Raw genomic sequence first — 57671 nt, forward strand, 5'->3', positions numbered from 1 at the left:
CGCTTGCATGGCATGCAAGAGGTCAGCGGTTCGATCCCGCTTAGCTCCACCAAATCCTGCACCCAGCAGATTTGGTTCGTAAAGAGGTCCTGTGGGGCTATAGCTCAGCTGGGAGAGCGCTTGCATGGCATGCAAGAGGTCAGCGGTTCGATCCCGCTTAGCTCCACCAAATTCCGAACCCTCGCTGCGGCGGGGGTTTTTGTTTTTATCAGGGAAATGTAAAGTACTTTCTGAATAAGTCAGTAAATCTCCGCGTTAAGTAATTTCAGATTTTTTCACTATTTAAAATCTTGCCTGCCTTTATTAAGCAACATAATATTTGCTGCCTAAATATATTTGTTGCCGCAGGAGTTTTAATTAACAATAATGATTGATCATTTTAACATTAAGATCAAAAAAACTCTGCTGGCCCTTCTGGTCTGCTTTATAGCCATTCCGCTGTCCAGATTTATTTCTCCTCAAACTATTATTGACGGAAATCAAATTTATCTGGCATGGCTGCCGTTGAGCTTAATGTATGCTGTGCTTTTTATTTTTGGCCGCTATGCCGTTGCTCCATTGGTAATCGCGTTTGCGATTACCAATGCCTGGATAATCGATCTGACCTTCACTCAGGCGGTCATCCTGCTTTTTTGCCAGCTCTTCTCGGTATTCCTCTCCTGCGCTATTGTCCGTTATCAGCTTGGAAGGCGCTGGCGCGCCGGGCTGACGGCGAAACATATGGGCGTGAGGGTTTTCTGGGGCGGTTTCTTCGCGCCAATTCTGCTCAAGATCACAATGTATCTGGCGGGGCGCTTCTTTTCGTTTCCGCTGGCGATTTCCAGCTATTTCGGCAATATGTCGGTTATCTACACCGTTATCGATATACAGAGCCTGATTAGCGCTGCGTTAATTTTTACGACCTTCTTTTATTATCCGTTGCGGATGATTATCAGTCCGCGATATGCGCGAGTATTCTGGCGCAATCTTTGTCATTCATGGCAAGTGCGCGAGCAGCGAGTATTTACGCTGTACTGGTTTGTAGCGCTGGCGGCAATATTACTGGTGCTATGTACGCCTTATGATTCTGTTTTTATTGCTGGTTATTTAGTTCCTCTTATTTTCATTTTATACTTTATTGGTATTAGTCGTCTGGCGCATACGCTGATTCGCATTTCGTGGTCCGTTTCAGCATTTTTACTCGTGGCCTATAACCAGAATTTTTTGCATGGGGTACAAACTGAATATTCCCTGTCATTTGTGCTTTCGGTGCTAATTTGTTTCACTATCTGTCTGTTTTATATGGCGGATATCTACGCGCGCAGTGAAAGAATGAAGTTCAGATGGCGAGACCAGGCGGAAGAAGATCCGCTAACCGGTTTGCCCAATTTGCGTGCGCTGGAGAGTCATCTGCAGCGTAACCCCGCGGTTGCTATAAGCAGCCTGCGAATACAGAATCTGGATTTCCTTAGCCGCCATTACGGCATGATGATGAGGGTTGAGAGCAAACGGCAAATCGCCTGTAAGCTACAGCCGCTATTGTCTCAGGGAGAGCGGATTTTTCAGCTTCCCGGTAGTGAGCTATTGCTGGTGCTAAACGGCCCTGAACCTGAGGCGCGTTTAAATCATATCGTTTCCACGCTTAACCATAAGAAGTTCAGCTGGAACAACCAGACGTTGGATCTCGAGTTTGGCGCATCGTGGGGAGGCTATAGCGGTACCGAATCGGATATTCACCCGATGCTTGGTCAGCTTAGCTGGCTATCGGAGCAGGCCGGCGCGGCTCGTCGCGTGTTAGCGCTTGACGCCGCTCAGGAACAGATTTCCGATCAAACAAGCGAACAGGTCCGGCTGCTGGCGCAGATTAAGCAGGCGCTTAATGAGCGCGGTCTGGTACTGTATGCCCAGCCCATCCGCGATGCCGCAGGAAAGGGATACTATGAAGTTCTTTGCCGTATGCGCTGCGGTAATAACATCATTACGCCCGATAAGTTTATTCCGCCGATCGCGCAGTTTAATCTGAGCCAGCGCTTTGATATGCAGGTACTGGAAACGCTGTTCAGCTCGCTCAGGCACCATCAAGGGCAGCACTTCTCCGTGAATCTGCTGCCCTATACGCTGATGCAAAAGGATAGCGCGACGCAAATTATCTCGCTTTTTAAACGCTATAACCTGTCGGCGGAGGCGATAACGATTGAAGTCACCGAAGAGCAGGCGTTTTCCGATGTGGAAACCAGTATGTATAACATACAGCAGCTGCGAGAATTCGGCTGCGCTATCGCTATCGATGATTTTGGCACCGGCTACGCTAACTATGAGCGGCTGAAAAGCCTGCAGGCCGATATTTTAAAAATTGACGGTTGCTTCGTGCGGGATATCGAAACCGATCCGCTGGACGCCATTATGGTCAAATCGATTATCGAAATGGCTAAGGTTAAAAAGATGAAGGTGGTGGCGGAATACGTTGAAACGCCGGAGCAGCGGGAAAAACTTCTTCAGCTAGGGGTCGATTACCTCCAGGGGTATCTGGTAGGTAAACCGCAGCCGCTGAGCGAGCTGCGGACGTAAAAAAGCCGGGACTTGCCCGGCTTTCTCTCTAGCGAAGAGGGATTACAGTACCAGCGCGGCGATAGACGCAGAAAGCACGCTCACCAGAGTGGAACCGTAAACCAGCTTCAGGCCGAAGCGAGAAACCACGTTACCTTGCTCTTCGTTCAGGCCTTTAATTGCGCCAGCGATAATGCCGATAGATGAGAAGTTAGCGAAGGAGACCAGGAAGATAGAGATGATACCTTCCGCACGCGGTGAGAGCGTGGCGGCCACTTTCTGCAGATCCATCATGGCGACGAATTCGTTAGAAACCAGCTTGGTTGCCATAATACTACCTACCTGCAGCGCTTCGCCTGCCGGTACGCCCATGATCCACGCCACCGGATAGAAGATATAGCCGAGGATCCCCTGGAAGGAGATGCTATAGCCAAACCAACCGGTAACGGTGGCGAACAGGGCGTTCAGCGCAGAGATCAGGGCAATAAAGCCAATCAGCATGGCGGCCACGATAATCGCCACCTTAAAGCCCGCCAGGATATATTCACCCAGCATTTCGAAGAAGCTTTGGCCTTCATGCAGATTAGACATCTGCAGATTTTCTTCGCTTTCGTCAACGCGATACGGGTTAATCAGCGACAGAACGATAAAGGTACTGAACATGTTGAGTACCAGCGCCGCAACAACGTATTTCGGCTGCAGCATGGTCATGTACGCACCTACGATAGACATGGATACCGTAGACATCGCGGTCGCAGCCATGGTGTACATGCGGTTGCGGGACATTTTGCCAAGAATATCTTTATACGCGATGAAGTTTTCAGACTGACCCAGAATCAGCGAGCTGACTGCGTTAAAGGATTCCAGCTTGCCCATACCGTTGATTTTGGACAGTACGGTTCCGATCGCGCGAATGACGATAGGCAGAATACGAATATGCTGCAAAATACCAATCAGCGCGGAAATGAAGACGATAGGGCACAGAACTTTCAGGAAGAAGAAAGCCAGGCCTTTGTCGTTCATGTTGCCGAAGACAAAGTTTGTCCCTTCATTGGCAAAGCCGAGGAGTTTTTCGAACATCTCGGAGAAGCCCTTCACAAAACCCAGACCAATGTCAGAGTTCAGGAAGAACCAGGCCAGCAGCACTTCAATGACAAGCAGCTGAATGACATAACGAATACGAATCTGCTTACGGTTGTGGCTGACCAACAGGGCCAGAATAGCCACCACTACGATCGCGAGAATAAAGTGCAAGACGCGGTCCATATTTGCTCCAAATATGAGGCAGGTTAAATTTCTGTGCACATTCTATGTAACAAGCGCAAAGAAAACGAGAGCCAGCACACACTATTGCAAGGATATGTGACTAATGGCAAAAATAGTGATCAACCATGCATTTTTGTTATGTTACGTAAAAGTTTTAAAAGTTGCGCTGTTGTACTATTCTGATGACTGATTAAGAGAATTTATCAGTTCCCCGGTTTTAAGTTACTGACCTGCTATCGTTCCCCCCTATCACAGCAATCATTATCATCGCTCTAAATGAACTTGATAATCATTCGCATTTTGATAGCATAAAACATAGCAAAGGCTATATTTCCAGAGGCAGAAAATGACAAACAGTCGCGTTGAGAATAGCAGCGGTCGCGCAGCGCGCAAGATTAAGCTCGCCCTGATGGGGCCTGCGTTCATTGCTGCCATTGGCTATATCGATCCGGGTAATTTCGCGACTAACATCCAGGCCGGCGCCAGCTTTGGCTACCAACTGCTATGGGTGGTCGTGTGGGCAAATCTGATGGCGATGCTGATTCAGGTGATGTCGGCGAAGCTGGGTATCGCTACCGGTAAAAATCTGGCAGAGCAAATTCGCGACCACTACCCGCGTCCGGTGGTGTGGTTTTACTGGGTGCAGGCGGAAATTATCGCTATGGCGACCGACCTTGCAGAGTTTATTGGCGCAGCCATTGGATTTAAGCTGGTGCTCGGCGTGTCATTGCTGCAGGGCGCGGTATTGACGGGGATCGCGACGTTCCTGATCCTGATGCTACAGCGCCGCGGACAAAAACCGCTGGAAAAAGTCATCGGCGGACTGCTGCTGTTTGTTGCGGCGGCTTATGTCGTTGAACTTATCTTCTCCCAGCCGGCGCTGGCGCCGCTGGCGAAAGGCATGCTCGTACCGTCTCTGCCAACCAGCGAAGCGGTATTCCTTGCCGCCGGGGTATTGGGGGCGACCATCATGCCGCATGTTATCTATTTACACTCGTCGCTCACTCAGCACCTGCACGGGGGGACGCGCAAAGAGCGCTATAACGCCACGCGCTGGGATGTTGCCATCGCTATGACAATCGCAGGTTTTGTTAACCTGGCCATGATGGCGACCGCCGCCGCGGCCTTCCATTTCAATGGTCACACCGGCGTTGCCGATCTCGATCAGGCCTATCTGACGCTGGAGCCGTTGTTGAGCCACGCGGCAGCCACCATCTTTGGGCTGAGCCTGGTCGCCGCCGGTTTATCCTCCACGGTTGTAGGCACCCTGGCGGGGCAGGTCGTAATGCAGGGTTTTATTCGCTTTCATATCCCGCTGTGGTTTCGTCGGGCCATTACCATGCTGCCTTCATTCATTGTGATTTTGATGGGGCTTGATCCGACGCGTATTCTGGTGATGAGCCAGGTCTTGCTGAGCTTCGGTATCGCCCTGGCGCTGGTGCCGCTGCTCATCTTTACCAGCAATGCGCGGCTGATGGGGGATCTGGTTAATTCCCGGTGGGTGAAAGTGCTGGGGTGGGCGATTGTCGCGGTGGTTGTGGTGCTCAACGGCTGGCTGATTGTTGGAACGCTGGTCGGTTAAGCAGGTAATTAAAAAGGGAGCCGGATGGCTCCCTTTTGCGATTAATGATGCCCGTGACCATGGCCGCGGCCGCCATGGCCTCGTCCCCAGCCGCCGCGTCGGTCGTCGCGATCTTTCCAGCCTTCGCGATAGCCGCGTTCGTAGGCTTTACCTTTATCCCAGCCGCGATGCCAGCCGTTATCGTGACGACGCCAGCGGTTATCGCGCCATTCATAGTGTTTACGCCAGTAATCACGGTCGCGCCAGCCGCCACCGTCCCAGTAGTTACCATAATTGTCGCGATCGCCAATTTGTAATTTTATTGATGGCAACAGGGTGATTTCACCAGCGTTAGCGACCAATGGCGCTGAAGCCAGAAGCACTGCAGCCAAAATCAGTGACCTGAACATACTCTTCTCCTTCACGATCGGGGCCGTTGTCGGCCTGTTAACCCGATATTACGGGGCAGTAAAGCCCCGTCGCATCGGAGGAACTCCTAAATCGCCAGTGAGAGCACTTTTTGCTAAAGTAAAAATGAATTTACACCGCAAGGATTGCGTCAATCGTTGCCTGTTCTTCGGCGGTGAAACGGCGGTTTTCCAGCATGCCAATCGCATCGTCGAGCTGCGTGGTTTTGCTGGCGCCAATCAATACCGAAGTCACTTTCTCGTCGCGCAGCACCCAGGCCAGGGCCATCTGCGAGAGCTTCTGCCCGCGGGCTTCGGCCAGTGCGTCAAGTTGACGAATCTTTTCCAGTTTGCTTTCGGTAAGCTGATCCGGTTGCAGGAATTGACTGCCGCTGGCGGCGCGGGAATCCGCCGGAATGCCGTGCAGATAACGGTTAGTTAACTGGCCGCCGGCAAGCGGTGAAAACGCTATACTTCCCACCCCTGCGCTCTGCAGGAAATCGAGTAAACCCCCCTCGACCCAGCGTTCGAACATGGAATATTTAGGCTGATGAATCAGACACGGTGTGCCCAGCTCGTTAAGAATATTGACGGCTTCCCGGGCCTGTTCGAGAGGATAATTCGATAATCCAACGTACAGGGCCTTCCCCTGGCGGACGAGATGGTCCAGCGCGCGCATGGTTTCCTGCAGCGGCGTTTCAGGATCGGGACGGTGGTGGTAGAAAATATCGACATAGTCGAGGCCCATTCGTTTAAGGCTTTGGTCGAGGCTGGCAATCAGATATTTGCGTGAGCCCCAGTCGCCATAGGGGCCGTCCCACATGGTGTAACCGGCTTTACTGGAGATAATCAGTTCATCGCGATAGGGCAAAAAGTCCTCTTTCAGGATGCGACCAAAATTGCTCTCCGCGGAACCCGGCGGTGGCCCGTAGTTGTTGGCCAGGTCGAAATGGGTGATGCCGAGATCGAATGCGTGACGCAGAAGCTGACGGCTGGTTTCCACCCGCGTTTCGTCGCCGAAATTATGCCAAAGCCCAAGAGAAATTGCCGGTAGCTTTAGCCCGCTATGACCGCAACGGCGGTATTCCATCGTTTGATATCGCGTGGTGTTTGCCTGGTAAACCATACTTCCTCCGCACTTAAAACAGGGTTGTGTATACGTTTACACTAAAGAATGTTTGCCGGCGAGTATACTCCCGGAACGCGTAAATTTTGCTTTCCACCGTCTTTGTTGAGTGCAATCTGGACAGCGCAACTGCTTATTCAATACTCAACTTACCTGCACGAGAGGAGAGTAAGGATATGCAACCGACTTATACCATTGGCGATTATCTGCTGGATCGTCTCGTAGATTGCGGCATAGACCGCTTGTTTGGCGTACCTGGTGATTACAATTTACAGTTTCTCGATAGCGTTATTGCGCAGCAGAATTTAGGGTGGGTAGGTTGCGCTAACGAGCTCAACGCGGCCTACGCCGCTGATGGCTATGCGCGTATCAAAGGCGCAGGCGCGCTGTTGACCACCTACGGCGTCGGCGAACTGAGCGCGCTTAACGGTATTGCCGGCAGCTACGCCGAACATGTTCCGGTTCTGCATATTGTCGGCGCCCCCTCAACCGGCGCGCAGCAGCGCGGCGAGCTGCTGCACCATACGCTGGGCGACGGTGATTTCAGCCACTTCTCGCGCATGAGCGAGCAGATTACCTGTTCTCAGGCGGTACTGGCGGCGGGAAATGCCTGCCATGAAATTGACCGCGTACTCAGCGAGATGCTCACCCATCATCGCCCCGGTTATTTGATGCTGCCTGCCGATGTGGCGAAGGCAAAAGCGACACCCCCTGCACATCCTTTGCTTATTCCGAGTCTGCCTGCCGATGAGAACCAGCTGGCGGGATTCCGCGAGCACGCGGAGCGGATGCTCAGAAGTCGTCGTCGCGTATCGCTGCTGGCTGATTTTCTTGCTCAGCGCTATGGGCTACAAAATGTTCTCCGAAAATGGGTCGCCAGCGTGCCCGTCTCCTGCGCCACGATGCTAATGGGCAAAGGGCTTTTTGATGAGCAACAAAGCGGTTTTGTTGGCACTTACAGCGGGATTGCGAGCGCAGAGGAAACCCGCGAGGCCATTGAAAACGCTGACACCATTATTTGTATCGGCACCCGTTTTACCGACACCATTACCGCGGGCTTTACCCAGCATCTGCCGCAGGAAAAAACGATTGAAATCCAGCCGTTTGCCGTTCGGGTAGGCGACCATTGGTTCAGCCGGGTTCCGATGGATAAGGCGCTCGAAATAGTCATCGAGCTCTCCGCAAGTCTGGCGGGGGAATGGGTGCCGCCGAATATTCAGGCGCCCGGGGTGAGCGGCGCGCCTGAAGGAAGCCTGACGCAGAAAAACTTCTGGAGTACGGTGCAGGAACAGCTCCGCCCGGGAGACATTATTCTTGCCGATCAGGGAACCGCGGCTTTTGGCGCCGCCGCGCTTAAGCTGCCCACTGACGCAACGCTGATTGTCCAGCCGCTATGGGGATCGATAGGTTTCACCCTTCCGGCAGCCTACGGGGCGCAAATAGCAGCGGCGGACAGAAGGGTCGTGCTGATTGTCGGCGATGGCGCAGCGCAGTTAACTATTCAGGAACTGGGATCGATGCTCAGGGATAAGCAACGTCCGCTGATTCTGTTGCTCAATAACGAAGGCTATACGGTGGAGCGCGCGATTCACGGCCCCGAGCAGCGGTATAACGATATTGCGCTCTGGGACTGGAATCGTCTGCCTGATGCTTTTGCTCCCGATGTCCCGTCCCGATGCTGGCGCGTGACTCGCACGCATGAGCTGAGAGAAGCGATGAACAGCAGCGTCGCCTCAGACAGACTGACGCTGGTAGAGGTGATGCTGCCCAAAATGGATATCCCCGACTTTCTGCGCACGGTCACTCAGGCGCTGGAAGAGAGGAACAGTCGCGTTTAATCGCTATGCTTTCTGGCAATCATCAACGGCTTTCCGGCCAGCAGCAGCCAGGCCGGAAGCATAACAATGCACAGTAGCGGCAGTAGCGTGGTATCCGACACGACCACTGCCGCCATAAACAGGCTCAGCCAGCCATCACGCGTCACTACCAGCGTCAGGCCGAGGATAGCGCAGGAAACCGTGATGGCTGCCGGCACGGCGGGAACGTGTGCATGCAGCATCAGACCGAGCGCGACGCCGACGAACACGGCAGAAAAATACGCCCGCCGCGAAAACCGCAGGCGGCGGCAAGTATCAGCGCCGCAAGCTTGATCACGGCAATAAGCAGGTAATCATTGGCGCCAAGCGTCAGGCTTACCGGCAACTGCTGCATCTCATCAAGGCCTTTAAATAGCGTGATATGCCCGCCGATGACGCCCAGAATCCCTAATAAAAACCCGCCGACGCCCAGCGTAAGCACAGGATTTTTCAGACGATGCATCAGCGTGTGTAGACGCGGCAGGCACCAGACGGCGACCATGCCAACGGCAATCGCGATAAGCGTCACGATGGCGCCGCTAATAATGTCGACGAAGCGCAGCTCCGAAAGATAAGGCAGCGGTAGCGAAAAATGGGGGTGAAAAAACAGGCTGGTGGTCAGGGAACCCGCTGCCGCCGCAAGCAGCGGAGCAAATAGCTTGTCCCACAGGGGAACATCGTTGCTGCCGTTCAGCGTTTGCGAAAATATCAACGCCGCCGCGACCGGAGTGCCGAATAGCGCGCCGATGGTGCCGGAGGCGGCGAGAATCGTCCAGTCCAGAGGGGTAATGCGTGGAAACAGGCGACTGCCCACCGCAGCCGCCAGGGCGATATTCACGACCATAATAGGATGTTCCGGCCCCAGGCTAACGCCGCCCGCCAGACCCACTATCAGCGCCGCAAGCAGACCCGGCAGCGCGCTGGTGCTGACCGGTGCGCCTATCAGCGACTCTGTTGCCGGGTCCGGTCCCGCGTGCCCGGGACTAAAGCGCACGATCAGCCCAACGGCGATGCCGGTTCCGGTGAGAATAGCCATCGTCCACAAAGGGCCATCGGCATTGATGCCTACGCTCGCAGGCAGGCTGGTCCACAGGATATTTTGCAAAACGGCGGCTATTTTCATCGCCACGATTAAAACCAGACTGCAAGCAATACCAATGACGATTGCGGGTATCGATAATAGGAGCATGGTTCTGGCGCGTGGGTGCAGCATGAAAATATCCTTCTGAGTATCCTGGGCACTAATTTGCATGGACTCGTAAAGAGCGTCGACGCAAATGGTGCTGAAACGATAAAGTAATGATGCAACCTGAAAATTGTAAGCGCCAGGATGCTCAATTTTTCATGAATTTCAGTTCAATTGTGACGCAGATCGCTAAACCAGGGGCGCTTATGCGTTGGTCGTTGTTGTTAGCGCTTCATGAATTTAGAGTGTGCCAAAAGAATTATTTTGACTTTAGCGGAGCCGTAACGGAATGACAAAATTTGCTTTAGTAGGGGACGTAGGCGGAACGAATGCTCGTCTGGCGTTGTGCGATCTGGCAAGCGGGGAGATCTCCCGTGCAAAGACCTATTCCGGGCTCGATTATCCCAGTCTTGAAGCTGTTGTTCAGGTCTATCTGGAAGAGCATAACGTCAAGGTTGAGGACGGCTGTATAGCCATCGCCTGTCCCATTACCGGCGATTGGGTGGCGATGACCAACCACACCTGGGCATTTTCTATCGCCGAGATGAAAAAAAATCTGGGGTTCTCGCATCTGGAAATCATTAATGATTTCACGGCGGTGTCGATGGCGATCCCGATGTTGAAAGCCGAACATCTGATTCAGTTTGGCGGCGCGAAGCCGATTGAAGGCAAGCCGATAGCCGTCTATGGCGCAGGTACCGGGTTGGGCGTTGCTCATCTGGTTCATGTCGATAAGCGCTGGGTGAGCCTGCCGGGAGAGGGCGGGCACGTGGATTTTGCGCCTAACAGCGAAGAGGAAGGCATTATTCTGGAAGAGCTGCGTACCGAGCTGGGTCACGTCTCCGCCGAGCGCGTACTTTCAGGGCCCGGATTGGTGAACCTTTATCATGCGATCGTTAAATCTGACGGGCGTCTGCCGGAAAATCTGCAGCCTAAGGATGTGACTGAACGTGCGCTGGCCGATACCTGCATCGATTGCCGTCGCGCGCTATCGCTATTTTGCGTCATTATGGGCCGCTTTGGCGGTAACCTGGCGCTGACGCTCGGTACTTTTGGCGGCGTGTATATCGCTGGCGGCATTGTGCCGCGCTTCCTCGATTTCTTTAAAGCTTCAGGTTTTCGCGGCGGTTTTGAAGATAAAGGTCGGTTTAAAGCCTTCGTGCAGGATATCCCGGTCTATCTGATCGTCCACGACAATCCGGGGCTACTGGGATCCGGAGCCCACCTGCGTCAGACTCTGGGACAGGTTCTTTAATCCTGACGTTAACCCGGATAAATCGCTTATCCGGGTAACTTTCCTACAGATGCATGAGCTGGCGAAACTCTTTGACCTTGCTGCGGCTGACCGGAACCTGGAACTCCAGATCGCGAAGCCGCAGAATATAGGTGTTGTTAAACCAGGGTTCGATTTCGCGAATTTTGTTCAGGTTGACGCAGTACGAGCGGTGACAGCGGAAAAAGTGCGCCGTCGGTAGCTTGTTGCAGAACTCCGTAATATTCATCGGCATCACAAATGACTCTCTTCGGGTATAAACAAAAGTCATCTTTTCATGCGCTTCCGCATAGTAAATATCGTGGATGCTGGTGACGATAATCCGCTCATCTTTAATCAGGTTAATGGTGTCATTTTCCCTGGCCGGATTAGGCATCGCACCGGCGCTCGGCTGCTGCTGCTGCTGCTGCCAGGCGCTGGTCAGCTTTTGCAGCATATTAATGATGCGCGACTCCTGATAGGGCTTCAGGATGTAATCAAAGGCTTCCAGCTCAAAGGCTTCCACCGCATGTTCTTTCCACGCGGTAATAAATACGATAAAGGGCTTATGCGCGAACTGGCTGATATTTTGCGCCAGTAGTACGCCATCCAGCGAAGGAATATTGATGTCGAGAAAAATGGCGTCGACTTTGTTGTGTTGTAAAAACTTCAGTACGTCCAGCCCGTCGTCAAAGGTGCCGGCAATCTCCATCTCGCTATGGGTGTTAATCAACCAGGTGAGCTCTTGCTGCGCGAGGAACTCATCTTCAACAATGATGACTTTCATTTTATCTCCGCTCATGACAGCAGCGACTCCCTGGCCGCCTGGGGCGCGTGCTGGTGAGGCACATAGAAGGCGATTTCGGTCCCTGGCGTCAGGCGTCGGATATGCAGGCCTTCGCCGTACAGCAGCTTGACCCGATGATGAACATTGAGCAGGCCAATTTTATTTCCCGGCATTTCGTTAGCCTCGACTCTCGCCACTACCGCAGGGTCAATACCGTTCCCCGTATCGCGAACGCTAATTCGTACCCGATTTCCGCACTCATTAATGCCGATGGTCACCACCCCTTTACCTTTACAAGGCTGAATCCCGTGGACAATCGCATTCTCCACCAGCGGCTGAATAAGCAGGCTGGGGATCATAAAGCTGACTTCATCATCAATATCATAAATCACCGTCAGCTTGTCGCCGAAGCGAGCCTGTTCAATGGCGATGTAATCCTTGATTTGATACAGCTCCCTTTTGATGTCTATTTGTTCATCATCTTTTAATTCAATGTTGTAGCGGAGATAGCGCGACAGATTAAAAATTAACTGGCGCGCGGTGTCCGGATTCATGCGAATCGACGACGAAATCGCGTTCAGGGCATTGAATAAAAAGTGGGGGTTAATTTTGCTTTGCAGTGCGCGCAGTTCGGCTTTATTAGCCATTTCACGAAGCTGCTCTGCGCGGGAGACCTCCAGCTGAGTCGAGATGATTTGCGACAGGCCAATCGCCATTTCCTGTAGCGATGAGGTTATGCGGTGAGCGTGGCAATAATAGATTTTTAACGTACCGGTGACGATACCTTTTTCCCATAGAGGAATGACCAGCATAGAGTGTATTTCCGGCGTCCGATGAGCTTCGTCATTGTTTTTAATAATGATTTTTCCATAGCGAATCGCCTGTTGCGTTGTCGGGCTGATAAAGTCGTCGTTATCCCGGTAGTTGATTTCCCCGACGCCGACGTAGGCCATCACATGTTGAGTATTGGTAATGGCGACGGCATCGGCATTAATATCGCGGCGGATAATATCGCATACCTGACGCAGGGACTCGCTATTGACGTGGCGAAACAAGGGGAGCGTTTTGTTAGCGATGTCGAGCGCCAGTTTCGCCTGACGCGCGGCGCTGGCCTCCTTTTCCCCTTCAACGCTCTGCACCAGCAAAACGATAAAACCGATGCATACGCTGCCAAGGATCATCGGAATACCGATTTTTGAAACGATATCTATCCCCAGCGAGAACGATGGAGCCCACGCCACCACGAGTATCATGGTTAAGGTTTCGCACAGCATCCCGGCGAGGATCCCCGCTTTCCAGCGCTGCGCTTTAGGGACTTTACGACTGATTAACCCGGAGAGTAGACCGGCGACAATGCTGGTGATAAAGCAGGGGATGGCGGTGACGCCATCAATATCGATTAGATAGCGATGTACGCCGGCAATGACGCCCACTATCGCGCCTACCCAGGGGCCGAAGAGGATCCCGCCGGACATGACTGCGATAATACGCACGTTGACCAGTGAACCTTCGACCGGTACGCCGGACCAGGTACTGAAAAGGGCAAAGAGGGAGAAAATGGCGGTAACGGCCAGCAGCTCTTTTGGCGTGTGCGCGGATTTATGCAGAAGTTCACGAAACAGGCGCAGGCGAATGAGAAAAAAGAGACAAATCAGCATTAATGCCGCGCGGTCAAAAACCGCCAGCAGCATAGTAAATATTTCGTGCATGTGTGCGCCGTGTTAATCGCGAGAAAGCAATATGATAGAAAACCTCGTCGCAGAAGACCAGCCGAAGAGAGGAATGAGGAAAAGTCACACAAATAAAAGGGGATTAATGACGATGCGCTGAGTTTCAATAGCGTCTGCGCAGGCGGTGCTTTTTGCGTAAAGTTAAAGATATCAAAATGTTAAATTTAATGAAGAGTATGATATCCAGGATGCTTCTTTCTGCCGTATTTAGCTGAAATGATGCCCGTTTTCAGCGTGAAAAATTTTTTTTAATCCACCTCTCGACAAGAAGAAAATATTCGGGTTATTTTCTAAACGTGCTGCGGTTGCAGCCGCGTCGCTCGGACGGTCCGGGCGCTAACGTTAATCCGAGGAATCTATGGCTGAATTCAGTCCTGAACGCCGTTTTACGCGTATCGATCGTCTCCCCCCGTACGTTTTTAATATTACTGCCGAACTCAAAATGGCTGCGCGACGCCGCGGCGAAGATATTATTGACTTCAGCATGGGTAACCCCGATGGCGCGACGCCGCCGCATATCGTTGAAAAGCTATGTACCGTTGCCCAGCGCCCCGATACGCACGGTTATTCCACCTCTCGCGGCATCCCGCGACTGCGCCGGGCTATTTCTCGCTGGTATCAGGATCGCTATGACGTAGAGATCGATCCGGAATCAGAAGCGATTGTGACCATCGGTTCAAAGGAGGGGCTGGCGCATCTGATGCTGGCGACGCTTGACCATGGCGACACCGTGCTGGTGCCGAATCCCAGCTATCCAATTCATATTTACGGTGCGGTGATTGCCGGAGCTCAGGTTCGTTCAGTTCCCCTCGTTGAAGGCGTGGATTTTTTTAACGAGCTTGAGCGCGCTATTCGTGAGAGCTATCCGAAGCCGAAAATGATGATCCTCGGTTTTCCATCCAATCCGACAGCGCAGTGCGTTGAACTGGAGTTCTTCGAGAAAGTCGTCGCGCTGGCGAAGCGTTATGACGTACTGGTCGTGCACGATTTGGCCTACGCCGATATTGTGTATGACGGTTGGAAAGCGCCTTCTATTATGCAGGTTCCCGGCGCGCGCGATGTGGCCGTCGAATTCTTTACGCTCTCAAAAAGCTACAATATGGCAGGCTGGCGTATTGGCTTTATGGTGGGTAACAAAACGTTGGTTAATGCGCTGGCGCGCATTAAAAGCTACCACGATTACGGCACTTTCACTCCTCTGCAGGTTGCGGCTATTGCTGCGCTTGAAGGCGATCAGCAGTGCGTTCGCGACATCGCCGAACAGTACAAACGCCGCCGGGACGTGCTGGTGAAAGGGTTACATGAGGCGGGCTGGATGGTGGAGTGCCCGAAGGCCTCGATGTACGTATGGGCTAAGATCCCTGAGCAGTACGCGGCCATGGGGTCCCTGGAGTTTGCTAAAAAGCTGCTGCAGGATGCTAAAGTCTGCGTTTCACCCGGCATCGGTTTTGGTGATTACGGTGATACTCACGTACGCTTCGCTTTAATCGAAAACCGCGATCGTATCCGCCAGGCCGTACGCGGTATTAAATCAATGTTCCGCGCCGACGGGCTGCTTCCGGCAGCGGCTAAGTTAACCAGCGAAAGCAACGAATAAAAAAAGGAGCCGAGAGGCTCCTTTTTTTAACACCGTTAAAGCTAGATCATCAGGGCGAAAGTACCGGCCCAAACGATGACCATAAAAGAAATGCCCATTAAGAAATATTTCACGACTCATCACTCCGCGCTCTCGGCGAGACGCCTTACATGAATTTGCTCTTCATTGCCTGCTCAGCTATCGCTAACTAAAACGACACTTTTTTAGCCGGCGGTAGCTGTAAATTCTGAGCGTAAACGGCTCCAGATGGCGCTAATGTACGCCTAAAAAATGAGGGAAACAAGAGCCATTTTTTTATTAATTTTTAGTTACTTACGAGTGTCGTGATTCGGCGACACATTAATTTCATTCGGTATTAAATTTCATTCTGGCGACGGTCGTTAACAATGGTTTTTGTAGGGATATAGTTAATTGATTTTGGGCTTTTTTCTGCCTGAATACGGGATGGGGTAACCATCCCGTAAGAGGATTCGACGGGTTTAGCGAGTGGCAGAGTTCTGATGTTGCCACTCTTGCGGATAGCGTGCCGGGGCAAAACGCAATGTGAGGATCATTAACGCCAGGACGCAGGCGGCGTGAAACATCCAGCCCGGAAGGAAATTGCCGTTTAAGCTCCGCAGCAGCCCTGAAAGCCAGGGGGAAATGCCTGCAATAATAAAGCCCACTCCTTGCATAAAGGCCACCAGGCGACCCGCGATAGCGGGGTGCTTCGCGTGATCGAGCGCCAGTACCAGGCAGAGCGGAAACGCGCCGCCAAGTCCAATACCGCAGCAGATAGCCCAGGCAAGCGGTAGCTGCTGCGGTAGCCAGATAAAGCCGCAGAAGCCGATGAGCTGCAGCGCCAGCGCCAGCATCAGAAGCTTTCGCCGATCTTCATGCCTGGCCAGAACAGGCAGAAGTAGCGCTCCGCCAGTCTGGCCGACGGTCATTAACGCCAAAAGGGTACCGCTAAACTGCGCGCTATAGCCTGACTGCATATAGTAGGGTGGCAGCCAGGCGATCAAACTGGCGTAACCGCCGTTTATCAAACCAAAATAGAGGCTAAGTATCCACGCTCGACGATGGCGAAAAACAGAGAGCTGTATTGTCGATGGCGTCTGGACAGGTAACGTTCTGCTTAGCGGCCACCAGCAAAGGAGCGCTGTCGCTGCGGGTAGCGCCCACCACGCAAGCGCGTGATACCAGATAGCGCTGTGCTGCGCCAGCCACGGCGTAAATGCGGCTCCCAGACCGCCACCGCCCATCAGCGCCGCTGACCAGAGTCCCATCACCTGAGGCGTCCGACGATGAAACAGGCGTTTTATTACCGCAGGAATGAGCGCCTGGATAATACCAATGCCGATCCCGCCAAGAAGCGCGCTGCTGAGTAATAGCGCGCTCTGCGGCGCCAGTTCGCGAAGTAAAGCTCCGGCGGCGATGATTAACAGACTGAAGGCGATACTTTGACGTTCGCTGAATCGGCTGTTAATCCAGCCGCCGGCAAGCGCCAGCAGACCCATCGCGATCACCGGGAGCGCAGTGAGCAGGGAGGCAAGCGTGAAGCTCATACCACTTGCCTGCTGTATCTGGGGAAGGAGCGGGCCTGGCGATGTCAGCAGCGGACGCATATTCATTCCGATAAGCACCAACACCAGCAGCATGGCGCCGTTACGTTGCGTCTGATTCATTGCCGGGTGACCGTGGCGTGTTGAGCGCTGAAGTAAGGATGGGGGGAATTCATTGCGATCTCCTGGGGCTATCAGTCAAAAGGCGCAGGGAGAGTACGCCTGTTGTTTGATAAGTTAAAATACTTATTTATGATTGAGTTCATTTGAATTGCTTATGAGTGAATTCATGTTGCTGCGACATCTCAATTACTTCATTGCCGTTGCTGAACAAGGTAGTTTTACGCGGGCCGCAGCGATACTGCATATTTCGCAGCCGGCTTTATCGCAACAGATTCGCCAGCTGGAGGAGTCTCTGGGCGTACGGCTTTTTGATCGCAGCGGGCGTCATACTTGTCTGACGGATGCCGGGAAGGTGTGGTTGACGTACGCGCACAGGGCGCGGCAGGAGCTCGCTGAGGGGCAGCGTGCGCTTCATGATGTGGAGGACCTGCAGCGCGGTTCGCTACGTATTGCGATGATGCCTACCTTTACGACTTACTTTGTGGGGCCGCTGGTGGCTTCGTTCTATCAACGTTACCCAAATATTACGCTGGATTTGCAAGAGATGACCCAGGAGCGAATGGAGACCATGTTGCTCAATGATGAGCTCGATATCGGCATTGCTTTCGAAGGCAACGATGCGCGAGATATTGTTTATCAGCCGCTGCTTTCGGAAACCCTGGCGCTGGTGGTAGGCCGGCGTCACCCTCTGGCGACGGCCGAACGCGTCAAGCTGGCTGCGCTCAGTCAGGAATCTCTGATTCTGCTCAGTCGCGCTTTCGCGACTCGCCAGCAAATCGAACGTTACTGCCGGCAGCGTGATATTCAACCGAAAGTTCAGATGGAGGCTAACTCGATTAGCGCTCTCCTGGCCGTGGTAGAACGCACATCGCTGGCAACCCTGCTTCCGGCGTCCATTATTCTGGCGCGTGACGATCTCACTGCCATTGAACTCACCCCACCGTTACTCGCGAGAACCGCATGTCTGCTACAGCGAAAGGGCGCCTGGCAAAGCGCCGCGGCCCGCGAATTTATACTGATGGCGCATCGGGCTGCGATGAAGATCAGTGAAGGTCTTACAGATACTGAATAAGCGAGCTTTGTTGTTATGTTGATTTATGTTTATATGAAATGACTTATTAGCAGACTGGTAATTCATAAAGTATGGTCTTATTATGAAGTCAGGTTCATATCTGAAATTATATTGAAGGCCATTTGACGTTTAAAACTGAGGTATGCGCCACCGCTTCATGGCGCCAGAAAGGGTTTTTATTCTAATGTTTAAATTCACGGTTAGTCATTTGAGCGTGTATTCTGATGCCGGGAGATTAATACTGCCGTAGCTGGAGACCACGCCTTCTGCCCTTAGTCTATCCATTGCGATATTGAATATTTTATTTTTATTGTTTTCCGTTGCGTTTAGAATATTATCACCAAAGTGTGGGTTGGCTTGAATGATGTGATTGATGAATTCAATGAGCAGTTTATTTTGAAGAATAATTGAGGGATTATGCACCTCTTTATCCTCAATTATATTTAGCGGTTTTTCTGCAAATTCCAGAGGGCGGCTGCTGATGGTATGCTCATAAATTTTCTCAATCGCCTGATTAGTGATGTAAAGCTTATTCATCGTGATGGTTGGCTTCTCATCCTCATCGGGGGTGAAGTGACAGAAGAGGACGTTTCTTGCCGGTGAAATTATGCTGATCCGCTGTTCAGTAATGATGCTATCGGGGTTTTCTAGTACTTCCGTTAAATTCCTCGTGTGGCTGTACCACAGGCCAGATACGGAAACCCGGAGTTTTAACTGGGTAACAGGCGTTCCATATTGGGCATCCAGGTTCGGTTCACTTTCATTGAATCTAAAAATTTTGTTTATTTTGGAGTGAGGGGACCACGATCTTTCGCTTCTGCTCAATTCATCAATATTTGATGTGTTAAAAAAATAGGGTTTGTTGCCGCCCTGCTGATGGCGGATAGCACTCTTTAACGTTCCGTTGGTTCTGCCTAATTTGATGCAAAGGCTTATTGCACCAATATCATGCCAATGAAGCAGATCTTCTAATTCACAATTTAATAATTTTTGAGCGCGAGAGATTGAACAATATTCCAGTGGCGGAAGGTTGTTGAGTTTCCATATGTTCCGTTCTTTTCTTTCCATGGTCATTATTATCTTATGAAAAATAGGTTGGCTTTTGAGTTTCTTAAGCTGAATTTTGTCTACGTATTGATGATTGTATGATGTTTAATTCATGCTAAATAATTTATCAGAGATGATGTTGTATATCAATTGGTGAATCGGGTCAGACCGTTATCTGTCGTGCAGTCTATCACTTTTTCTGCAGTAATTAAATATATCGCTAATAGAAAATTATAATTGATAGCTATTATTACAGGGAATGATTTGCATTTAATTATTTATGTAGTGAATTGAATCCGGAGGTGTATACGACGTTAATGACAATACGGGATCGTGTGCTTTAGCTGGAGGTGGGAGTTCTCAGAACGTAAACTGTTCGATAAACGCCGGTTAACGAGCGTAGCTGGAAGGTTGAACAGCGGGCTGCCATCGCTTGCATCAGGCCTGCAACACGAAAATATCTCTAAAGGGGGCGGGGTGTCAGGCAGGGATTTCCCGATGTAACAAGGCAGATTGTCCCCTGCAGGAATCGAACCTGCAACTAGCCCTTAGGAGGGGCTCGTTATATCCATTTAACTAAGGGGACATGGCGCCGGGATTATAGCGTTATTTTCGGCGCACGTTAAGCTTGCGCGGCCCAACTGCTTAATCTATAGCCATTTAGCGCTTTTTTCTCTCTTCAGCCGCACGGGCTTTCTTCTCGTGGCTCATATCATTACGGATCTGAGCATGGCTTAATAACGCGAAAATAAAGGTCCCACCGCAGATGTTTCCGGCAAGGGTCGGGAGCGCGAACGGCCAGATGAATTCCTGCCACGGCAGCGTGCCGTTGAACACCAGGTAGAAAATCTCGACGCTGCCCACCACAATATGCGTAGTGTCCGCCAGGGCGATAAGCCAGGTCATCAGGATGATGACGATAATTTTCGCGGAGCCTGCGGCGGGAAACATCCACACCATGGTTGCGACCAGCCAACCGGAGATAATCGCATTGGCAAACATCTCCAGCGGAGGATTTTGCATCACCTTCAGGCTGATTTTAAGAAAGGCTTCGCGAGTCGGTTCATCGAACACGGGCATGACATCGAACGCCCATGCTGCGATAGCGGTTCCAATTAAGTTACCCGCCAGTACAACACCCCATAAACGTAACAGCAGGCCGATATTGCTGAGCGTGGGTTTATGCATAATCGGCAGGACGGCGGTGACGGTATTCTCGGTGAACAGCTGTTGCCGAGCGAGAATGACGATAACAAAGCCAAAGGTGTAGCCGAGATTTTCCAGCAAAAAACCGCCGGGCAGCTCGCTGAGATGGACATGGAATATGCCTTTGGCAACCAGCGAAGCCCCCATTGAGAGTCCTGCTGCAATCGCTGACCAGAGGAGCGCCATGGCATCGCGCTCAAGCTCTTTCTCTCCTTCCTGGCGAATCACTTCATGCGTAGCCATCGCCTGTGAAGGCAGGCGTTCTTCATCCACCTCAATTTCTTCACCATTCTGTTTTTCTTCACTTTCAACCTCAACATCTTCACTATCATGGTGAGTTTGCGGCTTCATAACTTTTCCTCAACGGCTGGTCTTTATTATAATCGTAGAGCGGTTTCGGTTATTTGGAGTGGATAAGCTCCTAAATTCTTTGTAATGACAAGATTAGCAATACGGAAATTGCAAAATGTGTATAGAATCGGGGGCATCAACAACGATGCCAAAAAAGGCTATGCTGAAAGCAGGCACATGCTTACGGGCGATATCTTAATGGAGGCGGCTGTCCTCGGATAACCCCCAGCGATAGCTAAAATTAACAGGGAGATACCTATGAATTTTCGCCTGTCGGCGCTTGCGCTTGGCGCCACATTGCTGGTGGGGTGCGCCAGTTCTGGTTCTGGCGATCTACCGCAGGGGCGTTCAGATCCGCTTGAAGGTTTTAACCGAACCATGTTCAACTTCAACTACAATGTTGTCGATCCTTATGTTCTTCGGCCTGTTGCCGTAGCGTGGCGAGATTACGTTCCGCAGCCGGCGCGTAATGGTCTGAGCAATTTTACCAGCAACCTTGAAGAACCTGCGGTAATGGTGAACTCCTTCCTGAAGGGCGATCCCTATAAAGGTATGGTGCACTTTACGCGTTTCTTCCTGAACACACTCCTCGGGATGGGTGGGCTGGTTGATGTAGCGGGAATGGCGAATCCAAAACTGCAACGCGTTGAGCCTGCTCGCTTCGGTAGCACCCTGGGTCACTATGGTGTGGGATACGGCCCCTATGTGCAGTTGCCTTTCTACGGCAGCTTTACGCTGCGTGATGAAGGTGGTGATATGGCTGATGACTTGTATCCGGTTCTTTCCTGGCTGACATGGCCGATGTCTATTGGTAAATGGATGGTAGAGGGAGTCGAAACCCGCGCGCAGCTGCTGGATTCCGATGGCTTGCTCCGTCAGTCCTCCGATCCGTATATCCTGATGCGTGAAGCTTACTTCCAGCGTCATGATTTTATCGCCAACGGCGGTAAACTTTCTCCGAATGAGAACCCCAACGCTCAGGCGATTGAAGGCGATCTCAAAGATATCGATTCACAGTAACCGTCGGGTTGAAAGTAAAAAGGGTGAACATGATGTTCACCCTTTTTTGTTGCTGCTGTTGATTAGAAACGGTAGTTAAAGTTCGCGCCGTACAGCCAGGCTTTACCTTCTGATTTAAAGGTATACGGCCCTTCTGTAAATTCGACGTGCTGACCGTGCATATAGGACACACCGACGTCGACGGAAGCATCTTTATTAAAGGCGTAAGTCGTACCGGCGCTGAGCCACAGGCGATCCTGATCCGGGATAGAGATAGAACGATTGGAAGCCGGAACCGGGCTATCATCAAAGGCGATACCGGTACGGAAGGTCCAGTTATCGTCATGGTAATAGGTGGTACCCAGAGCGATACGATAGGAATCTTTAAAACCTTCATCTTTATAGAACAGCGTTTCGCCGCCGCTGGTTTTGGTGGCTTTCAGCTCCTGGAACTGGCTCCAGCTGGTATAAGCCAGGCTGTAGTGAACGGCCCATTTTGGCGCTACGCGGTTATAACCTGAGATTTCCCACATTTCGGGCAGATTCAACGTCAGAGAACCGCCGATTGTCGAACCACCTGTGCCGTAAGGCAGTCCCAGACCGAGGGCAGAGTTAATAGGGTTGAGGGATGACGGCAGACTGCTCTTATAATCTCCGTCAAAATCAACTTTGACCTCAGAGCGGTAGGTTAAGCCGTAGCGGTTGTTTTTATCGACTTCATATAAAATGCCCGCATTCCAGCCGAAGCCCCACTCATCACCCTTCAGACGAGCGATTTGCGTATCGCGGCTGATACCGCCAGCCTGTTGACCAATTGCCGCGGCCTGGGCCGGAGAGAGTTTGCCGGCTTTCACCATTCCCGGTAGCTGCGCGCCGATAATATCCGGTAAATCGCCCGCGTAGCGCTCTAGTTTAGCTCTGGCATAGACGGCGTCAAAGCCTAAACCAAAGCTCCAGTGATCGTTGAGACGATAGGCGCCGCTCAGATTGAGGTTGAGGGTTTCGAGGTCGGTTGTACCGCCCATTGAGCCCGCGGCAAAATCATTGTTGAACTCGGTGGCTAAACCATAGTTAGACGTCAGAGAAGCCCCCCAGCCAAACTGGTCGTTAATCGGCGCCACAAAGTGCAGATTGGGTACCCATGCGGTTGGCGCGATATTGTCCTGGCTGGCGTCATTACCGATAACTGAACTGCCGGTGACGTTGACATCAGGATCGACAAAAATAGCGCCGCCCGAGAAAGTCGGACGGTCGAACATCATAATCAATGCCGGGTTACGGCTGACGTTTCCAGCATCGTCAGCAATAGCTCCTTCACCTGAATAGGCGCGACCAAGGCCCGATGAAGAGAATTCGTTTAACTGAAAGCCTGCCGACCAGGCCTGGCTTGAAACAAGTGCTACAGCCACTGCAAGGGCAGATTGGGTAAGGCGGGTTTTCTGGCTCATGCCCATAACCTCATAGAGTTATTTTTATTTAAACAATGTTACATGCTGTAACAGGAGCGCGAAGTGTAGGGTCTGCTTTACGACAGAGAAATCAGACCAGTGCGCTGAGTATAGGTCTGACCAGATGATATGTTGCAAGTTTGTTTATAAGTTTTTTCAATTGTGATCTAAGAAACGCGATCCAGTTGGCAAATTTGCCGGGGTACCCGCAATCCAAAGTAGGCACTTTTTGTTTTGGATCATTTTTAAGTGTGATTTCGGTCACTTATCTCCTTTGTCGCCATTAACGACTGGAGGCAGGCATGCCCCGGGCGTAAAATAAGCACATTATTTGTCTGGCACCTTGAGTGCATATACAGAGGAAATCTACGATGAGTAAATGCAGTGCTGATGAAACCCCGGTTTGCTGCTGTATGGATGTTGGTACCATCATGGACAACACCGATTGCACCGCATCTTATAGCCGCGAGTTTGCGAACCGCGCCGAAGCGGAAGAAATGCTTGCCGCATTGAGTGAAAGAGCGCGTAATGTTGAATCGGAGCCGTGCAAAATCACCCCGACCTTTACTGATGTTGATGGCGGCGTGAAGTTGGATATCGATTTCGTGTTTAGCTGCGAAGCTGAAACCCTGATTTTCCAGCTCGGCCTGCGTTAATCCCTTCCCAAACGCTCCTCCTCGCAGGGGCGTTATCTTTTCTAATCAATGTGTTTTGGCTCGCACTTTTTCTGTTCCCCGATTGGCTTAATGTAAAATATTAGTTAAAACTGTTATCAGGTCAGACCACTTTGTTTTATCGGTTAACAGGGGAGCGTTATGAGTCAGGCATTACCGCTAGTCACCCGTCAGGGCGATCGTATCGCCATCGTCAGCGGTTTACGTACGCCGTTTGCCCGGCAGGCGACGGCTTTCCACGGCGTTCCAGCCGTTGATTTAGGTAAGCTGGTGGTCGGCGAAATGCTGGCTCGCAGCAATATCCCCGCGGATATAATAGACCTGCTGGTATTTGGTCAGGTGGTACAGATGCCGGAAGCACCGAACATCGCGCGGGAAATTGTGCTGGGTACCGGTATGAGCGTACATACTGATGCCTATAGCGTCAGTCGCGCCTGTGCGACCAGCTTTCAGGCGGTGGCCAACGTCGCGGAGAGCCTGATGGCGGGAACCATTCATGCAGGCATCGCCGGCGGGGCCGACTCCTCTTCCGTATTGCCCATTGGCGTGAGCAAAAAACTTGCCAGAACGCTTGTTGATGCCAACAAAGCCCGCACTTTGGGACAGCGCCTGAAGCTCTTTTCCCGGCTGCGTTTCCGCGATCTTCTCCCTGTGCCACCAGCTGTTGCCGAATATTCCACCGGTCTGCGGATGGGCGATACCGCTGAGCAGATGGCGAAAACGTGGGGTATCACGCGTGAGCGGCAGGATGCGCTGGCGCTTCGTTCGCACCAGCTTGCGGCGAGGGCCTGGGAGGAAGGGAAATTAACGGCAGAAGTCATGACTGCCTACACGCCGCCGTTCCGTGAACCTCTGGAACAGGATAACAACATCCGTAAGAATTCAACGCTGGCAGATTACCAAAAGTTACGTCCGGCCTTCGATCGCAAACACGGTAGCGTGACCGCCGCTAACAGTACGCCGTTAACCGATGGGGCGGCGGCGGTGATCCTGATGACCGAATCCCGGGCTAAAGCGCTTGGGTTAATACCGCTGGGCTACCTGCGCAGCTACGCTTTTACCGCGATTGATGTTCGTCAGGATATGCTGCTGGGTCCGGCGTGGTCGACACCGCTGGCGCTGGAAAGAGCCGGGCTGACGCTGGCCGATTTAACCCTGATTGATATGCATGAAGCCTTTGCTGCGCAAACGCTGGCGAATTTGCAATGCATGGCCAGCGATCGATTTGCCCGTGAGGTGCTTGGCCGCTCTCAGGCTATCGGCGAAGTCGATGAGAGCAAATTCAACGTGCTTGGCGGTTCGATTGCCTACGGTCATCCCTTTGCCGCCACCGGCGCGCGAATGATTACCCAAACGCTGCATGAACTGCAGCGTCGCGGCGGAGGATTTGGGCTGGTTACCGCCTGCGCGGCGGGTGGGTTGGGTTCAGCTATGGTTCTGGAGGCCGAATGATGGAAACCGTGTCGGCATTTACGCTTGAGGTTCGCCCGGACAATATCGCTGTCATCACCATTGACGCGCCAGGTGAAAAAATGAACACCCTGAAAGCTGAGTTCGCCAGCGAGGTGCGGGGAATTATCCGTCAGCTCCGCGACAATAAAGAACTGCGCGGCGCGGTATTTATTTCCGCAAAAGCGGATAACTTTATCGCCGGGGCCGATATCAACATGATTGCCCGCTGTCATTCCGCTCAGGAAGCGGAGGCGCTGGCCCGTCAGGGGCAGCAAATCATGGCCGAGATCCACGGGCTCCCCATTCCAGTGATCGCCGCAATTCACGGCGCATGCCTGGGCGGAGGCCTGGAACTGGCGCTGGCCTGCCACGGGCGGGTATGCAGCGATGATAATAAAACCCGGCTTGGCCTGCCGGAAGTTCAGTTGGGCCTGCTGCCAGGTTCTGGCGGCACCCAGCGTTTACCGCGATTAATTGGCGTCAGCAGCGCGCTGGAGATGATCCTGACCGGCAAACAGCTTCGCCCGCGCCAGGCTCTGAAGGCGGGACTGGTCGATGAAGTGGTGCCACAGACCATCCTGCTACAAACCGCAGTTGAACGGGCTCTTAAAGGTCGTCCGGCAAGCCGTACCGTCCCGGCGCGCGAACGTATTCTCGCAGGACCTCTCGCCCGCAGCCTGCTGTTTCGTCTGGTAGCGAAAAAGACGCATCACAAAACCCAGGGCAACTACCCGGCAACTGAGCGCATTCTGCAGGTGATTGAGACCGGACTGGCGCAGGGCTGCAGCAGCGGATACGCAGAAGAAGCCCGCGCTTTTGGCGAGCTGGCGATGACGCCGCAATCGCAGGCGCTACGATCGATTTTTTTCGCCAGCACCGATCTAAAAAAAGATCGCGGTGCGGATGCGCAGCCCGTCGCGCTGCGTAGCGTGGGCATTCTTGGCGGAGGACTGATGGGGGGCGGCATCGCCTACGTCACCGCATGCAAAGGAGAATTGCCGGTCCGCATTAAGGACATTCAGCCGCGCGGGATAAATCATGCATTGAAATACAGTTGGGATCTGCTCGATAAACAGGTGCGCCGCCGCTATCTGCGCGCCAGCGAGCGCGATCGCCAGATGGGGTTGATTACCGGTTCGCTGGATTACCAGGGCTTTGCCCATCGCGATGTGGTGATCGAAGCGGTATTTGAAGATCTGGCGCTCAAGCAGAAAATGGTCAGCGAAGTGGAACAACACTGCCACCCGGAGACGATCTTTGCCTCTAATACGTCGTCTTTACCGATCGCAGAGATCGCGGCGCAAGCGAGCAGACCGCAGCGGGTTATCGGCCTGCACTTTTTCAGCCCGGTAGAAAAAATGCCGCTGGTCGAAGTGATTCCACATCGTGGTACCGATCGGCAGACTATTGCCACGGTGGTAAAGCTGGCGAAGCTGCAGGGGAAAACGCCGATTGTCGTCGCGGATAAAGCCGGATTTTATGTTAACCGAATTCTCGCGCCCTATATTAATGAAGCCATGCGCCTGTTAATAGAAGGGGAGTCGATCGATCACATTGATAAGTCGTTGGTTCAATTTGGCTTTCCGGTAGGGCCAATTCAGCTTCTTGATGAAGTGGGGATCGATACCGGCACTAAAATTATTCCCGTTCTGGAGGCGGCATGGGGAGAGCGTTTTAGCCCGCCTGCAAACATCATTAGCGCAATTCTGAATGACGATCGCAAAGGGAGAAAAAATAACCGGGGTTTCTATCTTTATGCGGTAAAAGGGCGTAAAAGCAAAAAACGGCCCGACCCGGCGATTTACAACCTGCTGGGTATCGCTTCTCCACAGGCGCGCTTGTCCGCGCAGCAGGTGGCGGAACGCTGCGTCATGATGATGCTCAATGAAGCGGCGCGCTGCTTCGATGAGCAGGTTATTCGCAACGCTCGCGATGGCGATATCGGCGCCGTGTTTGGCATTGGCTTTCCGCCGTTCCTTGGCGGCCCGTTCCGCTATATGGATAGATTGGGGGCGGGGGAAGTCGCAGCGATTTTGCAGCGTCTGGCTGCTCAATACGGCCCGCGTTTTACACCATGTGACACTTTGTTACACATGGCCGAGCAGGGGGCGACCTTTTGGCCCGCTGATGAACGTACGACCTAAGTTGTGGTCAAAGAAGGTAAATCCGTTTGTGAATGGCGCAGTGCTTTGGCGATTTTGTAAGCGATAGTTGACTATACTTACGCCATTGAGGTAAAAAACAGCGTTTCATTCGTTGAATGGATCAGGCACAATGCCCGGCCACCGGGTCACCTGCGTATCGTCTACGTGGGTAAGACCGCGGTGCTTCTGGTTAACAAAAGCGGTGCAATATGCAAGTTTTTATCATGCGTCACGGCGACGCTGCCCTCGATGCAGCCAGTGACTCGGTTCGTCCATTAACCGTCTGCGGTTGCGATGAGTCTCGTCAGATGGCAACCTGGCTGAAAGGTCAAAAAGTGGATATTGAGCGAGTTCTTGTCAGTCCCTACCTGCGTGCAGAACAGACGCTGGAAATCGTTGGGGAGTGCATGAATCTGCCAAAAGATGTCGACGTGATGCCGGAACTCACGCCGTGCGGCGATGTTGGCATGGTCAGCGCTTATCTCCAGGCGCTGGCGAATGAAGGTGTGGCGACGGCGCTGGTCGTGTCCCACCTCCCTCTGGTGGGGTACCTCGTCTCAGAGCTGTGCCCGGGGGAAACTCCCCCGATGTTCACCACTTCGGCGATTGCCTGCGTTACGCTTGATGCCAGCGGCAAAGGCGAGTTCAACTGGCAAATGAGCCCCTGCAATTTGAAGATGGCGAAAGCTATCTGATTTCCTCCGGAGCCGACGTTTTACGGAAGCTCCGGCGGTTGCCACTCTTCAACTTCAATCAGTACCAGCAGTGCGGCGTCACCGCCGTACTCTTTTGGTGCCTGATGAAACGCCATGATATGCGGGTGCTGAGCCAGCCATAGCGGCGTTTGCTGTTTGAGAATATGCTTCCCATGCCCGTGCATTACGCAGGCGCAAAATACGTGCTCGCGACGGCAGGCGGCAATCAACGCCCCCAGCTCCTGCTTGGCCTGCTGCTGGGTCAAACCGTGCAGATCGAGAAACAGCTCCGGCGAATAATCACCCCGACGCAGTTTTTTCAGCTCAAAGTGGCTGACGTCAGCACGCACATACTTCACCGATCCTTCGGTATTCAGCAACGGCTGAAACTCATCGGAAAAGTAGTGGCTGTTATCGGCCTGCTCCTGGAGCAGCCGCTTGGGCGGTACTTCAGCGATTTTTTTGCGCTGCGGACGGTGAACAATGGTGTCCTGCTTAATCTGACGAGTGCCGGTCATTAGCTGCCGGAACAATGCCTGATCCTCCTCGCTTAGCGTTGTTTTCTTTTTCATTACCTGGTCTCATTTTTTCTTTGCCGGTAGTTTACCCGACTCGCCACGCATCCAGGCAAGGAAAACCTCTTTTTCCCCCTCAGCGTGACGTAAGAATGCTGATTTATCCCCGTCTTCGTGGCAAACTAGCCGCCGAATTTATAGCAGAGCGTGCCCTGGGGGATAGCGTGGATAAAATTTTTGTTGATGAAGCCGTTAATGAGCTTCATACCATTCAGGACATGCTGCGTTGGGCGGTTAGTCGCTTCAGCGCTGCAAATATCTGGTACGGACACGGTACCGACAACCCGTGGGACGAAGCGGTGCAGCTGGTGATGCCGTCGCTGTATCTGCCGCTCGATATTCCGGAAGATATGCGCACCGCGCGCCTGACTTCCAGTGAGAAACACCGCATCGTTGAGCGCGTGATTCGCCGCATTAACGAACGCATTCCGGTCGCTTATCTGACCAACAAAGCCTGGTTCTGCGGACATGAGTTTTACGTCGATGAGCGCGTGCTGGTGCCGCGCTCGCCGATTGGCGAACTCATTAATAACCATTTTTCCGGCCTGATTGACCACTATCCGCAGCACATCCTCGATATGTGCACCGGCAGCGGCTGTATCGCTATCGCCTGCGCTTACGCTTTTCCGGAAGCGGAAGTCGATGCGGTCGATATTTCCCCTGATGCGCTGGCCGTTACCGAGCAGAACGTAGAAGACCATGGCTTAATTCACCACGTGACGCCAATTCGCTCCGATCTGTTCCGCGACCTGCCGAAGGTGCAATACGATCTGATCGTCACTAATCCGCCGTACGTCGATGAAGAAGATATGTCCGACCTGCCGGGTGAATATCGTCATGAACCGGTTCTCGGCCTGGCGTCCGGTAGCGATGGCCTGAAGCTAACTCGGCGGATCCTGGCCTGCGCGCCGGATTATCTCAGCGATGACGGTATCCTGATTTGTGAAGTCGGCAACAGCATGGTACATCTGATGGAACAGTATCCTGACGTTCCATTTACCTGGCTGGAGTTTGAAAACGGCGGCGATGGCGTCTTTATGCTGACTAAACCGCAGCTGATTGCCGCCCGCGCGCATTTCGGCATCTATAAAGACTAAAACAACACGCAAACATAACGACAAGAACGGAGCCGTGATGGCAGGAAACACAATTGGACAACTCTTTCGCGTCACGACGTTTGGCGAATCGCACGGCCTGGCGCTGGGCTGTATCGTCGACGGCGTACCGCCCGGCATTCCGCTAACCGAAGCCGATCTGCAGCACGATCTCGATCGCCGACGTCCGGGAACATCGCGCTATACTACCCAGCGCCGCGAACCGGACCAGGTTAAAATCCTCTCCGGCGTATTCGAGGGGGTGACTACCGGGACCAGCATTGGTCTGCTGATTGAGAATACCGATCAGCGTTCTCAGGATTACGGCGCGATTAAAGACGTTTTCCGCCCGGGTCACGCTGACTACACCTACGAACAGAAATATGGCCTGCGCGACTATCGCGGCGGCGGTCGTTCCTCTGCCCGTGAAACCGCTATGCGCGTGGCTGCCGGAGCGATTGCCAAGAAATTCCTCGCCGCGAAATTCGGGATTGTGATTCGCGGCTGCCTGACCCAGATGGGGGATATTCCTCTGGCTATCAAAGATTGGGAACAGGTTGAACAAAACCCGTTCTTCTGTCCGGATCCAGAGAAAATTGAAGCGCTCGATGAACTGATGCGCGGCCTGAAAAAAGAGGGCGACTCCATCGGAGCGAAAGTAACCGTGGTGGCCGATGGCGTTCCGCCGGGGCTCGGTGAGCCGGTATTTGACCGCCTCGATGCGGACATTGCGCACGCGCTGATGAGCATTAATGCGGTGAAGGGCGTGGAAATTGGCGATGGTTTTGAGGTGGTGAAGCTTCGCGGCAGCGAAAACCGCGATGAAATTACCAAAGCGGGTTTCCAGAGCAACCACGCGGGCGGCATTCTCGGTGGTATCAGTAGCGGTCAGCAGATCGTGGCGAACATTGCGCTGAAGCCTACCTCCAGTATTACCGTTCCGGGACATACGATTAATCGCTCTGGCGAAGAAGTCGAGATGATCACCAAAGGGCGTCACGATCCCTGCGTTGGCATTCGTGCGGTACCGATTGCCGAAGCGATGCTGGCGATCGTGCTTATGGATCACTTTATGCGTCAGCGCGCGCAAAATGGCGACGTGACGACATCAATTCCACGCTGGTAATAGATGAAAAAAACCGTTATCGCACTGCTGGCGCTTCTCGCCAGCGGTACCAGCCTGGCGGCAACGCCGTGGCAGAAAATCACCCAGCCCATCAGCGGCAGCCCGCAGTCGATTGGTGCATTTGCCAATGGCTGCATCGTTGGCGCGCAGGCGCTGCCGTTAAACGCCACCGGCTATCAGGTGATGCGTACCGATCAGCGCCGCTACTTCGGCCATCCGGATCTCGTGCAGTTTATTCAGCGTCTAAGCAACCAGGCGTATAACAGAGGTATGGGAACGGTACTGATTGGCGATATGGGGATGCCGGCCGGGGGGCGTTTCAACGGCGGTCATGCCAGCCATCAGTCCGGGCTTGACGTCGATATTTTTCTGCAGCTTCCGCAGGCGCGCTGGAGTTCAGCTCAGCTGCTGAAGCCGCAGGCGCTGGATCTGGTGGCCCGCGATGGTCAGCGCGTCGTGCCCTCGTTGTGGAGCCCGCAAATTAGCCAGCTGATTAAGATGGCGGCGGAAGATAGCGACGTCACGCGTATTTTCGTCAACCCGGCAATTAAGCAGCAACTGTGCCTGGATGCCGGTAACGATCGCGACTGGCTACGCAAAGTTCGCCCATGGTTCCAGCACCGGGCGCATATGCACGTGCGCCTGCGCTGTCCGGCAGGCAGCCTTGAGTGCGAAGATCAGGCTCCGCCACCGGCCGGCGATGGCTGCGGTGCGGAATTGCAAAGCTGGTTTGAACCCCCTAAACCAGGATCAACCCCACCTGTGAAGAAGACGCCGCCTCCGCTGCCGCCTTCCTGCCAGGCGCTACTGGATGAGCATGTTCTTTAATGGATAGTTTTATCGATCTTTTTATGGTGTCGCCGACGGTAATGGTGGTGCTGTTTTTCGTGGCCATTCTGGCGGGATTTATTGACTCCCTGGCGGGCGGCGGCGGGCTATTAACCGTCCCGGCCCTGATGGCGGCGGGTCTTCCTCCAGCGCAGGCGCTGGCAACGAATAAGCTGCAGGCCTGCGGCGGGTCGCTGTCCGCTTCGCTTTATTTCATCCGCCGCAAGGTAGTGAATCTGGCCGACCAGAAGCTCAATATTCTGATGACCTTTCTCGGCTCGACCGGCGGCGCGCTGCTGGTCCAGCACGTCCAGTCTGATGTTCTCAAACAGATACTGCCAATCCTGGTTATCGGCATTGGCCTCTATTTTCTGCTGATGCCGAAACTCGGCGAAGAGGACCGGCAGCGACGTCTGTACGGTCTGCCGTTTGCCCTGGTGGCTGGCGGCTGCGTCGGTTTTTACGATGGTTTCTTTGGCCCGGGCGCCGGATCCTTTTACGCGCTGGCTTTCGTCACCCTGGCGGGGTTCAATCTGGCGAAATCGACCGCGCATGCAAAATTGCTTAACGCGACGTCCAACGTTGGCGGCCTGCTGCTGTTTATTATTGGCGGTAAGGTGATTTGGGCGACCGGCTTTGTGATGATGGCCGGGCAGTTTATCGGCGCTCGCGCGGGATCTCGACTGGTGCTGAGCAAAGGACAGTCACTGATTCGGCCAATGATCGTTGTGGTGTCGGCGGTGATGAGCGCGAAACTTCTTTATGATAGCCATGGACAGGAGATCCTCCGCTGGTTGGGGATGAACTAATGAACAGTACGCATAAATACGAACAGCTGATCGAAATCTTCGACGGCTGTTTTGCCGATGATTTTAATACCCGTCTGATTAAAGGCGATGACGAACCGATCTATCTTCCAGCAGATGAAGAGGTGCCCTATAACCGCATCGTCTTTGCCCACGGCTTTTATGCCAGCGCGCTGCACGAGATTTCACACTGGTGCATTGCCGGAAAGGCGCGCCGCGAGCTGGTTGATTTCGGTTACTGGTACTGCCCGGACGGGCGCGACGCGATGACCCAGTCAAAATTTGAAGACGTCGAGGTGAAGCCTCAGGCGTTCGACTGGCTGTTTTGCGTGGCGGCGGGATATCCGTTTAACGTCAGCTGCGACAATCTGGAAGGGGATTTTGAACCCGATCGGATCGCTTTTCAGCGGCGGGTACATGCCCAGGTCATGATCTATCTGGAGCAAGGGATCCCTGAGCGTCCCGCGCGTTTTATCAAGGCGCTGCAAGAATATTACCAAACGCCGCCTTTGACGGCAGAACAGTTCCCGTGGCCGGAAGACCTGCACTAAGGCCACGCTTTACATAATATGAGGAAAGAAGATGATCGCGGAGTTTGAATCACGCATTCTGGCGTTAATTGACAATATGGTAGACCACGCCAGTGATGATGAACTGTTTGCCGGCGGTTATCTGCGCGGCCACCTGACGCTGGCGGTGGCCGAGCTGGAAGGAGAAGGGGAGCATACTGCGCAGGCGGTGCATGATAAAGTGACCCAAAGCCTGGAAAAAGCCATCAGCGCGGGCGAACTGTCGCCGCCGGATCAGATACTGGTGCAGGGAATGTGGGACAGTTTGTATCAGAAGGCGATGCAGGCGTAGTTCTGTAGCGCTTCCTTAAGCCGACGCCCGGCGTTCATCCCGCCGGGCACGGTTCCTCCGCTATTATTTCACCGCTCTCCCTTTCAGCAGTTTTCTTACCCATAGCCGGTTCGGATTCAGCGCAGCTAGCGTCTCTTGATCCATCGGTAATGGCTCATTGCTCATTTGCGCCGCGAGGATCTCTGCCGCGAGCGGGGCGGAGCAGAGGCCGCGCGAACCCAGCGCTCCCAGCATATAAAGATTGCGGTAAACCGGCGCTGCTCCGGCCTTATCCTGATGTTCAGCCAGCGAGGCATATTCACTTAAGGTCGCGTCATAATCAGGCACGCTGCCGACCATCGGCAAATGATCGCGCGTCGCACAGCGCACGCCGCTGCGGGACTCATTCGCGCTTACGTCAACCTCCCGCGTCCATTGCGCCTGCGGGAAACAGTCTATCAGACGCTGTCGATTCTGCTGCTGATCGTCGGCGCTAAACGCGGTATCTGTCTGTCCACGATGATAGCTGGCGCCGATGCAGTGCTGCTGGTTGTGCGGGTTTTGCGGCGTCAGGTAGCCGTTGTAGCACAGCACCTGGCGTAAAGACGATAGCCCTGGCGTTGTTGGTATATGGCTGACCTGGCCGGCGACGGGATACATCGGAAGATGCTCCGTCTGGCTGAAGCGGGTTACCTGATGGCCATTGGCCAGCACCACGACTTCATGAAACTGACGATCGTTTAATTGCCAGCCGGTATTGTCCGCGCTGATAGTCTCTACGGGATAGCGGTAGTGAACCCGTAATCCGCGAGTGGCGGCGAGCGCCAACAGTTCTGCGGTTAACTGCTGGGGGCACAGCCAGCCTCCGGCAGGATAGGTTATTCCTCCGCAGCCGGTTTCCACTCCTGCTTGTTCCGCAGCGCTCTGCGCATTAACGGCGAGGGCGATTTCCGGCGGCAGATTAAGCTCAACCATCTGGGCAATTTTATGCGCGCTTTTTTCATCCCAGCCCAGCTGCGTCACCCCGCACCAGTCATGATCGAACATGACCGGCAGATCGTCGTAGAGGCGGCGAGCGAAAGTAAATGCAGCGGGGAAAAAGCGGGCCAGGGCGGGGTCGTGCTGGCTGAGCAGCGGATAGAGCGCTCCCTGGCGATTGCCGGATGCGCCTTGTGCCGGAGCGTCATCGGCGCAGTATAGTGTCACCTGCCACCCGCGCCGCAGCAGCGCCAGAGCGAGCAGGGCGCTGGCGATCCCTCCGCCAACAATCGCCGCATCGCGCTGTTCGGTGCCGCCGCGGGCAAACCACGGCGCACGCGCGGGAAAGTTGAGTTGTTGATTCATTTCCCCGATGAGCATTTCTCGCTTGCGGCCAAAGCCCTTGCGTTTCTGCATGCTGAAACCGGCTTCCTCCAGCCCGCGGCGCACAAAACCTGCGGAGGTAAAGGTGGCCAGAGTACCGCCGGGTCTCGCCAGGCGAGCCATTGCCGCAAAGAGTTCCGCCGTCCACATGTCCGGGTTTTTGGCGGGCGCAAAGCCATCCAGAAACCAGGCGTCTACCTGCTGATTGAGCGAGTCGTCCAGCTCGTTGGTCAGCTGGTTAATATCGCCAAACCATAAATCCAGCGTGATGCGGCCCTCGTCCAGCAGCAGTCGATGACAGCCGGCAAACGGCAGCGGCCAACGGGCCTGCAGCTGCTCGGCCCAGGGCGCAAGCTCCGGCCAGTGCTGGTGAGCGAGGCGCAGATCGTCCGCGCGCAGCGGGAATTTTTCGAAACTGATGAAGTGTAATCTTTGCAGGGTAGCCTGAGGGTTATCGCGGCGAAAAACGTCAAACGCCTGCCACAGCGTCAGAAAGTTAAGGCCGGTACCGAACCCGCTTTCGGCAACCACAAATAACGGACGTGAATGTGTTGAAAAACGTTCGTTGAGCCGGTTGCCGTCGAGGAAAACGTAGCGCGTCTCTTCCAGACCGTTGTCATTGGAAAAGTAGACATCGTCGAAATCTCGGGAAACAGGTGTACCCTCAGCGTTGAATTCCAGGTTGGCAGGTTGTATGGCGTTTTGTTTCACGTAAGTTACTCGAATCACAAGGCGTAGAACGATCTTAACGATGTGTGCCTGAGGGCGCAAATTTATACACAAATTGGCTGATCGGACTTGTTCGGCGTACAAGTGTACGCTATTGTGCGACTCGAAACTTAATATAGTGCGACTTACAGAGGTATTGAATGAAACGTGCAGTGATTACTGGCCTGGGCATCGTTTCCAGTATTGGTAATAACCAGCAGGAAGTCCTGGCATCTCTGCGTGAAGGACGCTCCGGGATCACTTTCTCTGAAGAGTTTAAAGATTCGGGAATGCGCAGCCACGTATGGGGCAACGTTAAACTGGATACAACCGGTTTGATCGACCGTAAAGTGGTTCGTTTCATGAACGATGCCTCTATCTATTCCTATCTCTCCATGCAGCAGGCGATTGAAGATGCAGGCCTGAAAGATGAGGTCTATCAGCAAAACCCGCGCGTGGGCCTGATTGCCGGTTCTGGCGGTTCTTCTAAGTCTCAGGTTTTTGGCGCTGATGCCATGCGCAGCCCGCGCGGTCTGAAAGCTGTAGGTCCTTATGTGGTGACCAAGGCGATGGCATCCGCGGTCTCCGCTTGCCTTGCAACACCTTTCAAAATTTACGGTGTGAACTACTCTATCAGCTCCGCCTGCGCAACGTCTGCGCACTGCATCGGTAATGCTGTGGAACAAATCCAGCTGGGCAAACAGGATATCGTGTTTGCCGGTGGCGGCGAAGAGCTGTGCTGGGAGATGGCGTGTGAGTTCGACGCGATGGGCGCGCTGTCCACCAAATATAACGAAACGCCGGATAAAGCTTCCCGTACTTATGATACCCACCGTGATGGTTTCGTTATCGCTGGCGGCGGCGGTATGGTTGTGGTTGAAGAGCTGGAACATGCTCTGGCGCGCGGCGCGCACATCTATGCTGAAATCGTTGGCTACGGCGCAACTTCCGATGGCGCAGATATGGTTGCCCCGTCCGGTGAAGGTGCGGTTCGCTGCATGAAGATGGCGATGGAAGGCGTAGATACGCCGATTGACTATCTGAACTCCCACGGTACCTCTACGCCGGTAGGCGATGTGAAAGAGCTGGGGGCGATTCGCGAAGTCTTCGGCGATAACAGCCCGGCTATCTCCGCGACCAAAGCGATGACCGGTCACTCCCTGGGCGCCGCTGGCGTACAGGAGGCTATCTACTCTCTGCTGATGCTGGAACACGGCTTTATTGCCCCGAGCATCAACATTGAAGAGATGGACGAACAGGCAGCTGGTCTGAACATTGTGACCGAGCCGACCGAGCGTGCGCTGACTACCGTAATGTCTAACAGCTTCGGCTTTGGCGGTACTAACGCCACGCTGGTGATGCGTAAATACAGCGCATAACGAGCATGCTTTGCAAGGGGAGCCTGCCGGCTCCCCTTTTTTGTATTCTTGACAGACCCCTGGGTGTAAAGGCAAACTCCTGCCACAACATTATTCTCTCAGATAATGCGTAAGCGTTTAACGTCATCCAACGCGCCTTAAACCTGATAATCAGGTGGAGAGGGCGTGGCCATCACCTCGCCTTACTCTGCGAACTGGAGTAAAGCATGTCCGCAGTCACTGAAACAAAAAAAATGCCTTCAGCGAATGGTTCGCTGTTTCGGATCACTTTCGCCGTTTTTCTTACCTATATGACCGTTGGCCTGCCGCTGCCGGTTATCCCCTTGTTCGTTCATCAGGAACTGGGCTTCGGCAACACCATGGTTGGTATCGCCGTTGGTATCCAGTTTCTGGCGACCGTATTAACCCGCGGCTATGCAGGTCGCCTGGCGGACCAGTACGGCGCGAAACGCTCTGTGCTACAGGGGATGCTGGCCTGTGCGCTGGCTGGAGGTGCCTGGCTATGCGCCGCGCTGCTGCCGGTCCCCGTAATGGCGAAGTTTGGCCTGCTGTTGCTGGGCCGTCTGATCCTGGGGTTTGGTGAAAGCCAGCTGCTCACCGGCAATTTAAGCTGGGGAATGGGGCTGGTGGGCCCGATGCGCTCAGGTAAAGTGATGTCGTGGAACGGCATGGCGATATACGGCTCGCTGGCGGCCGGAGCTCCGCTGGGGCTGCTGATCTACAGCCATTACGGCGTTGCAGCGCTGGCCGGCGTCACCATGGTGCTGCCGCTGGTGGCGTGGGCAATTAACGGCACGGTGCGTAAAATTCCCGCCCACGGCGGCGAGCGTCCGTCGCTGTGGAGCGTGGTGGGAATGATCTGGCGGCCCGGTATTGGTCTTGGACTGCAGGGCGTCGGTTTCGCGGTGATAGGCACGTTCGTCTCCCTCTATTTCGCCAGCAACGGCTGGGCGATGGCCGGTTTTACCTTAACCGCGTTTGGTGGAGCATTTGTGCTGATGCGCGTGCTGTTTGGTTGGATGCCGGACCGCTTCGGTGGGGTGAAAGTGGCCATCGTTTCGCTGTTGATTGAGGCGGTAGGCCTGGCGCTGCTCTGGCAGGCGCCCAATGCCTGGGTCGCGCTGGCGGGCGCGGCGCTAACCGGCTGCGGTTGCTCGCTTATCTTCCCGGCGCTGGGCGTAGAGGTTGTGAAGCGGGTACCGCCGCAGGTTCGAGGAACGGCGCTTGGCGGCTACGCCGCGTTTCAGGATATCTCCTACGGCGTCACCGGCCCGCTTACCGGATTGCTTGCGACTTCTTTAGGCTATTCTTCCGTCTTCCTGGCGGCGGCAATATGCGCCGTGCTGGGGATCCTCATTACGCTGGTATCGCTGCGTAAATAGGCCTTTTGTTCGGCCCGGTATACGGGCCGAACAGGCGGTTAAATCACTAACCACAGCAAAATAAGCCCCGCGAGCAGCGTCAACGCGATAGCCCACGGCTTTTTAAACGCCAGCCACGGCGATGAAGGCGGCGCCTGAACCGGTGGGATCGCCAGCGTCTCTTGCGCTCTGGCGACCCTGAGCACGAAAATTTTGTTCAGCAGCGTCAGCAGCTGGGCTGCGCTTAGCGGCGTTTGCGCCGTTGCGTGCCAGCTGGTTTGCGCAAAATCCATCACTCTTTGCCACTCCGCGGCTTCAAGCGGCTGCTTCAGGGCGGCCTGCAATGACATCAGCGTCGGCGTAGCCTGCGTGCTGAGCGTTTGCCGCGCATGGAGCCAGTATGAGAGGGGAGTGAAGTGGGTCGCCGGGATCAGTTCCCCGCTTTTGACGCCGCTTAGCTCCAGCATCGACTGCCAGATGAGCTTGCTGGACTCCCCGGTAGCTGCTGCCAGTTTGGTCACCTGTTGATTGAGCGTATTATGCTCCGCTGGCAGCAGTGGACGATGGGTTGGCGGGCGCTGCTGCGGCTGAGGAATCGAGAGCTGACCGCTTTGCAGCAGTTGCAAAACATTCTCCAGCTGCGGCTGGGTGAGCGCATGCAGCGCGGTTTGACCGTCATGCTGACGAATATAATCGCTGACCGCCTGACGATTATTACCCTGGTTCAGCAGTTCGCTCAGCTGCGCCAGGATTTGCCGGCGGTGGTGATTCTGTTGGGCAAGGATTAAGCGCTGGTTCAGGCTGTGTTCGGCGGCAGCAAAATGGCTTGCCAACAGCGGGGCGTCGTTTTTCAGGCTCAGATCGTGCTTTACGCAGGCCCACACTTCCGCATTTTGCTGCGATGTTAACGCCACCAGGCGCGTAATGAGCCGCTCAAGCGCGGTGCGCTGCTGGGTAGTGAGCGGAGGTTCGCCTGTCCCCGGAGGGCGATCGGACATACCTGAAACGGGATGCGTCATGATTAATCCTTTGCGTAGTGCTGTACTAAATTACTGTACTCAGGGCCGGGTGGTGATGTTCCTGGCGGGCAGATTATGGCACACTTCCCCGGTTTACTCTCGCTCTCAGACAGGTACTGAACCGTGAAAATCCTCGTTGATGAAAATATGCCCTATGCGCGTGAGCTTTTTAGCCGCCTGGGGGAAGTGAAGGCCGTTGCGGGTCGTCCCGTTCCGGTCGAAGCGCTCAATGACGCTGATGCGCTGATGGTGCGATCCGTCACCAAAGTTAACGAAGCGCTGCTCTCCGGCAAGGCTATCAAATTTGTTGGCACCGCAACGGCAGGCACCGACCATGTCGATCAGGCGTGGCTGCAGCGGGCGGGAATCGGTTTTTCCGCGGCGCCGGGCTGTAACGCTATCGCGGTGGTGGAATATGTCTTTTCAGCGCTGCTCATGCTGGCTGAACGCGATGGCTTTGCGCTGCGCGACCGTACCGTCGGGATCGTGGGCGTCGGCAACGTGGGCGGGCGCCTGCACAAACGTCTCGAGGCGCTGGGAATTAAAACGCTGCTTTGCGATCCCCCGCGCGCCGATCGCGGCGATGAGGGCGACTTCCGTCCTCTTGACGAGCTGGTGCAGGAAGCCGATATTCTGACTTTCCATACGCCGCTCTATAAGGAAGGGCAGTACAAAACGCTGCACCTGGCGGATGAGGCGCTGATTCGCCGCCTGAAGCCGGGGACGATATTAATCAACGCCTGCCGTGGGGCAGTGGTGGATAACGCTGCGCTGCTTAAACGACTACAGGAAAATCAGCCGTTAAGCGTGGTGCTGGATGTCTGGGAGCCGGAGCCGGACCTGAATATCGAGCTGCTCAAGCGGGTGGATATTGGTACGCCGCATATTGCCGGCTACACCCTTGAAGGAAAAGCGCGCGGTACGACCCAGGTTTTTGAGGCCTACAGCGCGTTTATTGGCCACCCGCAGCAGGTGGCGCTGGACACGCTGCTACCGGCGCCGGAGTTTGGCCGCATTACGCTGCACGGGCCGCTCGATCAGGCAACGCTAAAACGGCTGGCGCATTTGGTGTATGATGTGCGCCGCGATGATGCGCCGCTGCGAAAAGTCGCGGGCGTTGCGGGCGAGTTCGATAAGCTGCGCAAGAATTACCAGGAACGTCGCGAATGGTCTTCGCTGTACGTGCAGTGTAGTGATGCCCAGGCGGCGACGCTGCTGCGCCAGCTTGGCTTTAACGCCGTACATCATCCTGTTCGTTAATATCATCTTAATGCTCCTGCTGGATAATCCGGCAGGGCCGCTTTTTTTCTGGAGTACACCACCATGTCTGAAGGCTGGAATATTGCCATACTGGGCGCAACGGGCGCCGTGGGCGAAGCCCTGCTCGAAACTCTTGCCGATCGTCAGTTCCCGGTGGGGGATATTTATGCCCTTGCGCGTAGCGACAGCGCCGGTGAACATCTGCGTTTTGCGGGCAAGTCGGTTCTCGTTCAGGATGCGGCGGAGTTCGACTGGACCCAGGCCCAGCTGGCATTTTTTGCCGCGGGTGTAGAAGCGACCGCAGCGTATGTCGAAGAGGCCACGAACGCGGGCTGCCTGGTGATTGACTTAAGCGGTCTGTTTGCCCTGGAGCCGGATGTGCCGCTGGTGGTGCCGGATGTTAACCCGTTCGTACTGGCGGATTACCGCAACCGCAACGTTATCGCGGTAGCGAATAGCCTGACAAGCCAGCTGCTGTCGGCGTTAAAACCGTTGATCGATCAGGGCGGCCTGTCGCGTATAAGCGTAACCAGCCTGCTTTCTGCTTCCGCTCACGGTAAAAAAGCGGTTGATGCGCTGGCGGGCCAGAGCGCTAAATTACTCAACGGTATGCCAATCGATGACGATGATTTCTTCGGCCGCCAGCTGGCGTTCAATATGCTACCGCTGCTGCCCGATCGTGAAGGAAGCGTGCGCGAAGAGCGACGTATCGTCGATGAAGCCCGCAAGATACTGCAGGATGACGGTCTGATGATCTCCGCTAATGTCGTGCAGTCGCCGGTGTTCTATGGCCACGCGCAGATGGTGAGCTTTGAAGCGCAGCGTCCGCTGGCGGCCGAAGAGGCGCGCGATGCCTTTAGCCGCGGGGAAGATATCGAGCTGTCCGAAGAGGGCGAATTCCCGACGCAGGTCGGGGATGCTTCCGGCAACGCCCGCCTTTCCGTCGGCTGCGTGCATAACGACTATGGTATGCCTGAACAGGTGCAGTTCTGGTCAGTCGCCGATAACGTTCGTTTTGGCGGCGCGCTGATGGCGGTGAAAATCGCTGAGAAGCTGGTTCAGGAGTATTTGTACTGATGTCTGAGATGGAGCAGCCGCCGGTCTACAAAATCGCGCTGGGCATCGAATACGATGGCAGCAAGTACTACGGCTGGCAGCGGCAGAACGAAGTCCGCAGCGTACAGGAGAAGCTGGAAAAGGCGCTCTCGCAGGTAGCGAACGAGCCTGTTAACGTTTTTTGCGCGGGCCGTACGGATGCCGGCGTTCACGGAACCGGCCAGGTCGTGCATTTTGAAACGCGCTCGCAGCGTCAGGATGCCGCATGGACCCTGGGCGTCAATGCCAATTTACCCGGCGATATAGCGGTTCGCTGGGTGAAGCGGGTTCCTGAGGATTTTCACGCCCGCTTCAGCGCCACCGCGCGCCGCTATCGTTATGTTATCTATAATCATCGTCTGCGGCCGGCGGTATTGAGCCGCGGCGTAACCCATTATTATCACCCGCTGGATGCAGAACGGATGCAGCGCGCCGCTCAGTGCCTGCTGGGAGAGAATGATTTCACCTCGTTTCGTGCGGTGCAGTGCCAGTCGCGCACGCCGTGGCGGAACGTGATGCACATTAATGTCACTCGTTATGGTGCATATGTGGTGGTGGACATCAAAGCGAATGCCTTTGTACATCATATGGTAAGGAATATTGTCGGCAGTCTGATGGAAGTAGGTGCCGGTAACCAGCCAGAGAGCTGGATTGCAGAACTTCTGGCGGCAAAAGACAGGACGCTTGCCGCCGCAACGGCAAAGGCGGAAGGATTGTATCTGGTGGCGGTGGATTACCCGGCGCGCTACGACCTCCCTGTCATGCCGATGGGCCCGCTGTTTTTGGCGGACTAACCTGGTCATTAAGGGCTAACGCAAATTATGGATCTGATTCACTTTTTAATCGATTTTATCCTGCACATTGATGTGCATCTGGCTGAGCTGGTCGCGGAGTACGGTATTTGGGTATACGCGATTTTGTTTTTGATTCTGTTCTGCGAAACCGGCCTGGTGGTCACGCCGTTTCTGCCGGGGGATTCTCTGCTGTTTGTGGCAGGAGCGCTCTCCGCGCTGCCGACTAACGATCTCAACGTGCATTTAATGGTGCTGCTGATGGTGATTGCGGCGATTGTTGGCGATGCGCTGAACTACACGATTGGCCGGCTGTTCGGTGAAAAGCTTTTCAGTAACCCCGATTCGAAAATTTTCCGCCGCAGCTATCTGGATAAGACCCATAGCTTCTACGAACGCCACGGCGGCAAAACCATCATCCTGGCCCGTTTCGTGCCGATTGTCAGAACGTTTGCGCCGTTTGTTGCGGGAATGGGGCATATGTCCTATCGTCATTTTGCGATGTATAACGTCGTTGGCGCGCTGCTTTGGGTACTGTTATTTACCTATGCGGGTTATCTGTTTGGCGATTTGCCGATCGTACAGGAAAACCTTAAGCTGCTGATCGTCGCGATTATTGTTCTGTCCGTACTGCCTGGCGTCATTGAAGTCATCCGCCACAAGCGGGCGGCGGCGAAACAGGCGAAATAACGCGGCGACGATCTTCGGACGGTATGCCGCCGTCCGAAGAGTGAAGTGTGAGCGGTTCGACCACTTTTTTATCCCATGTTACGGGATGTTATGATTTAATGTGCAACATTCATGGTCTGTGAGGGGCAAAAATGGCATTATGCGCCCCTTGCGACAAAACTGGCATCGACCAGGTTCAGGTAGAAAGGTTATCAATGAGCTGGATTGAACGAATTAAAAGCAATATAACCCCCACCCGTAAGGCAAGTATCCCTGAAGGTGTATGGACCAAGTGCGACAGCTGCGGTCAGGTATTGTACCGCGCAGAGCTGGAGCGCAACCTGGAGGTTTGCCCTAAGTGCGATCACCACATGCGTATGTCGGCGCGCAACCGCCTGCATAGCCTGCTGGACGAAGGTTCCCTCGTGGAGCTGGGAAGCGAGCTCGAGCCGAAAGATGTGCTGAAGTTCCGCGATTCGAAAAAGTATAAAGACCGTCTGGCCTCAGCCCAGAAAGAGACTGGCGAAAAAGACGCGCTGGTGGTCATGAAAGGCACTCTGCATGCTATGCCGGTTGTTGCCGCAGCTTTCGAATTCTCCTTTATGGGCGGGTCAATGGGCTCTGTGGTCGGCGCGCGCTTTGTCCGCGCGGTTGAGCAGGCTCTGGAAGACAACTGCCCGCTGATTTGCTTCTCCGCATCCGGCGGCGCGCGTATGCAGGAAGCGCTGATGTCGCTGATGCAGATGGCGAAAACCTCCGCTGCGCTGGCGAAAATGCAGGAGCGCGGATTGCCGTATATCTCCGTGCTGACTGACCCCACCATGGGCGGTGTCTCGGCGAGCTTTGCGATGCTGGGCGATCTGAATATCGCCGAGCCGAAAGCGCTGATCGGCTTTGCCGGTCCCCGCGTTATCGAGCAGACCGTTCGCGAGAAGCTGCCGGCAGGATTCCAGCGCAGTGAGTTCCTGATTGAGAAAGGGGCGATCGACATGATCGTACGCCGCCCGGAAATGCGTCTGAAGCTGGCCAGCATTCTGGCGAAGCTAATGAATCTTCCGGCGCCAAATCCGGAACCCGCTCACGAAGGTGAGGTGGTGCCACCGGTGCCGGATCAGGAACCAGAGGCCTGATAATGCAGAGGGCAGGCCTGACGGCGCTGCCCTTTTTTATACGCGTAGTTATCCTAACTCTTGCCGGACATCATGGAAAAACAACCTATTCCTCAGGCCACGTCGCCCCTGGCTACGTGGCTTTCTTATCTGGAACATCTGCACAGCAAAACTATCGATCTTGGGCTGGCGCGCGTCAGCGAGGTCGCGCAGCGGATGGCGGTAATAAAACCTGCGCCGTTTGTCTTTACGGTCGCGGGGACCAACGGCAAAGGCACCACCTGCCGTACCCTGGAATCGGTGCTGATGGCGGCGGGCTACAAGGTTGGCGTATACAGTTCGCCGCATCTGGTGCGCTACACCGAGCGGGTGCGCGTGCAGGGCGAAGAGCTGCCGGAACTCGCGCATACGACCTCTTTTGCCGAAATTGAAGCCGCGCGCGGCGATATTTCCCTGAGCTATTTCGAGTTCGGTACTCTCTCTGCGCTGTGGTTGTTTCAGCAGGCGCGACTGGATGTGGTGATTCTTGAGGTGGGCCTGGGCGGCCGCCTTGATGCTACCAATATCGTCGATGCTGACGTGGCGGTGGTCACCAGTATTGCCCTCGATCATACTGACTGGCTGGGGCCCAATCGCGAAAGTATCGGTCGTGAAAAGGCGGGGATTTTCCGCTCAGGCAAACCGGCCATCGTCGGCGAACCCGATATGCCGTTGACCATCGCAGAGGTGGCGAGCGAAAAAGGGGCGCTGCTCCTGCGCCGTGGCGTTGACTGGCAGTACGACGCCAGTGAACAAGGCTGGTCCTTCCGCGATCGGCAGGGGGCGTTAAACGATCTACCGCTGCCGCAGGTACCGCTGCCGAATGCGGCAACCGCGCTCGCGGCCCTGCGCGCCAGCGGGCTTAAGGTGAAGGAGCAGGCGATGCGCGACGGCATTCAAAACGCGATGCTGCCTGGGCGTTTCCAGATAATCAGCGAAGCGCCGCGGACGATCCTTGACGTTGCTCATAACCCGCACGCGGCGGCCTATCTCGCCGGGCGTCTCAAAACCTTATCGAAAACGGGGCGCGTACTGGCGGTTGTTGGTATGCTGCATGATAAGGATATCGCAGGTACGCTGGCGAATTTGCAGGCGGAAGTTGACGACTGGTACTGCGCGCCGCTGGAAGGACCGCGCGGAGCCACGGCGGAGCAGCTGCTGGAACATTTACGCGCAGGTAAAGTCTATACCAGCGTTGCGCAAGCGTGGCATGCGGCGATGGCGGATGCCAGACCTGAAGATACGGTGCTGGTCTGTGGTTCATTCCACACGGTGGCGCATGTAATGGAAGAAATAGACGCGGGGAGAACCGGTGGCAAGTAAGTTTCAGAACCGTTTAGTCGGGACGATTGTGCTGGTAGCGCTGGGGGTGATTATCCTGCCAGGGCTACTGGATGGTCAGAAAAAACATTATCAGGATGAGTTTGCCGCCATTCCTCTGGTGCCTAAACCAGGGGACCGCGATGAGCCGGATATGCTGCCAGCGGCGACTCAGGCGCTGCCTTCGCAGCCTCCGGAAGGGGCGGCGGAAGAGGTGAGAGCCGGTGACGCCGCGGCGCCATCGTTGGATCCGTCGCGCATACCGGTGAACAACAACAGTTTTGATGTGGTTCAGGAGCCGGTTGTCGCGCCAAAACCGCAGGCGCAGCCGAAACCTCAGCCGAAGCCGGTAGAGAAACCACAGCAGCAGGTTGCGGCGCAGACGCCGCCGCCTAAGCCACAGCAGCAGGCTGAAATCCCGGCGCCGACCGGTAAAGCATACGTAGTGCAGCTGGGCGCGCTGAAGAACGCCGATAAGGTCAACGAAATTGTGGGCAAGCTGCGCGCTTCCGGTTTTAAGGTTTACACATCGCCTTCGACACCGGTGCAGGGTAAAATTACCCGTATTCTTGTGGGGCCGGATACCTCAAAGGATAAGCTTAAAGGCCAGCTTGGAGAACTGAAGCAGCTTTCAGGACTCAGCGGCGTGGTCATGGGCTACAGCCCGAACTAACTCTCTCTTTTTTAAAAGAGTAGCGAGCTGAAACCCCTGTCTGACGTGCCCTGAAGAGGCGAAAGGCAGTATGGCGTTGAATGTTTTTTCAGCGCCATTTTTATTTATGTAGGGCACGGAAATCCCTACGCAAACGTTTTCTTTTTCTGTTAGAATGCGCCCCGAACCGGACGACAGGGCGTAAAATCGTGGGACGTATATGGTCTGGATTGATTACGCCATAATTGCGGTGATTGGTTTTTCCTCACTGGTTAGCCTGATCCGCGGCTTTGTTCGTGAAGCTTTATCGCTGGTAACCTGGGGATGTGCTTTCTTTGTTGCCAGTCATTACTACACTTACCTGGCTGTCTGGTTCACGGGCTTTGAAGACGAACTGGTCCGAAATGGGATTGCTATCGCGATACTGTTTATCGCAACGCTTATCGTCGGCGCTATCGTAAACTTTGTGATAGGTCAGCTGGTGGAGAAAACCGGCCTGTCGGGTACCGACAGGGTCTTAGGGATCTGCTTTGGCGCCCTGCGCGGTGTGCTAATCGTCTCAGCGATTCTGTTCTTTCTCGATAGCTTTACCGGTATGGCGAAAAGCGAAGACTGGCAAAAGTCTGAGCTTATCCCGCAGTTCAGTTTCGTTATCAGATGGTTTTTTGACTATCTGCAGAGCTCGTCAAGTTTCTTGCCCAAAGCATAAGCGTTGGGATGTAGCTTAACGAGGAAAAGACGTATGTGCGGTATTGTCGGTATCGCCGGTGTCATGCCGGTAAACCAGTCGATTTATGACGCGTTAACGGTGCTTCAGCATCGTGGCCAGGATGCCGCAGGCATCATCACCATTGATGCGAACAACTGTTTCCGTTTGCGTAAGGCGAACGGACTGGTGAGCGATGTTTTTGAAGCTCGCCATATGCAGCGTATGCAGGGCAATATGGGGATTGGTCACGTTCGTTACCCGACGGCTGGCAGCTCCAGCGCCTCTGAGGCTCAGCCTTTCTACGTCAACTCACCGTATGGTATTACGTTGGCGCACAACGGTAACCTGACCAACGCTCACGAGCTGCGTAAAAAGCTGTTTGAAGAAAAACGCCGCCACATCAACACCACCTCCGATTCCGAAATCCTGCTCAATATCTTTGCCAGCGAGCTGGACAACTTCCGCCACTACCCGCTGGAAGCCGACAATATTTTTGCGGCGATAGCCGCCACCAACCGCCAGATTCGCGGCGCTTACGCCTGCGTGGCGATGATTATCGGTCACGGCATGGTGGCCTTCCGCGACCCGAACGGCATCCGTCCGCTGGTGCTGGGCAAGCGCGATATTGGCGATGGCCGTACCGAGTACATGGTCGCTTCGGAAAGCGTGGCGCTCGATACGCTGGGCTTTGAGTTCCTGCGCGACGTTGCGCCTGGCGAAGCGGTGTATATCACCGAAAAAGGCCAGCTGTTTACTCGCCAGTGCGCGGAAAACCCGGTCAGCAACCCGTGCCTGTTCGAGTACGTGTACTTTGCGCGTCCGGACTCCTTCATCGACAAAATTTCCGTTTACAGCGCCCGCGTCAATATGGGCACGAAGCTGGGCGAGAAAATTGCCCGCGAGTGGGAAGATCTGGATATCGATGTGGTCATTCCCATTCCGGAAACCTCCTGCGATATCGCACTGGAAATCGCCCGCATCCTTGACAAGCCGTACCGCCAGGGGTTTGTTAAAAACCGCTACGTAGGCCGAACCTTCATCATGCCGGGCCAGCAGCTGCGCCGGAAATCGGTGCGGCGTAAGCTTAACGCCAACCGCGCCGAGTTCCGCGATAAGAACGTGCTGTTGGTGGATGATTCCATCGTGCGCGGCACCACCTCTGAGCAGATTATTGAGATGGCGCGCGAAGCCGGGGCGAAGAAAGTCTACCTGGCTTCCGCTGCGCCGGAAATTCGTTTCCCGAACGTGTATGGCATCGATATGCCGACCGCCAATGAGCTGATTGCTCACGGGCGTGAAGTGGATGAGATTCGCCAGATCATCGGTGCGGATGGCCTGATTTTCCAGGATCTGGACGATCTGATTGACGCGGTGCGCGCTGAGAATCCGGATATCCAGCAGTTTGAATGTTCGGTCTTCAACGGTATCTACGTCACTAAAGATGTTGATCAGACCTATCTGGATTTCCTTGACTCTCTGCGCAACGACGACGCAAAAGCGGTTCAGCTGCAGAACGAAGTGGAAAACCTGGAGATGCACAACGAAGGGTAATGCCTTGATTCGCTGGAAGCCCGCGGTCCGAAGACTGCGGGCTTTTTTTTTTTAGAGGTCAGGCCTCGTTGATCCAAATTCGCATCTCGCCTTCGCCACGATTGGCCCAGCTAAACCATGGAATAAAGGTTAAGGTCTGTTTCTCTACCGCCGTCTGGCGATGGTCGAAGCTGTAGAGCGGTTTATCCTCCTGGGCGGTCAGTACCCGAAGCCCCTCCGCCTGCAGCACGATTTTTCCTTTTAGCACCCCGGTCCCTGGAATCTCGCGTATCTGACTCGCTTTGGGCAGCGACAGGTTGTGCAGTTCGGCGCCGTTATCAACCTCTTCCAGGCAGTAAACCAGCGGTCCGCGCTGAATGGCGACTTTACCGGCGTTATGGCGAACCAGTGGGTTGGCGTAGACCCGGCGGAGGGTCATCGGCAGGCGCAGCGTAATGATATCCCCCTGCTGCCATTGGCGCGTAATATGCAGATAGCCTTTCAGTTGTTCGCCCTGCGCGGCTTCGCCGTTGATGAGCACCTGCGGCGCTTCACACCATTCCGGCAGGCGCAGCGCCAGCGTATGCTGAACGGCCTGCGGGTGGCTGAAAGTGATGTTGACCTCCTCATCCCATGGATAGTTACCGCTGATTTTTAGCGCCAGCGGCTGGTCATTAATGGTGAACTGCGCTTCGCTTCCGGCGTAGAAATTGATAAACAGCGCATCCCGGCGCGGCGTGAACAGGTAGTGCCCGATAGCCACCAACGTGCGGGCGATATTTGGCGGGCAGCAGGCGCAGCCAAACCAGCGCTGGCGAACCGGTTTGATATGGTCGTAAATATGGTTATGCGGAATGCTTTTCGGATAGGTTTCCAGCGGGTTAACATAAAAGAAGTGTTTACCGTCCAGCGCCATCCCGCCGAGTACCGTGTTGTAAAAAGCGCGTTCCATCACGTCGGCATAGTGCGCATCGCCTTCCATTTCCAGCATCCGACGGGCGAACATCATCAGGCCAATTGAAGCGCAGCTTTCGCCGTAGGCGGTATCGTTGGGCAGATCGTAGTCGCTGGTAAAAGCTTCGCCGATCCCCTGAGAGCCGATTCCTCCGGTGATATACATCCGACGCTGCACCATGTTGTTCCAGATCCGCAGGCAGGTCTGACGTTTCTCTTCGTCATTTGTCATACGGGCGATATGCGCCAGGCCGGTCATCAGATAGACCGAACGTACGGCGTGGCCGACCGCTTCGTTCTGTTCAGCGAGCGGTTTGTGCGCATGGGTGTAAGTTTTGTCTTTGATCATTCCTGGCCAGGCGTCGCCCCAACCGATCCAGTGCCGGGTACCGCCGCGTTTTTCGAACTCGATATCGTAATAGTAGGGCTGCTTCCCACGCTCTTCGACGAAGAAGCAGGCCAACGCCTGATAGCGAGGTTCCCGGGTGACTTCATACAGGCGCATCAGCGCCAGTTCGATTTCCGGATGTCCCGGATAGCCGCGAAGCTGTCCGGGGTTAGGCCCGAAGACGGTATCAATGTGGTCGGCAAAGCGGCAGGAGATTTCCAACAGACGACGTTTACCGGTGGCGCGATAAAAAGCGACAGCTGCTTCAAAAAGATGCCCGGCACAGTACAGTTCATGACACTCTGCCAGGTTAGTCCAGCGCTGACCCGGTTCTTTTACGGTATACCAGGTATTGAGATAGCCGTCTTCACACTGCGCTTGCGCCAGCAGTTCGATCGCTTCGTCAGCGGTTTGTTCGAGCGTCGCGTCAGGTTTTTGGCTTAACGACCAGGCGACCGCCTCAAGCCATTTGGTGACGTCGCTATCCTGAAAAACCATTCCGTAAAATTGGCCATCCTCTTGTCCCGCGGCAATGCGATAGTTGGCCAGCGCGTGGCTGGGCTCCGCATCGGGAATATTGTCGTTCAGCGCTTGCCACTGATAAGGAATGACGACATCACGAATCAAACGCTGATACTCTCCCAGGAAAGGATCGGTAACGGTAATTCTGTTCAGGTCGGCTTCAATTACATCGGACTGCATCATGTTTACCTCAGGAAATTTGGCTATGTCTTTGGTTAAGATCGGTGGAGATACGTTTCATCATTGGGCCGTCCAGCCGGCACTTCAGCAGACACAGGGCCAGCACCAGATGGAAAATTGCCGGTATTACGGTTTGCAGCAGGGTGATGCCCTGAATAGACGCGGCAGTTTGATTTTCCAGGCCTGGACGGTACGCGACCAGAATCAGCAACAGGCTGATAATGCCGCCGGATGAGGCCCAGGAGAGCTTGATAAAAAAGAGGTTAAAGGCGAAGTTCATACCGGAGGAACGCACGCCATTCTTCCATTCACCGTAATCATCGGCGAAGGCCATAATCGAGAAGTGCAGCGGCAGGGTGAAACCAAGCACAACGTTGTTGATCAGGATACAGACCAGCCATAGTGTCTGATGCTGCGGGCCGGTGGGCAGGAACCACATCGCCACGCCGAAAATAACCAGCACCAGGTTAGTGCGGAAGTACAGCGTAACCATGTCGACGCGGCGTGAAAGCGGGTTGACGATCACCGCGCCAATAATCGCAGCCACGGTGACGATGGCAAAAAACAGCGACATAAAGCCGGCGCTGCCCTGCAGCGCGTAGGAGATAAAGTACATGTAGCCGCCGCCGCGAATGCACAGAATATTCACCAGCAGGAAGGACATTACCAGCATCAGCAGTAATTGGTCGTTCTTACGCAGCCCTTGCAGATGCTGGCGCAGGGTGAATTTTCCGGCCAGCGACAGCGGAACCCGCTCTTTGACCCAGAAAAAGCAGAGTAAAAACATGATCATACCAACTGCGCACAGCACGGCCACGCCGTACTGGTATCCTTTAGCCAAATTGCCCTGGCCAAAAAGCTCGACCATCCATGGCAGCCCGACGGAGACCAGGAAGCCGGCGATACCGCTTAAGACAAAGCGCCAGGACTGGCAGGACATTACCTGATCGTGACGGTTGGTCATGGCGTTTATCAGGGCGCAGTAGGGGACGTTATTGGCGGTATAGCCAATAGAGAGCAAAAAATAGGTCCCGAACGCCCAGGCAATTTTCATGTTTGGGCTCATGTCTGGCACGGTAAACGTCAGGATGCCGATAACCGCAAGCGGCACGGCAGTCCAGAGCTGCCACGGGCGAAAGCGGCCCCAGCGGCTGCGGGTTCTGTCAGCAATAACGCCCATAACCGGGTCTGATACCGCATCAAAAATTCTCAGGGTAAAGAACATTGCCCCGACGATGGCCGGGCTGAGGCCGAACACATCGGTGTAGAAAAAAAGCAGGAAGCCGCTGATTAAGTCAGAGATGCAGTGTCCACCGGCATCTCCCAGCCCATAGCCTATTTTTTCGCGGGTGGAGAGCGTTTCGCCCGCATCAACCATCTGCACATTCGTGTCCAGATTATCGACTGTAGCCATAACCAATCCTTATTTGCTAAGCAGAGTGTGAGGGTACACAGGTCATTACGATCTGTTTTTATGTTTTTAGTAAACTTCATACGCTGCCGAGCATAGATCCAATCTTCTCTTTTCGTACATTTTTGACTTTTGTGCTTGTGATTTTGATCTTGATTTTTACTATAAATTATTTTTAATGCCGATCTTGATCACATTTATCCGTGAAGGATGCCGGGATTTTTTGCGTTATTCGCTAAGCTGAGCATCATTTTTACGAGAAAAGGTCGAATTAAATGCATTTAGGAATGGATATCGGTGGGACCAAAGTTGAGACTGTCGTGCTGGATGACAAGGGAAAACTGGTCTGGCAGCAGCGCATTGCGACACCGAAAGCCAGTATTGAGCAGTTCTTACAGGGTATCATTGGAGAAGTCCATGCCGCGCAGGATTGGGCAGGCGAAAAGCTAAGCCTGGGATTCGGTTTGCCCGGCGCGATTGACACCTCTACTTGTTTAGTAAAAAATTCAAATATTCAGGTGGTCAATGGGCATCCGCTGCATGATATCCTTAGCGACTATTTTTCCCAGCCGGTGGCTGTCGCAAACGATGCTAACTGTTTCGCGCTGTCGGAAGCGATAGATGGCTGCGGCGCCGGTCATGAAGTGGTGTTTGGGGCGATCCTTGGTACCGGATGCGGCGGCGGTGTGGTGGTGCATCAGCGTTTGCTGACCGGGCCGAATGCCTGCAGCGGTGAATGGGGGCATAATCCTTTGCCGCACTATTCCCCGGAACACGATGGGCCTTCGCACTTGTGCTATTGCGGTCAGCATAACTGCGTAGAATCGTTTATCTCTGGCAGCGGGCTGGCCCGACAGTTTCGCTTACATAATGAAGGACGCGGAACCGCTGAAGAACTGGTGTTGAAGATGCGTGAAGGACACCCTCAAGCGCTGGCGCTGTGGCGGCAATTCCGTAATCAGCTGGCGCGCGCCTTCGCAAACGTCGTGAATACGCTCGATCCGGATGTGATAGTGATAGGTGGGGGGCTGTCGGGCGTCGATGAGCTGTATAGCGATTTATCGGCTTAAATGGCAAAGTACATATTCGGTGGACGCTGCGTGACGCCGGTTCTGCCGGCAAAGCATGGCGACAGCAGCGGCGTACGCGGCGCTGCATGGGCTGGAGAGCAGGCGCTGCAGGGATAATCAGCGTAAACCCCGTAAAACAGGTGAAAACGAACGGAATGGTAAAAAAGACCAGAATTAAAGATATTGCGGCGGCCTGCGGCGTGTCGATTGCCGCAGTATCAAGAGCGCTAAAAGGGCAGCCGGGGCTTAGCGAGGAGACTCGTCAGCGGATCCTGTCGATAGCGGAAGCCGAAGGCTATGATTTTAGCCGCTTGCGCAACGGTCGCATCAAGCGGCTGCTGTTTTTAATGCACAGGGAACACAATATTGCCAGCGCTCTGCCGTTCTATTCGACCGTCATGCTTGGCGTTGCGGACGCTTGTAGAGAAAATGAAATTGCCATGAGCTTCCAGCCCATTGGTCCGGGAGATTCAGTTGGCGAGTTGATTAATCTCCATCAGCCTGACGCGCTGATCTGCGCGGGTTATCTTGAAGCAGAGATACTGGCGGAATTGAAAAAAACGGCGCTCCCCGTTGCCCTGGTTGATTTGTGGGCGGCGGATTTTCCCTGTGCCAATCCTGACAACTATCACGGCGGATTTATCGCCACCCGGCACCTGCTTGAACAGGGAAGAAAGCGTATTGCCTTACTCGGCCATTCACAGCACCATTACAGCATCCGTCAGCGTACTGAAGGCTATCTGCAGGCGCTGTTTGATGCCGGAATTTCTCTGGCCGAGGAGTATCGAGTCGAAGTCCCCCCGGTCAAGGAGATAGAAAAACCGCTGGTAGAAGGCATGGAGAAACTGCTGGCGCTACCGCAGCCGCCGGATGCTATCTTTGCTTATAACGATATGGCGGCGCTGGTGGCGATGAGAGTTTGCGCGCGGAAGGGCATCAAGGTGCCGGATGAGATTGCGATCGTCGGTTTCGATGATATTGAAGCTGCTGCCTGGGCCTGGCCGCCGTTAACCACGGTGGCCATTGATAAGCGTGAGCTTGGCCGCGATGCGTTCCGTCTTTTACTCAGCGATGAGGGTGACAGAAACCTGTTGTTGCCGGTGCGGTTAGTGGTTCGCGAGAGTTCATTGCGGTTGCGTCCGCAGGCATAATCCGGCAAAGTCTGCGCCATCGTGTGAAAGGGGCAATCATCGTGAAGCGACTCATTATCGGTATCTCTGGCGCCAGCGGCGCAATTTACGGCGTACGCCTGCTCCAGGTTTTGCGCGAGGTGCCTGATGTCGAAACCCATCTTATTTTAAGCCAGGCCGCCCGTCAGACGCTGGCGCTGGAGACGGACTTCTCCCTGCGCGAGGTGCAGGCGTTGGCCGACGTAGTGCACGATGCCCGTGATATCGCCGCCAGTATCTCTTCCGGCTCTTTTAAAACCGCCGGGATGGTGATTTTGCCATGTTCAATGAAAACGCTTTCCGGCATTGTTCATAGCTATACCGATGGGCTGCTGACCAGAGCGGCGGACGTGGTGCTTAAAGAGCGTCGCCCGCTGGTGCTGTGCGTTCGGGAAACGCCGTTCCACCTCGGTCATCTGCGTCTGCTGGTCCAGGCGGCGGAAATGGGCGCAGTGATTATGCCGCCGGTTCCGGCGTTCTATCATCGTCCTGAAAGCCTTGACGATGTGATCAATCAAACGGTCAATCGCGTTATCGATCAGTTTGATATCTCTCTTCCTGCAGACCTCTTTACCCGCTGGCAGGGCGCGTAGGGCGCACTAACATAGTGCGCTTTCTTCACCTCTGCGCTCCTGCAGTGCAATTTTGTCGCCTCGATCAAATCCTCAACATTTAATTTGTTTTTTTGCGCTACGGCGCTGCGGTTTATCCATTATTGCTGGTATCTTCCCTTTCAAGACAAACTTGCAACCTTTATTTAACAAATTTAACGCCGTTTCCAGCACGCACTGAGAGAATGGCATAAAACGTGCAAGATTTGTCGGCAGCACCAATAACAAGACAACGCATGACATAACAACATCACGACACTTAAGGGTAACCTATGAAGAAGACGGTCCTGGCTTTCTCTTTAATGATGGGCATTTGCAGCGCTTCCAGCGCCTTCGCCGCGCTGCCGCAGAGTATTCGCATTGGCACCGATGCCACCTACGCGCCTTTTTCTTCTAAGGATGCGAAAGGGGATTTCGTGGGTTTTGACATTGATTTGGGTAATGAGCTCTGTTCGCGCATCAAAGTAAAATGTACCTGGGTTGGCAGCGATTTCGACTCCCTGATCCCATCGCTGAAGGCGAAGAAAATCGACGCCATCATCTCTTCGTTATCGATCACCGAAAAACGCCAGCAGGAAATCGCGTTCTCTGACAAGCTCTACGCGGCGGACTCTCGCCTGATTGCCGCCAAAGGCTCACCGATTCAACCGACGCTGGAATCTCTGAAAGGCAAGCACGTCGGCGTTCTGCAGGGCTCCACCCAGGAGGCCTACGGCAATGAACGCTGGCGCAGCCACGGGGTAGACGTCGTGGCTTATCAGAATCAGGACTTAATCTACTCAGACCTCGCCGCGGGCCGCCTGGATGCCGCCTTGCAGGATGAGGTCGCCGCCAGCGAAGGCTTCCTCAAGCAACCAGCCGGTAAAGATTTTGCCTTTGCCGGACCTTCTGTTAAAGACAAAAAATTCTTCGGAGATGGCACCGGTATTGGCCTGCGTAAGGACGATAGCGAACTGAAGGCAGCTTTTGATAAAGCCCTGGCTGAGCTTCGCAAAGACGGCACCTACGACAAAATGGCGAAGAAATACTTCGACTTCAACGTTTACGGTGATTAAGTCGCCCGCTGGCCCGGATTCCGGGCCACGAGTATCTATTTCTGTCTGATATTGGTGCAACGGTGCTTTAAGCGGATCAATTTGGTGCAGGAAATTGCGCACTCTATGTTAAAAAGTGCATAGTTAAGCGTTTCCGATGCGAAAAAATTTGCTTTCCGGCGCAGAATGCTTTGCCTTACCGGGGCGAATAATGGCACGATAACTGCCGTAAGTACTTCTAATAAATCCATTAGAATGACAGTCTGTTGAGGATAGTTATGAAAAAACTGGCGTTGTCTCTCTCCTTAGCGCTGGCCCTTTCCAGCGTTTCCACCGTATTCGCAGCAATTCCGCAAAAAGTCCGCATTGGCACCGATCCTACTTATGCCCCGTTCGAATCAAAGAATGCACAGGGTGAATTGGTTGGTTTTGACATCGATCTGGCAAAAGAGCTGTGTAAGCGCATCAATACGCAATGTACCTTCATTGAGAACCCGCTGGACGCGCTGATCCCTTCTTTAAAAGCGAAGAAGATCGACGCCATTATGTCTTCGCTTTCGATCACCGAAAAACGCCAGCAGGAAATTGCCTTCACCGACAAACTTTACGCGGCTGATTCTCGCCTGGTCGTCAAAAAAGGCAGCGATATCACGCCAGACCTTGCGAAGCTGAAAGGTAAGCGCATTGGCGTTCTGCAGGGCACCACACAAGAAACCTATGGCAATGAACACTGGGCGCCGAAAGGTATTGAAATCGTTTCCTATCAGGGCCAGGACAATATCTATTCTGATTTGACCGCCGGACGTATTGACGCGGCGTTCCAGGATGAAGTTGCCGCCAGCGAAGGCTTCCTCAAACAGCCTGTTGGCAAAGATTATCAGTTCGGCGGCCCGTCGATTAAAGACGAGAAGCTGTTTGGCGTCGGCACCGGAATGGGGCTGCGCAAAGAGGATAATGAGCTGCGTGAAGCATTAAATAAAGCCTTTGCCGAGATGCGCCAGGACGGCACCTACGACAAGCTGGCGAAGAAATATTTCGATTTTAACGTGTACGGCGACTAACCATCCCGCGTACCCCATCGCGCGTGACTTAGCGCGCGATGGTTGATGACAGACAGGGCAGACAGCATGCTGTACGGTTTTTCTCAGGTTATTTTTCAGGGCGCGCTGGTCACCCTTGAGCTGGCGTTAAGCTCGGTCGTTCTGGCAGTGCTTATCGGCTTGGCAGGCGCGGGGGCGAAGCTTTCCAGCAATCGTCCGCTGGCGCTGATTTTTGAAGGCTATACCACCTTAATTCGCGGCGTACCCGATCTGGTGCTGATGCTGCTGATTTTCTACGGGTTGCAGATCGCGCTCAACGCGCTGACCGATGCGCTTGGCCTCGCGCAGTTTGATATCGACCCCATGGTCGCGGGGATTATCACTCTGGGCTTTATTTACGGCGCTTACTTCACCGAAACCTTTCGCGGCGCCTTCCTGGCGGTACCGAAGGGACATATTGAAGCGGCAACGGCCTTCGGCTTCAGCGGCGGGCAGACCTTTCGCCGCATTCTGTTTCCGGCAATGATGCGCTATGCGCTGCCCGGAATTGGCAATAACTGGCAGGTGATCCTCAAAGCGACTGCACTGGTCTCATTGCTGGGGCTGGAAGATGTGGTTAAGGCAACTCAGCTGGCGGGTAAAAGCACCTGGGAGCCTTTCTACTTCGCTATCGTCTGCGGCCTGATTTATCTGGTGTTTACCACGGTTTCCAATGGTGTGCTGCTGATGCTCGAACGCCGTTATTCTGTTGGCGTGAAGAGGGCTGACCTGTGATTGATATTATTCAGGAGTACTGGAAATCTCTGCTGTGGACCGACGGCTATCGCTTCACCGGCGTAGCGATTACGCTCTGGCTGCTGATCTCTTCAGTCGTGATGGGCGGCATACTCGCGGTTTTTCTTGCCATAGGCCGGGTATCGAGCAACAAATTTATCCAGTTCCCAATCTGGCTTTTCACCTATATCTTTCGC

At 54.3% G+C, this 57671-nt stretch carries 49 protein-coding genes, 2 tRNA genes and 2 pseudogenes (1 of these 53 running past the window's edge); 36 read left to right on the top strand and 17 right to left on the bottom strand.

The annotated features are described in order from the left end of the window. Positions 1 to 93: 93 nt before the first annotated feature. Positions 94 to 169, top strand: a tRNA-Ala gene (locus tag ABLV75_RS08370). A 197-nt stretch (positions 170 to 366) separates the two neighbouring features. Then, a complete protein-coding gene (locus ABLV75_RS08375) occupies positions 367 to 2547 on the top strand; it encodes an EAL domain-containing protein (protein WP_004104314.1) in 2181 nt (726 codons plus the stop codon). A 42-nt stretch (positions 2548 to 2589) separates the two neighbouring features. Here the strand turns inward: ABLV75_RS08375 and ABLV75_RS08380 are convergent, their stop codons facing one another. Beyond that, a complete protein-coding gene (locus ABLV75_RS08380; protein ID WP_023329888.1) occupies positions 2590 to 3792 on the bottom strand; it encodes a NupC/NupG family nucleoside CNT transporter in 1203 nt (400 codons plus the stop codon). A gap of 346 nt (positions 3793 to 4138) precedes the next feature. On the opposite strand from ABLV75_RS08380, the gene ABLV75_RS08385 reads away from it, so the two are divergent. Next, a complete protein-coding gene (locus ABLV75_RS08385; protein WP_004114311.1) occupies positions 4139 to 5374 on the top strand; it encodes an Nramp family divalent metal transporter in 1236 nt (411 codons plus the stop codon). A 41-nt stretch (positions 5375 to 5415) separates the two neighbouring features. Here the strand turns inward: ABLV75_RS08385 and ABLV75_RS08390 are convergent, their stop codons facing one another. Both ABLV75_RS08390 and mgrA read right to left on the bottom strand, forming a co-directional pair. Continuing rightward, entirely contained in the window at positions 5416 to 5763 is a 348-nt protein-coding gene (locus ABLV75_RS08390) for a DUF2502 domain-containing protein (protein ID WP_004104306.1), read from the bottom strand. A 130-nt stretch (positions 5764 to 5893) separates the two neighbouring features. Continuing rightward, positions 5894 to 6886, bottom strand: coding sequence for an L-glyceraldehyde 3-phosphate reductase (gene mgrA, locus ABLV75_RS08395; protein ID WP_004104305.1), 993 nt, complete (start codon positions 6884 to 6886; stop codon positions 5894 to 5896). A gap of 176 nt (positions 6887 to 7062) precedes the next feature. Here mgrA and ABLV75_RS08400 point away from each other — a divergent pair, with 176 nt between their 5' ends. Continuing rightward, complete coding sequence (locus tag ABLV75_RS08400) at positions 7063 to 8724, top strand: thiamine pyrophosphate-binding protein (RefSeq protein ID WP_064355757.1); 1662 nt, start codon at positions 7063 to 7065, stop codon at positions 8722 to 8724. Here the strand turns inward: ABLV75_RS08400 and ABLV75_RS08405 are convergent. Further along, positions 8721 to 9955, bottom strand: a pseudogene (locus ABLV75_RS08405) (ion channel protein). The gene ABLV75_RS08400 and the pseudogene ABLV75_RS08405 sit on opposite strands and share 4 nt — an antisense overlap. A 262-nt stretch (positions 9956 to 10217) precedes the next feature. On the opposite strand from ABLV75_RS08405, the gene glk reads away from it, so the two are divergent. Continuing rightward, positions 10218 to 11183, top strand: coding sequence for a glucokinase (gene glk / locus ABLV75_RS08410; protein ID WP_004104302.1), 966 nt, complete (start codon positions 10218 to 10220; stop codon positions 11181 to 11183). Between the two features lie 43 nt (positions 11184 to 11226). On the opposite strand, the gene ABLV75_RS08415 is transcribed toward glk, so the two are convergent. Together ABLV75_RS08415 and ABLV75_RS08420 are read right to left on the bottom strand one after the other, a co-directional pair. Continuing rightward, positions 11227 to 11967 (bottom strand): LytTR family DNA-binding domain-containing protein, encoded by a 741-nt coding sequence (locus ABLV75_RS08415; RefSeq protein WP_004104300.1) that lies wholly within the window; start codon positions 11965 to 11967, stop codon positions 11227 to 11229. Between the two features lie 11 nt (positions 11968 to 11978). Beyond that, a complete protein-coding gene (locus tag ABLV75_RS08420; protein ID WP_162098335.1) occupies positions 11979 to 13658 on the bottom strand; it encodes a sensor histidine kinase in 1680 nt (559 codons plus the stop codon). 397 nt (positions 13659 to 14055) lie between these two features. Here ABLV75_RS08420 and alaC point away from each other — a divergent pair, with 397 nt between their 5' ends. Beyond that, positions 14056 to 15294 (top strand): alanine transaminase, encoded by a 1239-nt coding sequence (gene alaC, locus ABLV75_RS08425; protein WP_004104296.1) that lies wholly within the window; start codon positions 14056 to 14058, stop codon positions 15292 to 15294. Between the two features lie 41 nt (positions 15295 to 15335). Here the strand turns inward: alaC and ypdK are convergent, their stop codons facing one another. Together ypdK and ABLV75_RS08435 are read right to left on the bottom strand one after the other, a co-directional pair. Then, on the bottom strand, positions 15336 to 15407 hold the full coding sequence (gene ypdK, locus ABLV75_RS08430) for a membrane protein YpdK (protein WP_077777854.1): 72 nt from the start codon (positions 15405 to 15407) through the stop codon (positions 15336 to 15338). Positions 15408 to 15773: 366 nt separating this feature from the next. Beyond that, positions 15774 to 16961, bottom strand: coding sequence for a cyanate transporter (locus tag ABLV75_RS08435; RefSeq protein ID WP_049127945.1), 1188 nt, complete (start codon positions 16959 to 16961; stop codon positions 15774 to 15776). A 166-nt stretch (positions 16962 to 17127) separates the two neighbouring features. On the opposite strand from ABLV75_RS08435, the gene cynR reads away from it, so the two are divergent. Further along, complete coding sequence (gene cynR, locus ABLV75_RS08440) at positions 17128 to 18033, top strand: transcriptional regulator CynR (RefSeq protein WP_023321390.1); 906 nt, start codon at positions 17128 to 17130, stop codon at positions 18031 to 18033. Positions 18034 to 18237: 204 nt separating this feature from the next. On the opposite strand, the gene ABLV75_RS08445 is transcribed toward cynR, so the two are convergent. The 3 genes from ABLV75_RS08445 to ABLV75_RS08455 form a co-directional block, all read right to left on the bottom strand. After that, positions 18238 to 19107 carry a hypothetical protein gene (locus ABLV75_RS08445; protein WP_004114296.1) on the bottom strand — a complete coding sequence of 290 codons (870 nt, stop codon included), beginning with the start codon at positions 19105 to 19107 and terminating at the stop codon, positions 18238 to 18240. Positions 19108 to 19594: 487 nt separating this feature from the next. Beyond that, positions 19595 to 19666, bottom strand: a tRNA-Arg gene (locus ABLV75_RS08450). A gap of 74 nt (positions 19667 to 19740) precedes the next feature. Next, entirely contained in the window at positions 19741 to 20637 is an 897-nt protein-coding gene (locus tag ABLV75_RS08455; protein ID WP_004104191.1) for a formate/nitrite transporter family protein, read from the bottom strand. A 258-nt stretch (positions 20638 to 20895) separates the two neighbouring features. Here ABLV75_RS08455 and mlaA point away from each other — a divergent pair, with 258 nt between their 5' ends. Beyond that, a complete protein-coding gene (gene mlaA / locus ABLV75_RS08460) occupies positions 20896 to 21657 on the top strand; it encodes a phospholipid-binding lipoprotein MlaA (protein ID WP_004104189.1) in 762 nt (253 codons plus the stop codon). A gap of 62 nt (positions 21658 to 21719) precedes the next feature. Here mlaA and fadL read toward each other — a convergent pair whose 3' ends face one another. After that, positions 21720 to 23084 (bottom strand): long-chain fatty acid transporter FadL, encoded by a 1365-nt coding sequence (gene fadL / locus ABLV75_RS08465; protein ID WP_004104187.1) that lies wholly within the window; start codon positions 23082 to 23084, stop codon positions 21720 to 21722. 371 nt (positions 23085 to 23455) lie between these two features. On the opposite strand from fadL, the gene ABLV75_RS08470 reads away from it, so the two are divergent. From ABLV75_RS08470 to sixA, 4 genes are all read left to right on the top strand, one after another. Further along, positions 23456 to 23740, top strand: a complete 285-nt coding sequence (locus tag ABLV75_RS08470) for a YfcZ/YiiS family protein (RefSeq protein WP_142477797.1) — start codon at positions 23456 to 23458, stop codon at positions 23738 to 23740. Positions 23741 to 23899: 159 nt separating this feature from the next. Then, entirely contained in the window at positions 23900 to 25210 is a 1311-nt protein-coding gene (gene fadI / locus ABLV75_RS08475; protein WP_004104183.1) for an acetyl-CoA C-acyltransferase FadI, read from the top strand. Next, complete coding sequence (gene fadJ / locus ABLV75_RS08480) at positions 25210 to 27354, top strand: fatty acid oxidation complex subunit alpha FadJ (protein WP_142477814.1); 2145 nt, start codon at positions 25210 to 25212, stop codon at positions 27352 to 27354. The genes fadI and fadJ overlap by 1 nt, the downstream gene beginning before the upstream one ends. Before the next feature lie 209 nt (positions 27355 to 27563). Next, positions 27564 to 28049 (top strand): phosphohistidine phosphatase SixA, encoded by a 486-nt coding sequence (sixA, locus tag ABLV75_RS08485; protein ID WP_014230284.1) that lies wholly within the window; start codon positions 27564 to 27566, stop codon positions 28047 to 28049. A 20-nt stretch (positions 28050 to 28069) separates the two neighbouring features. Here the strand turns inward: sixA and smrB are convergent, their stop codons facing one another. Beyond that, positions 28070 to 28621 carry an endonuclease SmrB gene (gene smrB, locus ABLV75_RS08490; RefSeq protein WP_004104178.1) on the bottom strand — a complete coding sequence of 184 codons (552 nt, stop codon included), beginning with the start codon at positions 28619 to 28621 and terminating at the stop codon, positions 28070 to 28072. Positions 28622 to 28788: 167 nt separating this feature from the next. Here smrB and prmB point away from each other — a divergent pair, with 167 nt between their 5' ends. From prmB to ABLV75_RS08520, 6 genes are read left to right on the top strand one after another with little or no spacing between them, the layout of a single operon-like run. Further along, a complete protein-coding gene (gene prmB / locus ABLV75_RS08495; protein ID WP_024274529.1) occupies positions 28789 to 29721 on the top strand; it encodes a 50S ribosomal protein L3 N(5)-glutamine methyltransferase in 933 nt (310 codons plus the stop codon). 37 nt (positions 29722 to 29758) lie between these two features. After that, positions 29759 to 30844 carry a chorismate synthase gene (gene aroC / locus ABLV75_RS08500; protein WP_004104176.1) on the top strand — a complete coding sequence of 362 codons (1086 nt, stop codon included), beginning with the start codon at positions 29759 to 29761 and terminating at the stop codon, positions 30842 to 30844. Between the two features lie 3 nt (positions 30845 to 30847). Further along, on the top strand, positions 30848 to 31672 hold the full coding sequence (gene mepA / locus ABLV75_RS08505) for a penicillin-insensitive murein endopeptidase (RefSeq protein ID WP_004104171.1): 825 nt from the start codon (positions 30848 to 30850) through the stop codon (positions 31670 to 31672). Continuing rightward, complete coding sequence (locus ABLV75_RS08510; RefSeq protein WP_004104169.1) at positions 31672 to 32481, top strand: sulfite exporter TauE/SafE family protein; 810 nt, start codon at positions 31672 to 31674, stop codon at positions 32479 to 32481. The genes mepA and ABLV75_RS08510 overlap by 1 nt, the downstream gene beginning before the upstream one ends. After that, on the top strand, positions 32481 to 33029 hold the full coding sequence (locus tag ABLV75_RS08515; protein WP_016808406.1) for an elongation factor P hydroxylase: 549 nt from the start codon (positions 32481 to 32483) through the stop codon (positions 33027 to 33029). The genes ABLV75_RS08510 and ABLV75_RS08515 overlap by 1 nt, the downstream gene beginning before the upstream one ends. Positions 33030 to 33060: 31 nt before the next feature. Beyond that, complete coding sequence (locus tag ABLV75_RS08520; protein ID WP_004104165.1) at positions 33061 to 33339, top strand: YfcL family protein; 279 nt, start codon at positions 33061 to 33063, stop codon at positions 33337 to 33339. Positions 33340 to 33402: 63 nt separating this feature from the next. On the opposite strand, the gene mnmC is transcribed toward ABLV75_RS08520, so the two are convergent. Then, the gene (mnmC, locus tag ABLV75_RS08525; RefSeq protein WP_348854923.1) at positions 33403 to 35391 is read right to left on the bottom strand and encodes a bifunctional tRNA (5-methylaminomethyl-2-thiouridine)(34)-methyltransferase MnmD/FAD-dependent 5-carboxymethylaminomethyl-2-thiouridine(34) oxidoreductase MnmC; all 1989 of its coding nucleotides are present in this window, start codon (positions 35389 to 35391) and stop codon (positions 33403 to 33405) included. Positions 35392 to 35549: 158 nt separating this feature from the next. Between mnmC and fabB the strand changes: the two genes are divergently transcribed. Both fabB and ABLV75_RS08535 read left to right on the top strand, forming a co-directional pair. After that, on the top strand, positions 35550 to 36767 hold the full coding sequence (gene fabB, locus ABLV75_RS08530; protein ID WP_004104161.1) for a beta-ketoacyl-ACP synthase I: 1218 nt from the start codon (positions 35550 to 35552) through the stop codon (positions 36765 to 36767). A 206-nt stretch (positions 36768 to 36973) separates the two neighbouring features. Then, entirely contained in the window at positions 36974 to 38149 is a 1176-nt protein-coding gene (locus ABLV75_RS08535) for an MFS transporter (protein WP_224324423.1), read from the top strand. 38 nt (positions 38150 to 38187) lie between these two features. Here the strand turns inward: ABLV75_RS08535 and flk are convergent, their stop codons facing one another. After that, a complete protein-coding gene (gene flk, locus ABLV75_RS08540) occupies positions 38188 to 39147 on the bottom strand; it encodes a flagella biosynthesis regulator Flk (RefSeq protein WP_348854924.1) in 960 nt (319 codons plus the stop codon). A gap of 123 nt (positions 39148 to 39270) precedes the next feature. On the opposite strand from flk, the gene pdxB reads away from it, so the two are divergent. The 9 genes from pdxB (at position 39271) to purF (ending at position 48342) form a co-directional block, all read left to right on the top strand. Beyond that, positions 39271 to 40407, top strand: a complete 1137-nt coding sequence (gene pdxB, locus ABLV75_RS08545) for a 4-phosphoerythronate dehydrogenase PdxB (RefSeq protein ID WP_004104156.1) — start codon at positions 39271 to 39273, stop codon at positions 40405 to 40407. Between the two features lie 63 nt (positions 40408 to 40470). Next, positions 40471 to 41484: an aspartate-semialdehyde dehydrogenase gene (locus ABLV75_RS08550; protein ID WP_004104155.1), complete on the top strand. Its 1014-nt coding sequence runs from the start codon at positions 40471 to 40473 to the stop codon at positions 41482 to 41484. Then, complete coding sequence (gene truA, locus ABLV75_RS08555) at positions 41484 to 42296, top strand: tRNA pseudouridine(38-40) synthase TruA (protein WP_004104154.1); 813 nt, start codon at positions 41484 to 41486, stop codon at positions 42294 to 42296. Before ABLV75_RS08550 ends, truA begins: the two co-directional genes overlap by 1 nt. A 27-nt stretch (positions 42297 to 42323) precedes the next feature. Then, the gene (locus ABLV75_RS08560; RefSeq protein ID WP_004104153.1) at positions 42324 to 42983 is read left to right on the top strand and encodes a DedA family protein; all 660 of its coding nucleotides are present in this window, start codon (positions 42324 to 42326) and stop codon (positions 42981 to 42983) included. A gap of 194 nt (positions 42984 to 43177) precedes the next feature. After that, a complete protein-coding gene (gene accD / locus ABLV75_RS08565) occupies positions 43178 to 44092 on the top strand; it encodes an acetyl-CoA carboxylase, carboxyltransferase subunit beta (protein ID WP_016808402.1) in 915 nt (304 codons plus the stop codon). A gap of 72 nt (positions 44093 to 44164) precedes the next feature. Continuing rightward, positions 44165 to 45433, top strand: a complete 1269-nt coding sequence (folC, locus tag ABLV75_RS08570) for a bifunctional tetrahydrofolate synthase/dihydrofolate synthase (protein WP_004104151.1) — start codon at positions 44165 to 44167, stop codon at positions 45431 to 45433. Next, positions 45423 to 46103 (top strand): cell division protein DedD, encoded by a 681-nt coding sequence (gene dedD / locus ABLV75_RS08575; RefSeq protein WP_004104150.1) that lies wholly within the window; start codon positions 45423 to 45425, stop codon positions 46101 to 46103. Before folC ends, dedD begins: the two co-directional genes overlap by 11 nt. Positions 46104 to 46302: 199 nt before the next feature. Beyond that, positions 46303 to 46791 carry a colicin V production protein gene (gene cvpA / locus ABLV75_RS08580; RefSeq protein WP_004104143.1) on the top strand — a complete coding sequence of 163 codons (489 nt, stop codon included), beginning with the start codon at positions 46303 to 46305 and terminating at the stop codon, positions 46789 to 46791. Positions 46792 to 46824: 33 nt separating this feature from the next. After that, positions 46825 to 48342, top strand: a complete 1518-nt coding sequence (gene purF, locus ABLV75_RS08585; protein WP_004104140.1) for an amidophosphoribosyltransferase — start codon at positions 46825 to 46827, stop codon at positions 48340 to 48342. A gap of 58 nt (positions 48343 to 48400) precedes the next feature. On the opposite strand, the gene ABLV75_RS08590 is transcribed toward purF, so the two are convergent. Together ABLV75_RS08590 and ABLV75_RS08595 are read right to left on the bottom strand one after the other, a co-directional pair. Next, on the bottom strand, positions 48401 to 50368 hold the full coding sequence (locus ABLV75_RS08590; protein WP_004104134.1) for a beta-L-arabinofuranosidase domain-containing protein: 1968 nt from the start codon (positions 50366 to 50368) through the stop codon (positions 48401 to 48403). 7 nt (positions 50369 to 50375) lie between these two features. Continuing rightward, positions 50376 to 51779 (bottom strand): MFS transporter, encoded by a 1404-nt coding sequence (locus ABLV75_RS08595; RefSeq protein WP_004104132.1) that lies wholly within the window; start codon positions 51777 to 51779, stop codon positions 50376 to 50378. A gap of 272 nt (positions 51780 to 52051) precedes the next feature. On the opposite strand from ABLV75_RS08595, the pseudogene ABLV75_RS08600 reads away from it, so the two are divergent. From ABLV75_RS08600 to hisM, 7 genes and pseudogenes are all read left to right on the top strand, one after another. Continuing rightward, positions 52052 to 52963, top strand: a pseudogene (locus ABLV75_RS08600) (ROK family protein). A gap of 38 nt (positions 52964 to 53001) precedes the next feature. Next, positions 53002 to 53997 carry a LacI family DNA-binding transcriptional regulator gene (locus tag ABLV75_RS08605; RefSeq protein WP_004104128.1) on the top strand — a complete coding sequence of 332 codons (996 nt, stop codon included), beginning with the start codon at positions 53002 to 53004 and terminating at the stop codon, positions 53995 to 53997. 41 nt (positions 53998 to 54038) lie between these two features. After that, entirely contained in the window at positions 54039 to 54608 is a 570-nt protein-coding gene (locus ABLV75_RS08610; protein ID WP_004104126.1) for a UbiX family flavin prenyltransferase, read from the top strand. 290 nt (positions 54609 to 54898) lie between these two features. After that, positions 54899 to 55681 carry a lysine/arginine/ornithine ABC transporter substrate-binding protein ArgT gene (argT, locus tag ABLV75_RS08615; protein WP_004104124.1) on the top strand — a complete coding sequence of 261 codons (783 nt, stop codon included), beginning with the start codon at positions 54899 to 54901 and terminating at the stop codon, positions 55679 to 55681. Between the two features lie 257 nt (positions 55682 to 55938). Continuing rightward, entirely contained in the window at positions 55939 to 56721 is a 783-nt protein-coding gene (hisJ, locus tag ABLV75_RS08620; protein WP_016808381.1) for a histidine ABC transporter substrate-binding protein HisJ, read from the top strand. Positions 56722 to 56787: 66 nt separating this feature from the next. Then, the gene (locus ABLV75_RS08625; protein ID WP_004104120.1) at positions 56788 to 57474 is read left to right on the top strand and encodes a histidine ABC transporter permease HisQ; all 687 of its coding nucleotides are present in this window, start codon (positions 56788 to 56790) and stop codon (positions 57472 to 57474) included. Further along, positions 57471 to 57671 carry the beginning of a histidine ABC transporter permease HisM gene (gene hisM / locus ABLV75_RS08630; RefSeq protein ID WP_004104118.1) on the top strand. Its footprint extends 516 nt past the window's final position, so the window shows 201 of its 717 coding nt (coding positions 1-201); its start codon is at positions 57471 to 57473; the stop codon falls past the right edge of the window. Before ABLV75_RS08625 ends, hisM begins: the two co-directional genes overlap by 4 nt.

Origin of the sequence: Klebsiella sp. CN_Kp066 (assembly GCF_040065135.1) — a bacterium.
GTDB classification, from domain to species: domain Bacteria; phylum Pseudomonadota; class Gammaproteobacteria; order Enterobacterales; family Enterobacteriaceae; genus Klebsiella; species Klebsiella oxytoca.

Bases quoted from the DNA above. Each gene is read 5' to 3' on its own strand.
- ABLV75_RS08375 (WP_004104314.1), top strand. From the start codon at position 367: ATGATTGATCATTTTAACATTAAGATCAAAAAAACTCTGCTGGCCCTT.
- ABLV75_RS08380 (WP_023329888.1), bottom strand. From the start codon at position 3,792: ATGGACCGCGTCTTGCACTTTATTCTCGCGATCGTAGTGGTGGCTATT.
- ABLV75_RS08385 (WP_004114311.1), top strand. From the start codon at position 4,139: ATGACAAACAGTCGCGTTGAGAATAGCAGCGGTCGCGCAGCGCGCAAG.
- ABLV75_RS08390 (WP_004104306.1), bottom strand. From the start codon at position 5,763: ATGTTCAGGTCACTGATTTTGGCTGCAGTGCTTCTGGCTTCAGCGCCA.
- mgrA (WP_004104305.1), bottom strand. From the start codon at position 6,886: ATGGTTTACCAGGCAAACACCACGCGATATCAAACGATGGAATACCGC.
- ABLV75_RS08400 (WP_064355757.1), top strand. From the start codon at position 7,063: ATGCAACCGACTTATACCATTGGCGATTATCTGCTGGATCGTCTCGTA.
- glk (WP_004104302.1), top strand. From the start codon at position 10,218: ATGACAAAATTTGCTTTAGTAGGGGACGTAGGCGGAACGAATGCTCGT.
- ABLV75_RS08415 (WP_004104300.1), bottom strand. From the start codon at position 11,967: ATGAAAGTCATCATTGTTGAAGATGAGTTCCTCGCGCAGCAAGAGCTC.
- ABLV75_RS08420 (WP_162098335.1), bottom strand. From the start codon at position 13,658: ATGCTGCTGGCGGTTTTTGACCGCGCGGCATTAATGCTGATTTGTCTC.
- alaC (WP_004104296.1), top strand. From the start codon at position 14,056: ATGGCTGAATTCAGTCCTGAACGCCGTTTTACGCGTATCGATCGTCTC.
- ABLV75_RS08435 (WP_049127945.1), bottom strand. From the start codon at position 16,961: ATGAATCAGACGCAACGTAACGGCGCCATGCTGCTGGTGTTGGTGCTT.
- cynR (WP_023321390.1), top strand. From the start codon at position 17,128: ATGTTGCTGCGACATCTCAATTACTTCATTGCCGTTGCTGAACAAGGT.
- ABLV75_RS08445 (WP_004114296.1), bottom strand. From the start codon at position 19,107: ATGACCATGGAAAGAAAAGAACGGAACATATGGAAACTCAACAACCTT.
- ABLV75_RS08455 (WP_004104191.1), bottom strand. From the start codon at position 20,637: ATGAAGCCGCAAACTCACCATGATAGTGAAGATGTTGAGGTTGAAAGT.
- mlaA (WP_004104189.1), top strand. From the start codon at position 20,896: ATGAATTTTCGCCTGTCGGCGCTTGCGCTTGGCGCCACATTGCTGGTG.
- fadL (WP_004104187.1), bottom strand. From the start codon at position 23,084: ATGAGCCAGAAAACCCGCCTTACCCAATCTGCCCTTGCAGTGGCTGTA.
- ABLV75_RS08470 (WP_142477797.1), top strand. From the start codon at position 23,456: ATGAGTAAATGCAGTGCTGATGAAACCCCGGTTTGCTGCTGTATGGAT.
- fadI (WP_004104183.1), top strand. From the start codon at position 23,900: ATGAGTCAGGCATTACCGCTAGTCACCCGTCAGGGCGATCGTATCGCC.
- fadJ (WP_142477814.1), top strand. From the start codon at position 25,210: ATGGAAACCGTGTCGGCATTTACGCTTGAGGTTCGCCCGGACAATATC.
- sixA (WP_014230284.1), top strand. From the start codon at position 27,564: ATGCAAGTTTTTATCATGCGTCACGGCGACGCTGCCCTCGATGCAGCC.
- smrB (WP_004104178.1), bottom strand. From the start codon at position 28,621: ATGAAAAAGAAAACAACGCTAAGCGAGGAGGATCAGGCATTGTTCCGG.
- aroC (WP_004104176.1), top strand. From the start codon at position 29,759: ATGGCAGGAAACACAATTGGACAACTCTTTCGCGTCACGACGTTTGGC.
- mepA (WP_004104171.1), top strand. From the start codon at position 30,848: ATGAAAAAAACCGTTATCGCACTGCTGGCGCTTCTCGCCAGCGGTACC.
- ABLV75_RS08510 (WP_004104169.1), top strand. From the start codon at position 31,672: ATGGATAGTTTTATCGATCTTTTTATGGTGTCGCCGACGGTAATGGTG.
- ABLV75_RS08515 (WP_016808406.1), top strand. From the start codon at position 32,481: ATGAACAGTACGCATAAATACGAACAGCTGATCGAAATCTTCGACGGC.
- ABLV75_RS08520 (WP_004104165.1), top strand. From the start codon at position 33,061: ATGATCGCGGAGTTTGAATCACGCATTCTGGCGTTAATTGACAATATG.
- fabB (WP_004104161.1), top strand. From the start codon at position 35,550: ATGAAACGTGCAGTGATTACTGGCCTGGGCATCGTTTCCAGTATTGGT.
- ABLV75_RS08535 (WP_224324423.1), top strand. From the start codon at position 36,974: ATGTCCGCAGTCACTGAAACAAAAAAAATGCCTTCAGCGAATGGTTCG.
- flk (WP_348854924.1), bottom strand. From the start codon at position 39,147: ATGACGCATCCCGTTTCAGGTATGTCCGATCGCCCTCCGGGGACAGGC.
- ABLV75_RS08550 (WP_004104155.1), top strand. From the start codon at position 40,471: ATGTCTGAAGGCTGGAATATTGCCATACTGGGCGCAACGGGCGCCGTG.
- truA (WP_004104154.1), top strand. From the start codon at position 41,484: ATGTCTGAGATGGAGCAGCCGCCGGTCTACAAAATCGCGCTGGGCATC.
- ABLV75_RS08560 (WP_004104153.1), top strand. From the start codon at position 42,324: ATGGATCTGATTCACTTTTTAATCGATTTTATCCTGCACATTGATGTG.
- accD (WP_016808402.1), top strand. From the start codon at position 43,178: ATGAGCTGGATTGAACGAATTAAAAGCAATATAACCCCCACCCGTAAG.
- folC (WP_004104151.1), top strand. From the start codon at position 44,165: ATGGAAAAACAACCTATTCCTCAGGCCACGTCGCCCCTGGCTACGTGG.
- cvpA (WP_004104143.1), top strand. From the start codon at position 46,303: ATGGTCTGGATTGATTACGCCATAATTGCGGTGATTGGTTTTTCCTCA.
- purF (WP_004104140.1), top strand. From the start codon at position 46,825: ATGTGCGGTATTGTCGGTATCGCCGGTGTCATGCCGGTAAACCAGTCG.
- ABLV75_RS08590 (WP_004104134.1), bottom strand. From the start codon at position 50,368: ATGATGCAGTCCGATGTAATTGAAGCCGACCTGAACAGAATTACCGTT.
- ABLV75_RS08595 (WP_004104132.1), bottom strand. From the start codon at position 51,779: ATGGCTACAGTCGATAATCTGGACACGAATGTGCAGATGGTTGATGCG.
- ABLV75_RS08605 (WP_004104128.1), top strand. From the start codon at position 53,002: ATGGTAAAAAAGACCAGAATTAAAGATATTGCGGCGGCCTGCGGCGTG.
- argT (WP_004104124.1), top strand. From the start codon at position 54,899: ATGAAGAAGACGGTCCTGGCTTTCTCTTTAATGATGGGCATTTGCAGC.
- hisJ (WP_016808381.1), top strand. From the start codon at position 55,939: ATGAAAAAACTGGCGTTGTCTCTCTCCTTAGCGCTGGCCCTTTCCAGC.
- ABLV75_RS08625 (WP_004104120.1), top strand. From the start codon at position 56,788: ATGCTGTACGGTTTTTCTCAGGTTATTTTTCAGGGCGCGCTGGTCACC.